Source organism: Xanthobacter dioxanivorans (genome assembly GCF_016807805.1).
GTDB classification, from domain to species: Bacteria; Pseudomonadota; Alphaproteobacteria; order Rhizobiales; family Xanthobacteraceae; genus Xanthobacter; species Xanthobacter dioxanivorans.
Genome location: NZ_CP063362.1, coordinates 3,635,696 through 3,691,045, shown reverse-complemented (window position 1 = coordinate 3,691,045; position 55,350 = coordinate 3,635,696). Strand labels below are relative to the sequence as shown.

Here is a 55,350-nt window from a genome sequence, read left to right as displayed (position 1 = left end):
GGCTTCCGCGGCGATGCCGGCCTTGGCCAGCACGCGCACCACCTTGTCCGCGCCGTGCTTGGTGCGGGCGAATACGAGGGCGCGGTCGATCTCCTCGGTGGAGAGCACCTCGGCGAGGAGCTGGCCCTTGTTGGCCTTGTCCACCAGGATCACCCGCTGCTCGACGCGGTCGGCGGTCTTGGCGACCGGGGTCACCGCGACACGCACCGGATCGTGCAGCATGGAACCCGCCAGCTCGGCGATGGCATGCGGCATGGTGGCGGAGAAGAACAGGGAATGCCGCTTGTGCGGCAGGCGGCGGACGATGGCGCGGATGGCATGGACGAAGCCCATGTCCAGCATCTGGTCGGCCTCGTCGAGGACGAGCACTTCCACCTGGTCGAGCTTCACCGCATGGTTCTCGACGAGGTCGATCAGCCGGCCGGGCGTGGCGACCAGAACGTCGACGCCGCGGGACAGAGCGCGGATCTGCCGGCCCATGGGCACGCCGCCGATGGCGAGGGTGACCGAAATGTTGGCGTGGCGACCGAACTTCTCGAAATTGTCCACGATCTGGCCGGACAATTCCCGGGTGGGGGAGAGGACCAGCACGCGCACCGACTTCGGATCGGGCCGGCGCGGATGGCGGATGAGGCGGTCGAGAATGGGAAGGGCGAAGGCGGCGGTCTTGCCGGTTCCGGTCTGCGCGATCCCGATGAGGTCGCGGCCGGCGAGGACGTGGGGGATGGCCTCGGACTGGATGGGGGTGGGAGTGACGTGCTGCGCTTCGGTGAGCGCGCGAACGATGGGCTCGGCGAGGCCGAGGGTCGAAAAAGCTGTCAAGCTCTGACTTTCATATGCGAACGGCACCTGGCGCAGCGTTCTGGCGCGGCGCGGTTCGCGGGGGATTTCGACATCCCGCGTGGCCAGGGGTGTCCAAAGGCGATGGTGCAAGTCGGGCAAAGCCGCGCAAAATGCTTCAATGAAAAGGAAGCTTCGGCGGTCTCCGCTACGCGGCCCGAGCGCGCTGCAAGGGGGGATTGGAATCCCTCCGGGGCGCTACGACAGCTCATATGACCGATCCGCATGACGATTTCAAGGCAGCGGCAGCTTTTTCGCCGCACTGCTCCGGCAATAAGCCCGCCGCCGGAGGCGACTTGCCTGGGAAGACACAGGCGCGCGGCGGGGCGCATGGCGGTCCAAGCTGCCGGGCCCCTTGCGCGGATCGGCCGGCCCACCGATGTTCCCGGCTGGAGGAGATATGATCGACGTTCAGTCCATCGTGGCGGCAACAACCGCCTTTGTGCAGCAAAATCATACCCTTGCGGCACCCGTCGTGTTCGGGTTGGCGTTTGGCGAATCGCTTGCGCTGGTCTCGTTCTTCATTCCGGCGACGGTGCTGCTGCTCGCCATCGGCGCCCTGATCGAGGCGAGCGGGCTGCATTTCTTCCCCATCTGGCTCGCCGCGGCGAGCGGCGCGGCGCTGGGCGATGCCATCTCCTACTGGCTCGGCTTCCACTACAAGGAGCGCGCCAAGACCTTCTGGCCCCTGTCGAAGCGGCCGGACCTCGTGGCCCGCGCCGAGGACTTCTTCCAGCGCTTCGGCGTCTGGGGCGTCGCCGTCGGCCGCTTCTTCGGCCCCGTGCGGGCGGTGGTGCCGCTGGTGGCCGGCGTGCTCGCCATGCGGCAGACCCATTTCCAGGTGGCCAACGTCGCCAGCGCGGCGGTGTGGGCCTTCGCCATGCTCGCGCCGGGAGCCGCCGCCTTCAAGCTGATGGGCTGGTAACTCCGGCGCCGAAGAACGATTTCACCGCCCGCCCATGGCGCGGCGCGATGCCGCAGCGCAGCAATTATCCCACGACCCGTGCCAGCCGAACCCCGTCCTTCGCCAGAACGGACGGGGACGGCACCCTTGTCACTGTGCGTCATGCTATATATGAAAAAACATACCACAGGGGATTTTTGCCATGATGCCATTCGTTCTGCGCCAGGGCCTCTTTTTCGGCCTTCTTCTCGCCACCGCAGGCCTTGCTCCCGTCCACGCAGAGGAGGCCGCGAAGGCTGGCGCCACCGGCGCCGAGACCACGGTGACCACGTTTGCCGCCGCCAGCCTCACCAATGCTCTCGAGGACATCGCCAAGGCCTACGCGGCCACGGGCGCGAAGACGCAGGTGAAGTTCTCCTTTACCGCATCGTCCGCACTGGCCAAGCAGCTCGAGGCCGGCGCCCCGGCCAATATCTTCGCCTCCGCCGACCTGAAGTGGATGGATTACACCGACGGCAAGGGCCTCACCCTCCCCGACACGCGCGTGAAGCTCCTCGGCAATGAACTGGTGCTCGTCGCCCCCGCCGGCACCGCCAAGCCAGTGACCATCGCCAAAGGCATGGACATCAACGCCCTGCTCGGCGCCAACGGTCGCATCGCCACCGGCCTCGTGGACAGTGTGCCGGTGGGCGTCTACGCCAAGACCGCTTTCACCAATCTCGGCCTTTGGGACAAGGTGAGCCCGCGCATTGTCGGCACCGAAAGCGTGCGCGCGGCGCTGGCCCTGGTGGAGCGCGGCGAAGTGTCCTTCGGCGTCGTCTACGCCACCGATGCCGCCATCGCCAAGAACGTGAAGATCGTCGCGTCCTTCCCGGCCGACAGCTACCCGCCTGTGGAATATCCCTTCGCCCTCGTGAAGGGCCAGGACACCCCGGCCACCAAGGCCTTCTTCACCTTCCTCCAGGGACCGGCGGCAAAGGAGATCTACAAGAAGTACGGCTTCTCGGTGAAGTGAGCGACGGCGCCACGCCCTCCCCGGCGTTGCCGCGGGCGGGCGATTTCGCTGTGTCCCGGGTCCGGCGTAAGCTTGGCTCAGTGATTGTCCGGAATCTCGTGCCATGCTCACACCTGAAGAATGGACGGCGGTCAGGCTCAGCCTCATCGTCGCCTTCTGGGCCACCCTATGGAGCCTGCCGCCCGCCATCCTCATCGGCTGGGTGTTGGCGCGGTTCAACTTTCCCGGCAAGGGCATTTTCGACGGCATCGTCCACCTGCCGCTGGTGCTGCCGAAGGTGGTTGTTGGATACCTGCTACTCATCACCCTCGGCAACCGCGGCTATCTCGGCCAGTATCTCAACGAGTGGTTCGGCATCTCGCTGATCTTCTCCACGGCCGGCGCGACGGTGGCGGCAGCGGTGGTGAGCTTTCCGCTCACCGTCAACGCCATCCGCCTCGCCATCGGCGGCATCGACAAGGGCATCGAGACCGCCGCGCGTACGCTGGGGGCGAGCAAGCTCGACGCCTTCTTCACGGTGACCCTGCCGCTGATGATGCCCGGCGTGCTGTCCGGCTGCCTCATCTCGCTGGCGTCGGCGCTGGGCGAGTTCGGCGCCACCATTACCTTCGTCTCCAACGTGGAAGGCCAGACGCGCACCATCCCCCTTGCCATCTACAGCGCCACGCACATGCCCGACGGCGACGCCATGGCGCTGCGCCTCACAGTGGTTTCGGTCATCCTTGCCCTCGGAGCCCTCATCCTTGCGGAGATGGCGGACCGGCGCATCAAGTTCGCGCTGGGGCAGGTATGATCGAGATCGACGTCTCCCTCGCCCGCTCCACCGGCTTTCGCCTGGAAGCGCATTTCACAGCGCCGGGCGCGGGTGTCACCGCCTTGTTCGGGCGCTCGGGGTCGGGCAAGACCACCATCATCCAGCTCGTCGCCGGCTCCGTGCGGCCCGACAGCGGCCGCATCGTGGTGGGCGACGAGGTGTTCTTCGACGCCGATCGCGGCATCGACCTGCCCATGGAACGGCGTGGCACGGGCTATGTCTTCCAGGACGCTCGCCTGTTTCCGCACATGACGGTGGAGAACAACCTGCGCTATGGCGAGCGCCGCGCGCGGCGGGAGCGCACCATCCGCTTCGACGTGGTGGTGGACATGCTCGGCATCGGCCACCTGCTGAAACGCCGGCCGCATACCCTGTCCGGCGGGGAGAAGCAGCGCGTCGCCATCGGCCGCGCCTTGCTCTCCCAGCCGCGCCTGCTGCTCATGGACGAGCCCCTCGCCTCCCTCGACGAGATGCGCAAGGGCGAGATCCTGCCCTATCTGGAGCGCCTCAGGGACGACCTCAAGCTACCCATCCTCTATGTCAGCCATTCGATAGAGGAAGTGCTGCGGTTGTCCGATGCGGTCGCCGCCGTCACGGATGGCAGCGTGATCGCCTGCGGCCCCCTCGCCGATGTGCTGTCCCGGCCGGAGCTCCTGCCCATCCTCGGCCGCTTCGACCTCGGCACCATCTTCGACTGCACCGTCACGGCGCATGACGAGGAGTTTGGCCTGTCCACCGTCGCCTTCGCGGACGGGGAATTGCGGGTGCCCCTCGTGGGCCGCCCGGTGGGCGCGCCGGCGCGCGCGCGCATCCGCTCGCGCGACGTGTCCTTGTCCCTCTCGCGCCCCATCGACGTCTCGGTGACGAACCGGCTCTCCGGCACCATCACCCGCATCATCCGGGCGGAAGGCCCGTTTTCCGACGTGGAGGTCGGCCTCGCCCACGGCCGGCTGCATGCGCTGGTGACGCAGGAAAGCGTGCAACGGCTCGCGCTCGAGCCGGGCATGCCAGTGTGGGCCATGATCAAGGCGGTCACCGTGGACAGCCGCCCGGCCGGCTTCGCCTCGCCGGGCGCCGAGATCAACCCGCCTTCGCCGGCGCCACAGTCGCCGCCCCCGGCTCTGCGTGTGATCGCGGGTGGAAATCGGCCGCAAGGGACTGGGTAAGCTCGTCGAGCGCGGCGTTCGTCGCCTTGGCGGCCTGCCGCTCCATGGCGCGGTAGAGGGCGATGATGCGCTCGCCGAAGGCCGTCACCTCGGTGCCCGCGCCGCGCCGGCCGGGAAAGGTGACGATCACGCGCTGCTCGAACATGCGGTCGAGTTCGTCCACCAGCAGCCATGCCCGGCGATAGCTCATGCCGATGGCCTTGGCCGCCGAGAGAATCGAGCGGTGCTCTCGAATCGCCTCCAGCAGCATGATCTTGCCCGGGCCGAGCCGGCGACCATCAGGAAAATCGACGCGCAGAAACAGGCGGGTGCCGTCCTTCCTGGTCACTGCATTCCCTCCTCGCCCGGCGGTCTGCGATGACCGACCCACGGGGAAGCATACCGGAACATGCCGCTGGCGGAAACGTCGGGGCGCGTCACCCTCTCCCGCACCACCCGCGCCAGCGAGGTCCGGGCCCGCCCAGATCGCAACCCGGCGGGGTGCAGGCGCCGGAGGATGATCCGCGCCCGTCAGGCCCGAATGTGCTGACGGGTCGCCGCGCCCGCATGGCTGACGCGGCCGTTCACGACCGCGGACAGCCCCAGGATGATCGCGACCGTCGCGAGGTAGGCGACGAGCTGCATGCCCGTGGGCTCGGCGCGATAGCCAACGAGGGTGCGCAGCACGCGGCCCACGGCGCTGTCGTCGGCCAGCAGCCAGTTGGTGTTCCACAGCGGATCGGCGAGGGACTGGATGAAGCCGGCATCCTGCAGGATGCCCACGGCCTGCGCGGCGAGGCCGGCGGCAAGCAGCATGATGAGCACGGACGTGACCTTGAACATGTACTTCAGCGGGATGGCCACGAGGCCACGATAGAGCACGAAGGAGATGGCCGCGCCCCCGGCAAGTCCGATGAGGCCGCCCAGCGCCACGTCGCCGGCGCTGTCTGCTCCCGTGGTGGCGATGCCGTAGAGGAACAGCACGACCTCGACGCCCTCGCGCAGCACCGCCATGCCGACGACGATGGCGAGTGCGGCGAGGGGCCTGCGGCCCTCCTTCACGTCGCGACCGACCTCCTTCATCTCGGCAACCATGTGCTTGCCGTGGCTCGCCATCCACACCACGGTCCACACCAGCATCACCACCGCGACCGAAAGGATGGCGGCGTTCAGGATGTCCTGGCCGGAACCCTCGAACGTGCCGGCGATCCGGTCGGCGAAGAAGGCGAGGACCGCGGAGCCGGCCAGCCCGCCGGCGATGCCCAGGGTGATCCAGAGGCCGCGATGACGGATGCCCTCGGAGGCGGCGAGCACGACGCCAATGACGATTCCCGCCTCGAGCACCTCGCGGAAGACGATCAGCAGCGCCGCAATCATGAACCCTGTTCCTCTCCGCCGCGTGTCTCCCCGCACCGCATGGCGCGTTCCGTGCCGCCAGAGGGGCGCGGCCCTCCGGGTGCGAAGCCGCTGGAATGCGAGGTGAGGGACGGGGCGGTCATGCGCAAAGCCGAAAAGCTGAAAATCCAACGGCGTGGGGCAGGCGCCGACAGGCAAAACCCTATACCCCCGTCGCCACACTGTCATCCGAACGCCATTTATTTATAATTATTCAAATGAAAAGAATGGCGATGCTGCGAAAGTCGCAGACGCGGCTGCCGCACCCTCTGCAAAGCCTCGAGGAACAACCGGTTCAAATATTTGCGCCCCATCGGCCAACGATGACGCACCTTTACGATCCTCCGAACATCCCCTAAGGTCATTCAACTGTTGTGTGCGGCGTTTTGTCTTTGGTCATGCTGGCCGAGGCGCAGATCAACACAATGGAACAATTCCATAATCTCGCCAGCCGCTTGCTGCCCGCAATCTGCGTGCCTAAGCTCCGGCGCGTGGGTTTGCCCGGCCCTTTCAGCCACACATTCAATTCAAGTCGTCAATCGAGGAGAACAGGTCGATGCGCGCGCAATTTCTTGGCGCAGTCGTCGCGGCCATCGCATTCGGGAGCCCGGCCCTCGCCGACGCGCCGAAGCCGCGCGACGTGATCGTCCACTACGCCGACCTTGCCGAGGTGATGTACGGCTCTTCCGCCGCCACCGCGAAGGACATGCAGAAGGCCATCGAGGCCTTCATCACCACCCCGAGCGCGGAGACGCAGGCAAAGGCCCGCGACGCCTGGAAGGCCGCGCGCGTCTTCTACCAGCAGACCGAAGCCTTCCGCTTCGGCAACAAGGTCGTCGACCAGTGGGAAGGCAACGTGAATGCCTGGCCGCTCGACGAAGGCCTCATCGACTACGTGGACAAGAAGAGCTACGGCGAGACCTCCGACGAAAACCCGCTATACACCGCCAATGTCATCGCCTCGAAGACGATCCGCATTGGCAAGAAGACCATCGACGTTTCCAAGATCACGCCCAAGCTTCTGCATGACCTCAACTCCGCCGGCGGCGTCGAGGCCAACGTGGGCTCCGGCTGGCACGCCATCGAGTTCCTGCTCTGGGGGCAGAACCTCCACAAGGCGACGCCGAGCCAGGGCCAGCGGCCTTACACCGACTACGACGTGAAGAACTGCACCGGCGGCAATTGCGAGCGCCGGGCCCAGTATCTGAAGGTCGCCACCGAGACGCTGGTCGCCGACCTCGACGAGATCACCGCGGACTGGGGTGCCAAGGGCAAGGCGCGCGCCGATCTGCTGAAGAAGAAGGACAAGCCGGCCCTCGGCGTGATCTTCACCGGCCTCGGCTCGCTTTCCTACGGCGAGCTGGCCGGCGAGCGCATGAAGCTGGGCCTCATCCTCCACGACACGGAGGAAGCCCACGACTGCTTCTCCAACAACACCCACAACGCGCATTATTATGACGAGGTGGGCATCCGCGATGTCTATTACGGCCGCTTCACCAAGCCCGACGGCTCGGCGGTCACCGGTCCCTCCGTGGCCGACCTCGTGCGCGCCGCCGACCCCAAGATCGCCGACGAGATCGACGCAAAGTCGGATGCGGCCCTCGCCGCCCTGAAGAAGCTGAAGGACACCGCCGATTCCGGCGAGATCCTCTACGATCAGATGCTGGTGGAAGGGAACGAGAAGGGCGCCAAGCTGATCCAGGACAGCGTGGACGCCCTCGTCGCCCAGGCCCATGCCATCGAGCGCGGCGTCTCGGCGCTGAAGCTGCAGATCAAGGTCGAGGGCTCCGCGAGCCTCGACGATCCGAAGGCCGTGAAGAAGAAGTGAGGCTGAGGGGATGATCTCGCGTCGGGCGGTCCTGCTCGGCGGCGCGGCGGCGGGGGCGGCAGGGTTTGCCCCCTCCGCCCTCGGTCGCATGCCGCTCTCCCGCGACACCCTGCCCAGGTCCGCCCCGGTGCGCCATCTCGCCCTCGCCGCGGCGGAGATGGAGGTCGCCCTCCTCGGCCCGGACAAGCCGAAGACAAAGGGCTTCTGCGCCTACAACGGCACGCCCTTCCTCACCCTGCGCGCGCCGCAGGGCACGCGGCTGATGGTGGATTTCGACAATCGCCTGCCGGACTACACCACGGTGCACTGGCACGGGGTCCGCGTGCCGTACCTCTCGGATGGGGTTTCCCCCCTCACCCAGGCCGCCATACCGGCCGGCGGGCGGTTCACCTATGACGTGCCCCTGCCCGATCCGGGGTTCTATTTCTTCCACCCCCATTGCGACGAGACGGGGCAAGTCGGGCGCGGCCTAGTGGGGCTCATCTTCGTGGATGACCCGGCCGAGGCGAAACTCGGGTTCGATCTCGATCACATCATCGCGGTGAAAGACTGGCGGCTCGACGAGAGCGGCGGCTGGCTGCCTATGTTCACCGACGAGGGCGCCTCCACCGCCGGCACGTTCGGAACGGTGCGCGCCACCAACGGTCAGGTCGTCCCGCCCCGGGTCGAGGCGCCGGCTCATGGCGACGTGCGGCTTCGGGTGATCGTCGCCGATTCCACCCGCACCATCGATTTCGGCTGCGAGACGGATGAAGCGGCCATCATCGCCATCGACGGGCAGGCCCTGCCGCCGCTGCTGCTGTCGAAGCTGCCGGACGAGATCTGGCGCATGGGCCCCGCCATGCGGATCGACGTGCACGTGCGCATGCCCGGCCCCGGCGAGGAGGTGAAGGTCTACGACTACCGCACCGCCGAACCCTATCTCCTCACCACCCTCGTGGCGGTGGACAAAGGCCGGCGCAAGACCCCGTTCAAGCCCAAGGCGCTGCCCGCGGCCAGGGTGCCCCTGCCGGACATGAAGCGCGCGACCCGGCTCGAATACCTGGTGCAGACTGCCGCCGGCCCCACCATCATCGCGCCGGCCCTGCCGGCGGATGATCCCCTGGCGAAGGCGCTCATCGAGTCCGCCTGCGTCGGCAGCAAGGCCTTCTGGGCCATCAACCGCAACTCCTGGGGCGCCGGGGCGGACCTGCGCCTGCCGCCGCCGCTGCAGATCCTGAAGGACGGGGAGAGCTATATCCTCTCCATCACCAACGTGACCAAGCACGTGCACCCCATGCACCTGCACGGGCACGTCTTCCGCGTCCTCTCCTCGTCCAAGAAGACCGGCATCCCGCCCTATCTCGCCGACACGGTGATGACCGAGCCCAACGAGACCGTAGAGATCGCCTTCCGTGCCAACAGCGGCGACTGGGTGTTCCACTGCCACATCCTGGAGCACATGGATTCCGGCCTCATGGGCTGGTTCAGGGTGGTGTGATGGGCAAGGCGAGCCTCGCCCTCGTCGCCGCGCTCGCAGTCCTTGCACTGCCGGCCGCGGGCTGGGCGGAGGAGACCGGTGCCGCGCCGGAGATGAGCGGGCTCGACCTCGCCATCGGCAAATCATTGTTCAAGCGGCCCTGGGTGCCGGCGCCGGCCTCCACCCGTGCGGCCGACGGCCTCGGCCCGCTCTTCGATGCCCGGTCCTGCGCCTCCTGCCACCCGCGCGACGGCCGCGCGCCGGCTACCGTCGAGAATGGCACGGCGGGGCGCGGCTTCGTGCTGATGATCGCGCGCCCGGACGGCAGCGGGGATCCCGTCTACGGCCGGCGCTTCCAGATCGATGCGGTGCCCGGCATTCCCGCCGAAGGGATGATCGGCATTTCCGACACCGCCCGGCCGGACGGCCGCATGGCCCGCAAGCCCCATGCGGAGGGTCTCGCCTACGGGCCGATCGACCCGGCGAGCGGCGTCTCGCTGCGCGTCGCGCCGGACCTCAAGGGGCGGGGGGCCCTCGCACGGGTGCCCGATGCGGCGCTCATCGCGATCGAGCAGGAACAGGCCAAGGGCAAGGACGGGGTCTCCGGCCGCGCCCGCCGCATCACGCGGGCGGACGGCACCACCGTCCTCGGCCGCTTCGGCTGGAAGGCCTCCCAGCCGGATCTCGCGCGCCAGTCGGCCGAGGCCTTCTTCCTCGATCTCGGCCTGTCCAATCCCTACCATCCCGAGCCGTGGGGCGATTGCACCCCCGCGCAGACCGCCTGCCGCGACGCTCCGCACGGAACGGCGAACCGCACCGAGGGCACGGCCGACGACGCGCTGGAGATCGGCCGCCCGCTGCTCGACCGGGTGGTGGCCTATGTGGCGTCCCTGCCGGCGCCCGCGCCGGAGCCCCTCGCATCCAAAACCCGCCGCCCGGGCGCGCACCTGTTCGCCGCGACCGGTTGCGCCGCCTGCCACCGGCCCTCCCTGCCCACAACGGATGGCGCGGGCGCGCGCATGTTCACCGATCTGCTGCTGCACGACATGGGGCCCGACCTCGGGGACACCATGCCCGAGCCCGGCGCCGGCGCCTCCGAATGGCGCACGGCTCCGCTTGCCGGCCTCTCCGCGGCCCTCGCCGAGGGGACGGGCCTCCTGCACGACGGCCGCGCGCGCAGCATCGAGGAGGCGGTCGCCTGGCATGGCGGCGAAGCGGCCACGGCCGCGCGGCGGTTCGGCGCGCTTTCCGACCCGGACAAGGCCGCATTGGTGCGCTACCTATCTGGCCTCTAGATCACCATATTGCGCGGAAAGCCCATGTTCTCCTCCGTTTCGTTCCCCGCCGTTTCAGCCGTTGCGGCGCGCATCGGCCTTCTCGCCACGCTTGCGGTCGGCGCGCCTGCCGCCGCCGGTGCCGCGAGCCCGGCCCTCGATCCGGTTCCGCTGCTGGAGACATGGCTGCTGCCACGTTACGACGCCCTCGCCGCCACCACCGCCGCCCAGGCCTCCGCCTGGACCGCATTCTGCGCCAAGCCCGAGGCTGTCGGAGTGGCGGGCCTGAAGGAGGCCTACGGCAAGGCGGCGGATACTTGGAACGCGGTGGAATTCGTCACGTTCGGGCCCATCAGCCTGTCGCTGCGCGCCGACCGCATCTCCTTCTTCCCGGACCGGCGCAACGCCATCTCCCGCGGCCTCGCCGAGATCATCGGCGATCCCGACCCCGCCCGGCTGGAGCCGGAGCGCTTCGCCCAGTCGAGCGCGGCCGTGCAGGGCCTGCCGGCGCTGGAGCGCCTCCTGTACGAGGAGGGAGCCGCCGACGCCCTCCTGGCAGGGCCGGAGGCCGCGCGGCGCTGTGCCCTCGGCACCGCCATCGCCAACACTCTCTCGACCATCGCCCGCGAGGTGCGCGCCGCCTGGGGCGACCGGACCAGCGGCGCCCTCGGGGCCATCGTCTCCGGCAAGGGCGACCCCGCGCTCTTTCCAGATGCGGGCGCCCTGCCCGGCATGATCCTCACCGACCTCTCCGGCGCCTACCAGCGGGTGACCGATACCAAGATCATGCCGGTGCTCGGCTCCGGCCCGTCTGACGCCAAGCCCAGCCTCGCCGACAACTGGCGCTCCGGCCGCGCCACCCGGGTGGTTGCCAACATGGTCCGCAGCGCCGACACGCTCCTCGTGGCCGTGGGCGGCCAGATGCCGAGCCGGCCGCAATATGTGGTGACCAAGGCCGCGGCGACGGCGGATGCGGCGGCCGAGAAGCTGCCGGCCGATCTCGGCGCCGCAGCCGGTACCGTGCAGGGCGTCGCGGCCCTTCAGGCCGCGATCAAGGCGTTCAAGGGCGCGCAGATCTCCGTGTACAAGCCCATCGCGTCCTATTTCGGCATCTCGCTCGGCTTCAACGCGCTGGACGGGGACTGACCATGGCGCCGCTCCCCCTCGATCACCTCGCTCTGGACCGGCGCGGCTTCCTTCTGGGGGCTGGGGCGGCGCTGGTGATGGGTCCGTCCCGCGCGGCCGGTCTTGCGGGTGCCAATGCCGGCTGGTTGGCGACCGCCGGCGTGGAGGGGGGATTTGCCGCCGTGGGCCTCGACGGCTCCCTCACGACGGCGGATAGGGCGCCCTCCACCGTGCGGCTGCACGGCATCGAGGCGAGCCCGCGCGGGCCACTGGCGGTGGCGGTGGGGCGGCGGCCGGGGCTCGTGGCCATCGTCTTCGACCGGGAGAAGGGCGGTGCGGTGGCCACATTCGACCCCGGCGCGGGTCGGGTTTTTTCCGGCCATGGCCGCTTTGCGGCGGACGGCGGGCTCTTCCTCACCAACGAGATCGAGCGGCCGCAGGAGGGCGCGGGCGGGATGGGGCGTGGGGTGGTGGCGGTGCGCGAGGTCAAGGGCAGCTTTGCCATCACCGCCGAGTGGCCCAGCGGCGGCGACGGCCCGCATGATCTGATGCAATCCGGCCCCGCCTTGGTCATCGCCAATGGCGGCGTCGAACCCAATACGCCGGAAGCGCGCGATGCGGAGATCACGGGCTCCGGCATCACCCTGCTCGATCCCACCAGCGGCGACGTGCGCGGCGCCGGCGTGCTGTCCCGCGACCTTGCCAGCCTTTCGCTGCGCCATCTCTCCCGCGACGGACGCGGAGGCACCGTGGTGGCCGCGCAGGACCTGCTCAAGGACGGGGAGGCGCGTCCTCTGCTCTTCCGCATCGCCGCCGATGGCGCGCTCTCGTCCTTCGATGCGCCGGAGGCGGAATGGCGGGCGCTGCGTGGCTATGTGGGCTCGGTGGCCCATGACCCCTCGGGCCGCTTCGTCGCCTGCGCCTCGCCGCGCGGCAACCGCGTGGCGGTGTGGCAGGCGGACGGGCGCTATCTCGGCGCCGTGCCGCTTACCGACGGCTGCGGCCTCGCGCCGGGACGGGAGGCGGGCACCTTCGTGGCGGCGTCGGGCTATGGGGAAGTGATCATGGTGGCCGCCGGCGGGGAAGGCGTCGGCATCGTCGCACGGCGCACGGGCGGCCCGCGCTTCGACAACCACATGGTGCGGATCGGCTGATCTTTTTTGCCGGGCTCGCGCAACCCGAACGGGGACTTCGCTATTGTCTTGCCTGACGCCCCCTGAAGCGGAGGCGCGGAAAAGAAGAGGCGAAGCCATGAACTGGGTCGTGCTGGTGGGTAGTGTGCGCAAGGGGTCCTTCAACGCGGCGTTGGCCCGTGCCCTCGGCGGCCTGGCCCCGGACGGGGTGAGCATCGAAATCCTGCCTTCGGTCGCGGAGATGCCCATCTATGACGGGGACATCGAGGCGGCGGGCTTTCCCGGGCAGGTGAGCGCCGTGGGCGCGCGCATCCTGGCGGCGGACGCCCTGATCATCGTGACCGCCGAGTACAATTATTCCATCCCCGGCGGCCTCAAGAACGCGCTCGACTGGCTCTCCCGCCTCAAGGAGCGGCCGCTGAAGGGCAAGCCCACGCTCATCCAGTCCGCCTCCCCGAGCACCATGGGCGGAGCGCGGGCGCAGTATCACCTGCGGCAGGTGCTGGTGGCCCTCGACGCGCTGGTGATGAACGTGCCCGAGGTGATGGTGGCGCAGGCGCACACCAAGGTCGCGGACGGGGCCCTCACCGATCCCGCCACGCGCGATTTTGTCGCCGGCCAGCTCTCGGCCTTCCACGCCTTCGTGCGCAAGGCTAAGGCCGGCGAGGCAGCGGAAGCCTGATGAGCTATTCGCCCCCGTACTCGGCAAAGGACAGGGGTGTCTCGTAGACCCGCACCGTGGCGAGCAGGGGCAGGAGCGGCTTGGTCCGCTCCCAGATCCAGGCCGCGATGATCTCCGCCGTGGGATTTTCGAGGCCTGCGATGTCGTTGAGGCAATAATGGTCCAGCTGCTTCAGCAGCGGCCCGAATGCGGTCTCCACATCGAAGAAGTCGACCACGAAGCCGGTGACCGGATCGACGGGCCCCTCCAGCGTCAGGTCCACGCGATAGGAATGCCCGTGCATGCGCCGGCACCGGTGGGCCTCCGGCACGTTGGGCAGGAAATGGGCGGCCTCGAAGGTGAAGCCCTGGGTGATCCGCACGCGGCGGGGCACGCTCATACTCATGGAATGCCGATCATCTTGTGGGTCTGGACGGACAGCCGCCAGCGCGGATGTGCGAGGCAATAGGCCACCGCCGCCTGCGTATTGCGCAGCCGGTCCGGCCCGTCCATGGGCTGCAGGAAGAAATGGGTGAAATCGAGGTCCGCGAAGGCCTCGGGGGCAAGCCCCTCCTGCGGGAAGACGAGCTTGAGCTCCTGTCCCCGCGCCTGCTTCAATTCGCTGCCCGCCTTGGGGCTGACGCAGATCCAGTCCAGCCCTTGCGGCGCCGCGATGGTGCCGTTGGTCTCCACCGCGATCTCGAAGCCATGCGCATGCACCGCCTCGATGAGGGCGGCGTCCAGCTGGAGCAGCGGCTCGCCACCGGTGAACACCACGTAGCGGCGCTCGACTCCGGCCTCACCCCAGGTGCGGGCGATCGCCTCGGCAAGGGCGGCAGCGTCGCCAAAGCGCCCCCCGCCCTCCCCGTCGAGGCCGACGAAGTCGGTGTCGCAGAAGCGACAGACGGCGGCGGCGCGGTCCTCCTCCCGGCCGGACCACAGATTGCAGCCCGCAAACCGGCAGAACACCGACGCACGCCCGGCCTGGGCGCCCTCCCCCTGGAGGGTGGTGAACATCTCTTTGACAGCATAGGCCATGGGCCGATGCCTTTAGACCGAAGGCGCGCGTTCGGGAAGCCGGCGCGGCATCGCGGCCGGCGGGCGGCTACTGCGCGGGCGGGGCGGCGGGCGCGGGCGCAGCGGCCGTGGCGGGCTGGTTCAGCGCCTGGGACTGGAGCCTCAGGTGGTCCAGGCCGCTGATCTTCACGCCGTCGATGGAGAGGGTGTCGGGGGCGGTCCCGCCATTGGCGGTGGCCCCCCGCATCACGCTGCCCCGCAGTTGCGGGGCGATCTCGGCGAGCTGGGCGAACTTGCCGTGGTTGAAGCTGTCCAGCGCCTTCACGTCGCTCATGTCCACCACGATGGCGCCGAGGTCCACCAGTTCGGCATCGTTGGTGAAGGCGCCGAGCCGCACCTTGTTGCCGGCGATGAAATCGGAGAATCCAAGCGCCTTGTCGTCGCGCGAAACGATGACCACGAACGGCTTCGCCGGCTTGCCGAAACGCTTGAGCTGGCTCTTGAACACGTCCACGTCGATATCGGGGGCGGCGAGGATGATGTTGCCGACTTTGTTGGCGGGCAGGCCCTTGCCGGAAATGCGGATCTGCCGCAGGGCCTCCACCGTCACCCAGTTGCCCATGGAGTGGGCCATGATGCTCACTTCTTCCGCGCCGCTGTCGAAGGTGAGACGGATCGTCTCCTCCAGCTTGTCGCGGGCGGCGGTGGCGCTGTTGTTGTCGTAGACATAAGCCTCCGTGGTCGCCCGCGAGGCCCAGGTGAACAGCACCGGCACGGCGGGGGCGTCCGAATCCTGCGCCATCTGCGCCAGGCGGTAGAGCGCCTCGGAGAACATGGTGTTGTAGCCGTGGACGAAGATGAACACCTTCTTCTGTCCCACCGGCCGGCGCGCCAGCTCCGACTTGAGGTCGCGCAGGAACTCCTGCTGGGTGTCGCGGAACAGCGCCTCGCGCACCACCATGTCGGTGCTCGGATCGCCGAGACCCTGCTTGGGCCATTCGATCTCGCCCGGCTTGTGGGCGGGCGGCACCGAGAGGTCGACCTTGGCGAAGCTGAGGGCGGTGGAGCGCTCGCCGTTGAAGAGGACGCCCGGCCGTGGATCGCGCTCGCGGGTGGAGGCAACGAGGATGACGTGCTCATGGGTGCCCGGCACCGTGGCGCCGACGGGGGTCAGGGCATCCGGCCCGGGACGCGAGCCACAGCCGGCGAGGAGTGCGAGGCACGTCGCAAGGACCGCCACGCGCACCGCCGCGCGACGCGCTTTCCCCAGACCCGGCATCCGCCGCCCACGCTCAAGCATCTGCACGCCGTTCCCCCCACGCAATTTTTCTTCATGGCACAACCGAGGCCCGGAAGCGCGGTATTTCAGGGCGAATGCTGAACGCCATCTTGGCGGGAGGTAGGCGGCGGCGGATTGCGGCGCCCGCCTCCAAATTGAGTGCAACACGGCAAGCCCATATACCGAACCGCAGATCAGTTTATTGCAGTATCGCAAACTCGCTTTGCGACTTCGGGCATCGCCCGGCGCGGGACGCGGGCTTATCTCAGGCGGGACACGAAAGCGCAGGAACATCCTGCCGGAGACATCGCCATGCAGCTCACCGGCCTCCACCATGTGACCGCCATCACGGCGGACGCCCCCTACAACCATCGCTTCTACACGCAGACCCTCGGCATGCGGCTGGTGAAGAAGACGGTGAACCAGGACGATACCTCCGCCTATCACCTGTTCTACGCGGACGGCGAGGCCAATCCCGGCACCGACCTCACCTTCTTCGACTGGCCTGTGGCCCGCGAGCGGCGCGGTAGCCATGCGGCGGTGCGCACGTTCCTCCGCGTCAAGGACGAAGCCGCCCTCGAATACTGGGCTGCGCGCCTGTCGGATGCAGGCGTCGACCATGCCGGCATCGAAACCCGCGACGACCGCCACCAATTGTCCTTCGAGGACCGCGAAGGCCAGCGCCTCGGCCTGATCGTGGACGAAGGGAAGGGCCCGGGCGTGCCGTGGGCGAAAAGCCCGGTGCCGGAGGGCAGCCAGATACGCGGCCTCGGCCCCATCCTGCTGTCGGTGCCGGATCTCGCCCCCACGGCGGCGGTGCTGATGCATGTGATGGGCATGCGGGAGGCCCGCACCTATGCCAGCGAGGAGGGCCGTGCGATCCATGTGTTCGAGATGGGCGAAGGCGGCCCGGCGGCGGAGGTCCATGTGAAGGTGGAGCCCGGCCTCTCCCCCGCCGGCCAGGGCGCCGGCGCGGTGCATCACGTGGCCTTCCGCGTCACCAGCTTCGACGAATACGAGGAATGGGCGAAGCGGCTGAAGGAGCTGCGCGTACCCAACAGCGGCAAGGTGGACCGCTTCTATTTCCGCTCGCTCTATTTCCGCGAGCCCAACGGCATCCTGTTCGAGCTCGCCACCGACGGGCCGGGCTTCGCCGCCGACGAGGACGCCGCGCATCTCGGCGAGCGGCTCGCCCTGCCGCCCTTCCTGGAAGGCCGTCGGGTGCAGATCGAGGCGGGGCTGAAGGCCCTGTGAGGACAAGCGCGTCAAACGCAAAAAAGGGCGGCGGGAGGGAAAGACCCCCTCCCGCCGCCCGTTTTACTCAAAGCCGTGCCCGCGGCGATGCGTGCCCCACGCCGTCGATCAGCCGCGCTCCTCCAGCGGATGGGTGCGCAGGCGCATGGGATCGTAGAAGGGCGTGCGCACCACGCTCGCCTCGAAGCTCTCGTCCCCGTCCGTCACGCTGACGACCGTGCCGAGGGCGGTGAAGGCGGGCTGGAGCGAGACGAGGGCCAGCGATTTCATGAGGTGCTGGCTGTAGGTGGTGGAATTCACCACGCCCGCCTCGACGCCATCCTTGAAGATCTTGGCCCCCGGCGTGATGGCCCTGGGGGCCAGCACCTCGAGACCGGCCTGATGGGTGCGCTCGGTGCCCTTACGGGCGAGAAGGGCCGCCTTGCCGCGGAAGTCGGGCTTGGAGAGGTCCACCGACCAGTCCATCAGCACCTCGAACGGTGTCGTGTCCTTATGGGGCATGTCGAAGGGAAAGAAGAGCAGCGCGCCTTCCACCCGCACGATGTCGAGGCAGTCCCACGACACCGGCATGGCGCCGAACGGCGCGCCCGCTTCCAGGATCTTGTCCCATAGGGCCACCGCGTCCTTGGCGGCGCAGAACACCTCGTAGCCGCGCTCGGCCGAATAGCCGCCGCGCGCCAGCGAGACCGGCACGCCGAACAGCGTGGTCCTGCCGTGCCCGAAATAGGGCAGGCTCTTCAGGTCCATGGGAGTGTGGGGGGACAGGATGTCGAGGGCCTTCGGCCCCTGGAGCGACAGGATGTGCACGTCGTTGTCGCGGGAGAAGGCCACGTCGAAGCCTTCCGCGACGAGGGGAAGCGCGTCCTCCAGAGCACCGCCGCCGTGGGAGAGACGGTAGGCGCCGTCTCCATCCGCATAGATCAGGACGTCGTCGATGAGGCCGCCCTCGTCATCGACGATGGAGGAGATCATGGAGCGGCCGGCCGGGACCTTGGCAATGTCGGCGGTGACGAGCTGGTTGAGGAAGGCGAGGGCATCCTTGCCCGAGACGTTGATGATCTTGAGCGCCGACACATCGAACAGACCGGCGCGCGTGCGCACGGCCTCGGTCTCCGCGTATGGATCGGTGGCGTAATGCTGGGGAATCGCCATGTCGTTCCACGATTCCTCGAGCTTCGACCCCAGCTCCCTGTGGCGCTCGTTGAGGATCGATTGGCGCCAGATGGTTGCGCTCGTCATCCTGTCCCCTCTCTGCGGCTCTCGGCCTGTCTTGAAATGAGAGGCGGCGGAGGCAAGGCGGTGCCTGCCGATCCTGCCGCGACGGGCACATCCTGATCGGCGCCGCACTTCACTGTCAATTACTTTTCCTTAGAAGAAATACCGCACGCCGACTGGCGCGGAATTAGGCGGCCACAACCCTTGCAGCGTCAGCGTCTGATCATTTTCAGATCGATATCGCCTCCGCCTCCGCTCAATCAATGGGCTTGCACACGGCGCAGCCATTGGCAAAGTGTTTCTACGGCGTCAAAAAAGTTCACTGAGGGGAACAGGTCGCCACCCAGCGAGATCGCAACTGCGGGACGGGCCGGTCGGGGCCCCGGCCCAGGCGGAGCTTGAAGTCATGGCCGATGTGAAGATGTGGGGCAAGGAAGAGTTCTGGGGTCTCGGCTTCGAGTGGGATCCCCAATGGCTGCTGTCGCCCGCCCAGAAGGCGCTTCAAAGCAAGCTCATCGCCCTGTGCGAATCCACCCTGCGCGCCAATGCGGTGGAGAGCGACGCCAGCTACATCTATCCCCGCAAGAATTTCGAGGCGCTCGCCACGCTCGGCCTGCTGTCGCTCAACGTGCCGAAGGAACTCGGCGGCCTCGGCGAGAACCACGTGTGCGCCGCCATGGTGGTGGAGACCATCGCCCGCTACGGCTGCCCCTCCACCGCCATGTGCTACACCATGCACCTCGGCGCCACCGCTGCCGCGCTGCTGCGGCACCACGACAACCCCATCCTCACCGACATCCTGAAGCGCCTCGACAGGGACGTGCTCATCGGCACCCTGTCCTATTCGGACCCGGAGACCGGCTCGCACTTCTGGTATCCGATCTCGTCCAAGGCCGAGGCCCACGGCGACGGCTGGAAAGTGACCAAGAAGGCGTCCTGGACCACTTCCGGCGGTTTCGCCGACTGGTACATCGTGCAGACCACCAGCCCCGGATTTGCCGGCGACTATTCGGACCTCTCCTGCTTCCTCGTCACCAAGGACGAGGTGAAGGCCAATCCCTCCGAGTGGGACGGCCTCGGCCTGCGCGGCAACCAGTCCGGCCCGATCATGGTGGAGAACGCCATCCTGCCGAAGGACGCCCTCGTCGGCCCCATCGGCGACGGGGCGAAATCCAACGACGAGGTGGTGGACCCGTTCTTCCTCACCTGCTCGTCGGCCTGCTGGAACGGCATCTCGCTCGCGGTCATCGACATCGCCAAGCGCCACACCACCAGGAAGACCCACAATGACGTGGGCATGCGCGTCGCCGACTACCCCACCATCCAGGACTATGTGGGCGAGGCGATCATGGATACCAATTCCTGCCGTGCCTTCGACTTCCAGATGGCGCAGGCGCTGGATTCCGTCACCAACAATTGCGACTGGTCCATCCACAAGGACGTGGACGCCCTGCCCCGCTCCGCCTTGCTGCACTGGCTGTGGCAGGTGAAGTTCGAGGCGGCGAAGAACGTCGCCCATGTGGTGGACAAGATGCTCCACGCCACCGGCGGCACCGGCTTCCGCCCCGCCCTGCAGATCGAGCGCTACCTGCGCGACGGCAAGGCCGGATGGGTGATGGGCCCCACCAACGAGGTGCTGCGCCAGTTCGTGGGCAAGGCCTCGCTGCTCGGCTTCGGCTCGCTGGACTACTGGAACAAGTCCATCAACGAGCGGGTGCTGAACAACGAGATCAAGAAGATGGACGACGAGGAGAAGCGCGCCCTCGCCGAAAAGCTGCTGGCGGAGATCAAGCCGGCCAAGGTGGCCTGAGGCCGGCGCGCCGGCTGATCCCGACCATCACATAATCTAATGCCGGTGGGCATTTGTGATTAAGGCGCTCACCGGCGGGACGGATTATAGTCCGGGTCGTGGACCATCTTTTCAGCGAGTTTCTTTCCATGACCACCATCGATATCGACGCCCGTTTCGATCCGCGCGAATTGCGCAGTGCGCTTGGCCGTTTTGCCACCGGCATTGCCGTGGTGATGGCGCGGGACGAGGACGGCCCCATCGGCGTGACGGTGAATTCATTTTCCTCCGTCTCGCTCGATCCGCCCCTCGTCCTGTTCTGCATGGCCCGTTCGCTGCATTCCCTGAAGCGCCTGGAAAAGGCGAAGGCCTATTCGGTCAACATCCTGCTCGGGCACCAGCAGGAGATTTCCAACCGCTTCGCCCGTCCCGGCGAGGACAAGTTCTCCGGCACGCATTGGGAGATCGGCCCGTCCGGCGCCCCGCGCCTCGTGCCTGCCCATGCGGTCTTCGAGTGCGTGCCCTACGCCCATTATGACGGCGGCGACCATGTGATCTTTGTCGGGCGCGTGGTGCACCTGCATGCCGAAGGCAACGGCGACCCGCTGCTCTATTACCGTGGCAGCTACCGGCTGCTCGCGACCCCGATGGAAGAGGGCTGAATGGACTTTTCCCTCCTGCCGCCCGGCTCCTCCCGCAGCCCCCTTGTCCCGCGCGAGCGGGTGGTGGTGCGGGGCGGCAGCTGTGCAGCGATCCGGCTCGGAGCCGGGGATGGCATCACCATCCTCGACCCGGAAGGGCTGCAGCCGGCGCTCGTGTTCGCGGTCGGAGCCGACCCGGCGGAGGCGCTTGGGCTGCAAGGTGCGGCGGCGGGCAGCCTTGCGGAAAGTCTGAAGCTGGGAGGCGAGGCGGCCGCCGAGGTGGCGCGCCTCCTGCCGGCGCGCGGCGTCGGGTGCGAGGATGCTCCCGGCGCGAAGGTTCTGCCTGGGGATCAGCCGGCGGGAACCGAGGTGAGCCTGGTGGCGGCGCAGGACGTGCTGGCCGTCATCGCCGCGCCCGGTGCGCCCATGGCCCCGGATGCGCAGGATGCGCCCACCGACCTCGTGGTCACCGTCACCCGGGCCAGCGGGAACGAACGCCCCCTCCCCCCGCCTCTGGCGGAGACCAAGCTCGATTTGCGGGTGCCGGCCGCGCAGGCCCGCGCCTTTCGCGTGAAGGCCGGCGACTATATCCAGATCATCGACGTGGACGGCCGCCAGTGCTCGGACTTCCTCGCCTTCGACGCCGTGGCGCTGGAAAAAGGCGAAGAATTCGGCCTCGATGCCACCACCACCCGCACGCTCATGGGCGCCGCCTATCCGGGGCCGGGACTGCACTCGAAATATTACGACGAGCGGCAGGTCCCGCTGGTGGAGGTGATCCGCGACACGGTGGGCCGGCACGACACCTTCGCCCTCGCCTGCTCGGCCAAATATTACGAGGACATAGGCTATCCGGGCCACGCCAACTGCTCGGACAATTTCAACGCCGTGCTGGAGCCTTACGGTATCCGCACGCGGGCCGGCTGGCCGGCCATCAACTTCTTCTACAATACCGCCGTGGACCACACCAACGCGATCACCATGGACGAGCCGTGGTCGCGGCCCGGCGACTACGTGCTTTTGAAGGCGCTGACCGACCTCGTCTGCGCCACCTCGTCCTGCGCCGACGACATCGATCCGGCCAACGGCTGGGAGCCCACCGACATCCACGTGCGGGTCTACGACGCCGCCGAGGCCTTCTCCAAGGGGATCGCGTTCCGCATGAGTGCCGACGCCGAGCCGCGCCTGACGCGCGAGAGCGCCTTCCAGCCGCGCCTGTCGCAGCTGACCCGCAATTTCGTCGAGTATCGCGGCTTCTGGCTGCCCACCTGCTTCACCGGCGAGGGGCCCATCGCCGAATACTGGGCCTGCCGCGAGAAGGCGGCGATCATGGACCTGTCGCCGCTGCGCAAGTTCGAGGTGACCGGGCCGGATGCGGAGCTCCTCCTCCAGCGCACGGTGACGCGGGACATGCGCAAGCTGGCGGTGGGCCAGGTGGTCTACACGGCGCTGACCTATGAGCATGGGGGCATGCTCGACGACGCCACCATCTTCCGGCTCGCCCCCGCCAACTTCCGGGTGGTGTGCGGCGAGGAGTTCACCGGCGCCTGGCTGCGCGGCAAGGCGCACGAATGGGGCCTGAAGGCCTTTGTCCGCTCGTCCACGGACCAGTTGCACAACATCGCCGTGCAGGGGCCGCTGTCGCGGGAGATCCTCGCGCAGGTGATCTGGACCGGGCCGACGCAGCCCTCCATCGCCGAGCTGAAATGGTTCCGCTTCGCGGTGGCGCGCCTCGGCGGCCCCATGGGGCCGGCGGTCGTGGTCTCGCGCACCGGCTATACGGGGGAACTCGGCTACGAGATCTGGTGCCATCCCAAGGATGCCGGCGCCACGTTCGACGCCGTGTGGGCGGCGGGCGCGCCCAGGGGCATGAAGCCGCTCGGCCTGTCCGCCCTCGACATGCTGCGCATCGAGGCCGGGCTGGTCTTCGCCGGCTACGACTTCTGCGACCAGACCGACCCGTACGAGGCCGGCATCGGCTTCACGGTTGCGGAGAAGGCGGAGGATTTCGTGGGGAAGGCGGCGCTCGCCCGGCGCAAGGCCAATCCGGCGAAGACGCTCGTGGGCCTGAAGGTGAAGGACAACGACGCCGTGGGCCATGGCGATCCGATCCATATGGGCCGGGCGCAGGTGGGCGTCGTCACCTCGGCCACCCATTCGCCCATCCTGAGGGCACAGATTGCGCTGGCCCGCATCGACGTGGCCCACGCGGCGATCGGCACCCAGGTGGAGGTCGGCAAGCTGGATGGGCAAAGAAAGCGCATCGCCGCGGAAATCGTGCCCTTCCCCATTTCGATCCGCAGAAGACGCGGGTGCGTGCCTGACGGTAGAGCTCGCGCGCGGCGGCGATCCGAAACGGTAAAGTCAAGGCATTGGCCCAGCAAACGCTAGGCGACATCTCGCCTGGCGCCGATCTTGTTTGCATGAAATTCAATTGAACAACAATTGTGCAGAGTATCGTCTAAAAATTCATCTCGAAATGCCGTTACGGCACATGTATATCTTCATTGACAATAAATTTTCGTGTGGAGAAACTCCCCGCCATAATCGAGGGGAAAACCATGAGCATCGCAGCAACCACCGAGGCTGTCGCCGCGCCCGAGGCCGGCACGCTTCAACGCAAGATCAGCTGGACCGGCGCGTTCTGGATCGCGAGCGGCGTGCCCGCGCTCGTGCTCTTCTCCATCGGCGCCATCGGCGCCACGGTGGGCGCGCCGGCCTGGTTCGTGTGGATCGTGTCCATCATCTTCGGCTTCATCCAGGCCTTCTCCTATGCGGAGATCGCCGGCCTGTTCCCGCACAAGTCGGGCGGCGCCTCGGTGTACGGCGCCATCGCCTGGGTGCGCTACGGCAAGCTGCTCGCGCCCTTCTCCGTGTGGTGCAACTGGCTGGCCTGGTCGCCGGTCTTGTCCATCGGCTCGGGGCTCGCGGCGGGCTACGTGCTGTCCATCCTGTTTCCGGCGGATGCCGCCATCAACACCTGGCAGCTCACGCTGGTGGACCTCGGCTGGCTCAAGACCGGCCTCGCGCTGCGCCTGAACGCAACCTTCTTCCTCGGCGCGGCCCTGCTGCTGGTGGCCTTCGCCATCCAGCATCGCGGCATCAGCCAGACCGCCAAGGTGCAGGTGATCCTGGGCGTGGTGGCGCTGCTGCCGCTGGTGCTCATCGGCCTCGTGCCGCTGGTCACCGGCGACGTGCTCGCGGCCAATCTCGGCCCGTTCGCGCCGCTGGCCAAGGACGAGGCGGGCAAGGTGATCGCCGGTTCCTGGAACATGGCCGGCATCACTCTCATGGCCGGCGGCCTGTTCATCGCCGCCTGGTCCACCTACGGCTTCGAGACCGCGGTCTGCTACACGCGCGAGTTCAAGGACCCGAAGACCGACACCTTCAAGGCGATCCTGTATTCCGGCCTTTTGTGCATCTTCGTGTTCACCATCGTGCCCATCTCGTTCCAGGGCGTGCTCGGCCTCGGCCAGCTGGTGACACCGGCGGTGGTGGATGCCTCCGGGACGGTGACCACGCCGGCGGTGTATGACGGCATCCTCTCCGCCGACATCTATTCCGGCATGGGCGTCGCCAGCGCCATGGCCGACATGATCAAGGGCGGCCCCATCGTCCACAACGTGATCGTGGTGATGCTGATCCTGGCGCTCATGCTCGCCATCATCACCTCCATGGCCGGTTCCTCGCGCACGCTCTACCAGGCGTCGGTGGACGGCTGGCTGCCCAAGTACCTCAGCCACGTGAACGAGAACGGCGCGCCCACCAAGGCCATGTGGACCGACCTCGGCTTCAACCTCATCCTGCTGATGATGTCGGACTACGTGTTCATCCTCGCCATCTCCAACGTCTGCTACATCCTGTTCAACTTCCTCAACCTCAACGCCGCCTGGATGCACCGCATCGACCGGCCGGGCTGGGAACGCCCCTTCAAGGCGCCCACCTGGCTGATCGGCATGGGCACGGTGCTTGCCTTCGTGAACCTGTTCCTGCTCGGCATGGGGGCGGACATCTGGGGCGCGGGCACGCTGGTCACCGGCCTCGTGGTCTCGGCGGCCATCATCCCGGTGTTCCTGTTCCGCCACTACGTGACGGACAAGGGCCGGTTCCCGGCGGCGATGATGGAGGACATGCACCTGAAGGCCGAGCCGGGCGCCGGCGTGAAGGCGGGGATGCTGCCCTATCTCGCGCTTGCGGGCGGCGCGGTGGTGATCATCGTGGCCCGCATGCTGGCGGTCTACTGAGCGGAGACGAGATGAGCGATCAAGGCATCAAGAGCCGTCCCAGCTACCAGCCGATCGCGCCGGACCCGGCGGGCCGGCATCATCTGATGGTCGTGGACGGCGCCGAGGTCCCGCCCGAGGCGCTGGCGGAGGGGGTCACCCCCTCCGCCTTCGAGGTGTGGACGGTGGCCCGCAGGAGCGCGGTGCCGGGCGCGCCGATGATGGAGGAAGCGGCGGGCGCGGTGCGCACCTTCCGCTCCACCCCGCATCTGTTCTCGGCGCTGGAGGAGCGCCTCGCCCGCGAGACCATGGGCCTGCGCTTCTATGCGGTCGGCCCGGAGCCCTTCTTGTGGGATGCCTATGGCATGGGCGAGAGGGCGGGCCTGAGCCGCCAGGAGATGGGCTTTGCCCATGTGGGGCCCAAGGCCCGGCGCATTTTCTGCGTCCACTGCCGGGAGGTGATGGAGAAGGTCACCACCTCCATCGTCACCTGCACCGGATGTGGCGCCGCGCTGTTCGTGCGCGATCATTTCTCGCGGCGGCTCGCCGCCTTCATGGGCGTCCAGATCGACGCCGAAGTGCCGGGCGAGGTGCCTGCGGCCGAGGAGCTCTATCGATGACCGCCGGAGAACCCCTGCATGTGCGGGTCCGCGAGATCGAGGAACTCGCGCCGAGCCTCAAGCGCTTCTCGTTCGAGCCGGCGCACGGCGGCCAGTTCCCCACCCCGCCGGCGGGCGGCCACGTGATGCTCACCCTGCGCGACGGCGCGCGGGTGATGAAAAATGCCTATTCCCTGGTCACGCCGCCCACCGAGCGCACCCGCTACGACATCATCGTGCGGCTCGTGGCCCAGTCCCGCGGCGGCTCGTCCTTTCTCCATCGCAGCGTCGTCCCCGGCGACGTGCTGGAGATGGCGAACCCCATCAGCCTCTTCTCCCTCGCCGCCACGGCGAGGAAGCACCTTCTGGTCGGCGGCGGCATCGGCATCACGCCGCTCCTCTCCTTCCTGCCGGAGCTGAAGGCGCGCGGCGCCCGATTCGAGCTGCACCAGCTCGCCACCGGCGAGGAAGCCCCGGTGTTCGAGCGTCTCCTCGCCCCCTATGCGGCGGCCGAGGAGATCCGGGTGCATTCAGGCGGCCGCGCCGCCTTCGACCTCGCCGGGCTGCTGGCGCGCCAGCCGCTCGGCACGCACCTCTATGTCTGCGGGCCGCACAGCCTGATGGATGCGGTGACCGGCACCGCCGCCGGGCTCGGCTGGCCGAAGGGCAAGATCCACAAGGAGAGCTTCGGCGGCGACGTCTCCGGCCTGCCCTTCCGCGCCGTCCTGAAGAAATCGGGGATCGAGGTGGAGGTCGGCGAGACCCAGAGCCTGCTGGAGGCCATCGAGGCGGCCGGCGTCGCCGCGCCCTGCCTGTGCCGGGGCGGCGCCTGCGGCGAGTGCGCCACGCCCGTGATCGAGGGCGAGGCGGACCATCGCGACGACTTCCTCTCGGCCGAGGAGAAGGCCAGCGGCAAGCTGATCATGACCTGCGTGTCCCGCGCCCGCGGGCCGCGCCTCGTGCTCGACCTCTGACCCGTGGGAGGAAGAATATGACCCTTCAGTTCAAGCCCGCCGAAACCTTCCGCGACACCTTCACCTACAGGAAGTCGCCGGAGGACATCCTGCGCTTCCCGTTCCCGTTCCCCGAGGACGAGTACATGTACTCGGTGAACATCGAGCCGCACGTGCGCGGCGGCCCGACCGCCGCCTTCCGTGCCACCTTCGACATCGACGAGCACTACATCGCCGAGTGCCGCGAGCGCGAGCGGGTGCTGAAGGAGGACCCCAAGCGCTGCCAGGTTCTGCCGCACATGATGGCCGCCGAGTGGGACACCCTCGAGCTCATCATGGAGAGCATGGCGGCGGATTATCCCGAGCACTTCTCCCTGGCCAAGGCCGGGGACCTGTGGACCTGGGTCAACCGGCCGCTCGGCATCCAGCAGAGCTTCACCTTCGGCAAGGTGGAAACCCTGCCCTGCCCGCCCTTCGAGTACATCACCCGGCAGGCGCAGGGCGACTTCACCCTGCAGGACCAGCGGGACGACAACCTCTACGTGGACGGCGGGATGGTGACCACCCAGGCCGACTGGTCGCTGGAATTCGACATCGGCATGAGCTTCCACGAATGGCACGGTCCGGTGCCGCTGGCCCACGAAAAGGGCGTGTTCGACCGGGCGCTGAAGTATCTGCTGCGCCTCCAGTACGGCCAGCCGGTGCGGCGGCTGAACTGGACCATGACCATCAATCCGCGCCTCGACACCTCGCCGGAGAATTACCCCGTGTGGGGACCGGACAAGGCGAGCGTCACCCCGGAGAACGTGGCCGAGAAGGCGCACCTGCGGGTGGAACTTCAGACGCTGTTCCGACTGCCGCGCTCCGGAGCGATCCTGTTCGGCATCCGCTGCTATCTCACCAGCGTCGCCGACATCGCGAAGGTGCCGAAATGGCGGCGCCGGCTGCATCGCGTGCTGCGCGACCTCCACCCCGACATCGCCAGCTACAAGGGCCTGCCGCGCTTCCGGCCCATGGTGCTGGACTATCTCGCGCCCCTGGACGACGGCGCGCCCACCTCCAAGGGAATCGCGCCGGACACGGACGTTCTGGCGGGGTGAGACGGGCGGCGTGCCGCCCCTCAGATCTCCGGCAGCCCCAGCCATTTCTGGAAGGCATTGAGCACGAGGTTCACCGAGAAGGCCGCGAGCAGGATCCCCATCACCCGGCGCAGCAGGCTCGCGCCGCTCTGGCCGATGGCCTTGGAGATGTAGTCCCCGAGCCAGAAGATCACGAACAGCAGGGTCATCATCGCCGTCAGCGCCACCACGGTGATGATGTGCTGGTACAGCGGGGCGCCGCGATTGTTGTCCGAGAACAGGACCATCGCCAGGATCGCGCCGGGTCCGGCGATGATCGGCGTCGCCAGGGGATAGACCGCCAGCGCCGCAAAGCCGCGGTCAGCGTCGGGCTCGACCGGGTGGCTGGTCATATCGCCGAAGATCATGGTCATGGAGAAATAGAACAGGATCAGCCCGCCGGAGATCTGGAAGGCGAGGACCGAGATGCCCATCGCCTCCAGCAGCAGGCGCCCGATCAGGGTGAACACCACCAGGATGAGAAAGGCGAAGAGGAGCCCCAGGGCCGCCGCCTTGTGCCGCTCCTTCCGGTCGAGGTGAGAGGTAGTGCTGAGGAACAGGCTGAGATGGCTCAACGGTTCAAGCACCACCCACAAGGTCACGAGCTGGCTGGCGAACAGGTTCAGGTCATCGATCATCGGCACACCCCCTTGCCTCCTTGTAGCGTCGGAGGAGGAGGGCGGGAAACGGCGATTTGCGGGCCCGAGCACCGTCATCCGCATACACCTGTGGGAATGAGTGCGGCATCGCGCGTTGACCTGACGCAACGCGACCCGCAGACGTGGTACTAGATTGGCGTTTCCCACGGAGGAACGGCCAATGGTCCAGAACATTAAGAGCGTACTCATCGGCATGACGGAGGAGGGAATCGACGAGCCCTCGTCCGCCCTCGCCTACGGCCTGTCGCTGGCGCAGAAGTCGGGCGCCCACGCCACGATCCAGGCGGCCTCGCTGAAGGTGGTGATGGGCAACACGTTCGTCGGCAATGTCGCGGCGGGACTGGTCTCCGCGCACAACCGCCGCCTGCGGCAGCTCGCGGCGGACGTGGCGCAGCGGGCGCTGGGCGATGCGGCCGCGGCCGGCGTCGCCGCGTCGGTGGAAACGCCGCAGCTCAGCTACGGCCAGCTCGTGGACACCTTCGTGGCCCAGGCCCGGGTCCACGACCTCGCCGTGCTCGACGCGGAGACGGCCACGGTGAACGCGGACCGCGGCCTCATCGAGGCGCTGCTGTTCGAGAGCGGCCGCCCGCTCATCGTGGTGCCGCCGGGCTTCGACACGTTCCGGCACCACCGGGTGCTGGTGGCATGGGATGGCAGCGCGCGGGCGACGCGGGCGGTTAACGATGCCATGGACATCCTGAAGTCGGCGGCGTCGGTGGAAGTGCTCGCCATCGGCAGCGAAAAGGAGCTGGCGCACGAAGTGCCCGGCGCCGAGATCGCCCCGCATCTCGCCCGGCACGGGGTGAATGTGAGCGTGAAGAACCTGGTGGTCGGCCCGGACGGCATCCCCGCCATCCTGCGCGAGCAGGCGACCCTGATCGGCGCCGACCTGATCGTCATGGGGGCCTTCAACCACTCGCGGATGCGCGAATGGGTGCTGGGCGGCGTCACCCAGTCGCTGCTCGAGGACGCCAAGGTCCCCTTGTTCATGTCCTATTGAGCAGGAGGCGCCCGCCCGGCCTCAGGCCGCGGGCACACCCGCTCCCCCCCCGACAAGCGACAGCCGTGCCTCAGCTCACCGCCTGCCAGCGGCCGTCCTGCGTGCGGCAGGCGGCGCCGCGGGCGATCTGCGGCCGGTTGTCGATGTAGATGGTGTGGGAATAGTCGCGGCAGCTCTGGAAGCCGGGCCGGCTGTAGGGCGGGCCGGCGATCACCGTGCCGCGCGCGCCGTTCTCGCCCTTCCACCCGACCGGGTAGCCGGGACCGCCGGTCTCCAGCGCGGATACCTCGGCGTCATAGGCGCGGCGGCGATCCGCCTCGTCCAGCCCGTTGCCGATCCCGCCGCTGATGAGGCCGCCCGAGACCGTCCCGCTCATCACCGGTGCGCTGGGCAGCGCCGCAGCGGCGGTGAGCGAGCGGCCGCCGGACGCGCCATCGCTGGCACAGCCCGCGAGCCCCACAGCGAGCAGCAAGGCAGCGGGCAAGCGGGCGGACACCATGCGGACAGCCATCGGAACAGGTCTCACGCGGGAAGCTGCAATAAGGCGAGAATCGGGCGAACAATTGGGGCGAGAAGGAGGCTGGCCCTGTCATAGGCGCTGGCGCGGCGAGGGGAAAGAGGACTTTGTGCGGCTCCTGTGGCGACAGAGCCGCAGCGGCGTCGGCCCGACGGCACCACTGGCGCTGCGGCATCACGGTGCGGAAGCGGGAGGCGGCGCGGCTGCCGCGGGAAGCACGATCTCGGTGCGCAGCCCGCCGATGGGAGCGGAGCTCAGCTCGAACCGGCCGCCATAAAGCAGCGCCAGCTCATGCACGATGGACAGGCCGAGGCCCGAGCCGGGCTTGGATTCGTCCAGCCTGCGGCCGCGCCGGCCCACGTCCACCCGCCGGGCGGGATCGAGGCCCGGGCCGTCGTCGTCGATGATGATGTGGAAGAAGACGCGGTCGCCGAGAGACCTCGCCCGCCCCACGCAGACCTCCACCTCGACGCGGGAGGAGGCCCACTTGCAGGCATTGTCCACCAGGTTGCCCACCATCTCCTCGAGGTCCTGCTCCTCGCCGCGGAAATGCACGTCGTCGGCGATCCGCACGTCGATGGCGAGATCCTTGCCGCGGTGGATCTTCTCCATGGTCCGCGCGAGGGAGGTGACGATGGGGGTGACCTCGCACACGCTGGCCACCACCGACACCCGCGCCGCCATGCGGGCGCGCTCCAGATGGTGGGCCACCTGGTCGCGCATGACGCCGGCCTGGTCGCGCACCTTCACCGCCAGCGGGTCGTCGCGGGTGCCCGCCTCGTTCATCAGCACCGAGAGCGGGGTCTTCAGCGCATGGGCGAGGTTGCCCACATGGGTACGGGCGCGCTCCACGATCTCCTTGTTGGCGTCGACGAGGGCGTTCACCTCCTTCACCAGCGGCACGATTTCGTCGGGATAGGATCCTTCGAGCCGGTCCGCCTTGCCGGAGCGCACGTCGGCGAGCACCTGCGAGATGCGCGAGAGCGGCTTCAGGCCGAAACGCACCTGCACCAGCACCACCAGAAGGAAAGCCGCCGCCAGCACCACCAGGGTGCCCGCCAGGGCAAGGTTGAAGGCGGCGATCTCCTCCTCGAGCTCCGAGGCCACCGCCGCCACGCAGACCACGTAGCGCTCGTTGGCGCCGAGATCGACCTCCCGCTCGACCATGCGCAGGGTCTCCCCGTGCGGGCCGCGCGCATAGCCCTGGCGCATCAGGCCGGGACGGGCGGTGATGCCCTGCTCCACGAGCGCGGGCAGCACGCTGCCCACCAGCGACCGCGAGGTCCGGCGGCGCGTTTCGCCCTTGGAAACCAGGGAAATCTGCCAGTACCAGCCGGAATTGGGAAAGGCGAACAGCGGGTCGCCCAAGGCGACCGGATCTGGAAGCGCCTCGTCGGCGGCATTGGCCACCTCGGCGACGATGGTCTTCAGGTAGACGTCGAGCCGGCGGTCGAACGCGCGCTCCGCCGCGTTCCGGTAGAGGGACGAGAGGACGAGCCCCACCGCCACGAGCACCACCAGGGTGATGGCCATGGCCGACAGGAACAGGCGGAAGGCGAGGGAGCCGGGTGAATATTCCGCGGGCCGCGGCGCCGGGTTCATGGGCTCTCCCCGCCGGTCAGCGCGGCTCTTCGGGCGCGGCGAGCAGATAGCCGAGCCCGCGCACGGTCTGGATCACGTCGCAATCCAGCTTCTTGCGCAGGCGCCCGACGAATACCTCGATGGTGTTGGAATCGCGATCGAAATCCTGGTCGTAGAGATGCTCCACCAACTCGGCGCGCGAAACCACCCGCCCGGCATGATGCATGAGGTAGGAGAGGAGGCGGTATTCGTGCGAGGTGAGCTTCACCGGATTGCCGTCCACCGAGACGCGGCCGGAGCGCGTATCGAGCCGGACCGGCCCGCAGGAGAACTCGCTCGAGGCATGGCCGGTGGCACGCCGGAGCAAGGCGCGCAGGCGCGCCAGCACCTCCTCCATGTGGAAGGGCTTGGCCACGTAGTCGTCGGCGCCGGCATCGAAGCCCTGCACCTTGTCGCTCCAGCGGTCGCGGGCGGTGAGGATCAGCACCGGCGTGGTCTTGCCGGCCCGCCGCCAGTTCTCCAGCACGGAGATACCGTCCATCTTCGGCAGGCCGATGTCGAGGACGATGGCGTCGTAGGGCTCGTTCTCGCCGAGATAGTGGCCCTCCTCGCCGTCGAAGGCACGATCCACCGCATAGCCCGCGTCGCTCAGGGCGGCGACGAGCTGTCGGTTGAGATCGGGATCGTCCTCGATCACCAAAAGGCGCACGGGTCCCCTCCGGCTGTTGGGCATCCATTAAGGGAGAAGCACCAAGAATGACAGAGGCGCAAGGCCCTGTCAGCGCCGGTGGCGGATGCGGGACGCGGCGCGGCGCCGCTCCCCGCCCCTCAGCGCCAGCCGCACAGGCGGCGGCCCACGGCATTGTGAGCCTTCGCCTGGCGGATGGTGTCGTCGGTGTCGGCGACGGACCAGCGGACGGGAGCGGTCGCGCCGCAATAGACCTTAGTCGCGCCGGAACCCGTCGTCGTCGCGCAGCCGGCGAGCATCGCCGTCGCGAGCAAGGGCAGCATCGCGCGCGCCGCGTGCCGCATCCAGGGATTTTCGGGCATTCTCTTCTCCTTCCTCGATGGCATGGGCGTAGCCCCGCTGGGCGCCCCGGCGCTGGGCAAGCGCGAGGACAAGGGCGGCACCCGCCGCCAGCGCCGCCCGCACCCCGGCGAACCGGGCGAGCAGCACGACGGCGGCGAGGCCGAAGAGGCCCCAGATCCACCAGGGGATCACGTAGCCGAGCACGTGCAGGAGCGTCGTCACGCCGCGCCCTCCGTCTGGCCGCCCTCAGCGGGCAGAAGGTCGAGCACCGCGGCGCGGCGCGCATCGGCCCGGGTGCTCCACCAGACGTAAGCAAGGCCGCCGAGGCTGAGGGCGAGGCCGGCCAGCGTGAGGGTGGTGAACACGGCGGCGAGGGTCGAGGAACCGGCGGCGAAGGGCTCGATCTGCCGCGCCGCCTCGGCGACGGTGGAGGCGGCAAGGCCCCCGGCCACCGCGCCGGCGCCCTTCGCCGGCTGGGGGCCGGCCGGGCGCTGGACACGGGCGCCTTCGCCCCCTCCCCGTCGCCGGTCGCCGCCACGGGCACCGGGGTTGCCGGCCGCGCCCCGGCGGTCCACGCCTTGCCGGCCTTGCGCACGTCGGCGACGCGCCGGGCCCAGCCGCGGCCGAAGACCGGCCAGGTGGACAGCGCCTTCAGCATGGCGAGGCGGCGGTCGCAGATGTCGTCCACGAGCCGGCCGGAGGAAGCGGGGGCGCGGGCCGCCGCCAGCGTCACCTCGCCCACCTGGCCGTCGGCGGGAAGCCCGAGGGCGCGCTGGAGCCACTTGGCGGACTGGGCGGGGCCCGAATTCACCGCGCCGTCGAACACCACGTAGTCGATGCCCGGCGGCAAGTCGTCGGCACGCACCGCGTCCCAGTACTGGCGGCGGTAGATCTCCTCGAGCTCCGCCTGCGTGATCTCCCGGACCGGGCGCAGCGCAAGGCCGCGGGAGCGGCGATAGCCGTCATACACGCGCTGGATGATCCCCTTCATGGTCGGGCCGCCGGGGTCCGCGGGATGGTTGGAATAGCCGCCCTCATGCACCAGCACGAGCGAGAGCGCCCGGGCGAAATTGTCCTTCATCGCTTCCTCTATGGCGTGAGGCCGGCCGTCGAGCGACGGCGAAGCCCGGCGCGCAGGCGCGCCGGGCGGAGGATGGAACCAGGCGGCGGCATTGGCCGCCGGCAGGCGTCACAGGTCGAGGAGACCGGCCCTCAGGGCGCTGTAGAGGTGGCCGGCGAGGTAGTCGTGGCCATCCGGCGAATAGGGGTGCACGCCATCGGCCGAGGTATTGAAATCGGCGTTGCCGGTGCCGGTGGTGGTGCCCACCTTGCCGGAGCCGGTGACCCAGGGCGCGGGTCCGACACGCCCGGTTCCGCCGGCGCTGTTGGTCCAGGCGCCGCGCGTCACGTCGACGTCGATCCAGGGTCCGGAGATGGTCTGGAGGACGGGGAGAATGATGTCGTGCTTCGCCAGGCCCGATCCGTAGTAGGAGGTGCTGGGCGTCCACACGCCGACCGTGGCGATGACCGCGTTGGGCAGTGCCGTGCGGATCGAGGACAGCACCCCGCTCACGCCGGCCGCAAGACCCGTCGTGCTGTCGTTGATGCCGCCCGCGACGATCACCAGGTCCGGGCTCCCGACGACGATGTTGGGCACCCGGGCCAGAAAGGCGTTTCCGCCCGTGCCGCCGGTGATGTAGCCGCTTCCGCCCCCCGCGGAGAACGAGAGCAGCGGGAATTCGGCCTTGCTCACGAGCGCCAGCGCGGCTTCCGCGAACGGTCCGCCGTTGGCGTTGGACGAGGTGCCCTGCCCGTAGCTGTCGCTCATCGTCGCGATCTTCACCTGCGGCGCAAGGTCGATGGGCGCGATGCTGTCGGTGGGTCCGACGGAGACCCCGGCGAAGCCGAAGGTGATGCCGTAGCAGACGATGTTGCGCACCGCGCGCGTGCCGAAATCAACGGTCAGGCGCACCACCGCATACCCGGCCGCAGGCGGGATCTGGATCGGCGAATCAATCACCAGCTCGCCGTCGGCGAAGATGGTCCAGCTGTCCGACGAGCGCGCCATCAGCTCGAACTTCGAGCCTTCATAGCGAAAGGCCAGCGTGGCCATGTTGACTTTGTCGGTATTCGAGGCGTTCGGCTGATAATACTGGACGCCGGTGTTGAAAAAAGTGGTCCAGCTGGCGCCGTTGTAGACGGAAAAATTTCCGCTCGGCAGGAAATGATCCACCTTGCTGGTGATCTGCGACGTGCCGCTGCCGGAGGCCGTCGGCGCGCTCAGCGTGATGGTCGCCGGGGACGCGGGATTGGCCGGCCGCTTGCCGGAGGCGCCGCTGAAGGTTTCCTGAAGCTTGCGCAGGGAAGAAGATTTGAAGTCGCGATAGTATTTCGTCATGGTTTCCTCAATTGAAATAGTAGTTGGGGACGAGGATCAACTGCCCGTCATCGTCGAGGACCAGTTGTCCGTCGTCGTCGATGAGGACGGCGTAGCCGGGCGGAATCTGGGGCGTGCAGATGCAGGTGCAGGGCACCCCGCAGAGCGACACGCCGAGACTGAGTTCCATGTCGGAAACCTCTCTGTTTGCTCGGTTGCGGAAGACACGGCGCCGCCCTCGCCGCCCCGGGGATCGGGGCGGTCGGGGCCGGCGCAGCGGTGAAGGGGGAGCGGTGAAGGGGGAGCGGGCTGGCCTGCGGGCTCAGCGATCGGCGAGGGCGAAGACGCTGAGGCCCGTGGCGGTGCTGCCGGTCGCCCAGACGCGGCGGACCTGGCAGGGCGGCAGCGGCAGCAGGCCGGGTGGAGCGTAGAGGGTCACGAAGTCACCGTCGGCGGCGCCCACGGGGGTGATGCGGATGCTGGCGACGCCGCCGGCGACCGAGGCGGCGACATAGACCCACAGCGCCTTGGCGTAGGGGTCGAGATCCTGGGTGTCGGAGGGAACGACGAGGCGCAGCTGCCGCGCCGGGGACGACAGGGAGGACGCGAGCCCCTTCAGGGGGTCGCGCGCGGGATCGTAGGGCATGGAGGGTGCTCCGGTGTGGAAGGCTCAGGCGCCCGGAACGGCGCAGAGGAGAAGGTGCAGGGCCACGCGCACCGTGCCGCCGGTGAAGCTGCCGCCGTTGGCGGTGAGGCGGACGGGCGTCGGCGCGTAGAAGGCGGCCGGGCCGATCACGCCCATGTTGGTGGAGCCCGCCGCGGCGCCGAGGCTGCCGCCGAACTTCGCGGCCTCGCCAGAGATGCCGCAGTCGTAGGATGTGGCGCCCGTCACCGCGACCAGGGTGCGGGTGGAGACGCCGAGCACGATCGCCCGGTTGGGGATGGCAAGGCTGGTCTCCGCATAGGCGCCGGAGAGGACCACGTCCTCCTCCGCGACCCGCGCCTCGATGCCCCCGCCATGCGGGCTCGCCGCGAGCGGCGACACCCAGGCGCCGCCGTCGAACAGGGCGAGCCGCCCCTCGTCGCGGATGAAGGCAAGGAAGCCGGCGGCCACGGGAAGGAAATCGAACACCCCGGCCTCATGGGCGGCGATGCGGCCCGCATGGCCGGCGAAAACGCCGCTCGCGCCCGCCGGCACGAACCAGCGCCCGCCCTCGGGCGGGGAGGCCGGAGGGGCGGTGGCGCTGGCGCTCTCCAGCACCAGCTGGACGAAGGCATCGAGGCGGCGGATCGCCTCGTTGTGGGTGACGTGCTTCTGCGCCTGGGCCGCCGCCATATAGGGCAGCGCCAGGTTGGCCGACTGGTCGGGCATTTTCGGAACCTCGGGGATGGACTTGAAAGGCGCGCCTCCGCCCTCGCCCCGCCCCGGTGGTGCGTGTCGCGCAGCAGGCATGCGGCATCCGCCGGCGCCGGCATCAGGCCGGCCCGGAGACACCCGTCAGGGGATGAAGCGAAAGGTCAGCCGGCGGGGCTGAGGACCAGGAAATAGGTGCCGCCGCGCACGGTGGTCGCGGTGGCGCTGACCGAGAGGGTCGCGCCCTGGAGCACCACGCCGACGCGGCCGCGGCCGAACGGCACATCGATCCGCACCGGGCTATCGAGGCGGGGCGGGCGGCCCACCGCCTCCTTTTCCCGCGCCTGGATGGCGCTGGCGAGGTCGATTTGCGCGCTGCGGCCGTCCGCGGCATCCACCTGCACCATGTTGTCTTCGACGCTGGTGGTGATGCCCTCGATCGTGCTCACCTGCTGGCGCCTGCCGAAGCCCACCATGAACGGCCCCAGCACGCGCACCCCGCCGGCCTCGGCGATGAGGGCCGGGCCGGTCTTCACCGAGACGGAGAGGCGCGGATCGGGCGCCGCCTCGGCACGGCCCATATCGCGCGGGAAGCCGGTGATCTTCATCTCGATGGCCGCAAGGCCCGGGTGCTGCTTCTGGCGGAAGGGATCATCGTCGCGGCCGGCGAACAGCGGCGCGAGGGCTGAGAACCCGTCGTGCCGGCCGAGATAGCGGATGATGGACTGCGCCTGCGCCCGCTGCGTCATGTCGAGCTTGCCGGCCGACTCCGGCACCAGCCGTCCGTTTTCCACCGCGCCGGCGGAGGCGAGCAGCGCCGTGAGCCGGTGTGCCTGGTCGCGGTTGGCGAGGGCCGTCATGCCGAAGGGCCCCGCCGCAAAGGCGAGGCATAGCACCAGCAGCACGCCGGGGATGAGGCGCAGGTCGCCCCGGCCCAGCCTTGGCGCAAAGACAAACGTGATCAGCGCGAGCCATGCCGCCACCAGCAGCAGGTGCCCGCGCTGGGCGGTGAAGCCCAGCGGCTCGATGCGCAGCCACAGGGCCGCGCCGAGCAGGACCAAGGGCACCACCAGCAGCGGGAACCACGCCGCGCAGAACAGGTCCACGAGCCTGCGGCCCTTGCCGCGCTCGTGCTGGAGCATCATGAACACCGCCGTGCCGATGGCGCCGAAGATCGGCACGTAGCGGCCGATCTGGCCCACGGGCACCGCCCCCTGCCAGGCGATGCGCGTGGCGTAGGCGATGAGCACCGCGCCGAAGACGAAGAGCAGCGGCACCATCACCCACCGCGCCACAGTGAGCGGTGCGCTGACCTCGACGAAGGGAGAAGGATCGCCCTCTCCTGGCAGGGGAATCTGGCTCAGCCAGATCACCGGGGCGACGAGGCCGAAGGCCACCGGCATCACATAGGTGGTCGCCCACGACGGAGCGAATCCCATCGGCCCCACGGCGAACAACACCCGCACCGCGCCTTCCACCAGCATGATGCCGATGACCAGCACGGCCGCGCCGAGGAGGGCCGTGCCGGCCCCGCTTACGGTGCGCGCGCCGTGTCGCCAGAAGGCGGCGGCCTGCCCTTGTGCGAAGCCGGAGGGGGCGAGCAGCACGGCGCAGGCGCCGGCGATCAGGAGGAGCGACAACGAGGAGTGCGTCACCGCCGGAAACGCCGCCAGCGCCATGAACGAGGCGGCGACGAGCGCGGTGAAGAGGTGGCGGCCGAGAGCCGACCAGCCCCGGCCTTCGGCGAAGAGCGCCGCGGCGGTGGCGAAGAGGGCGCCGACCCCCGCGATGGTCGCAATGCGTGGGACAATCTCGGCCAAAGCGGGCAGCCGCGCCGCCAACTTCAGCACCAAATAGGACGTGGCGAAATGCACCGCCAGCGCGGCCACGGCGAGGAGGACAGGAACCGGAAACCGCACCAGCACGCGCGGCACGGCGCGCCCCACCCCCGCCCATCTCGCCACGTCACGCCCCTCCGCTGGAGCGCGCCGACCGGCTTGAGTCGCAAGCTGGTCGGATAACGCGTCCATCTTAGAGTTAGAGGACCATTCCCCGAGCAGGTTGAATCCATTCGCCCGGTGAATCGCCCTCCAAGCCAAGGCTTAGCTCCGCCACCACCCCGGCACAAGTTGCATGACGCAGCAGCACCTGCCGGCTCGCGTGCAGGAGGAGCGCGGCGGATGACGCCTCCTGTTCCTGGAGGCCGAGGGGTCAGACGGCGAGGATCGCCGTCTTCGCCTCCCCCGCCCCCACGGTGGCGGAGAGCTGCGCCACGCGGACCGCGAGCGTCGCCTGCGGCCCGCCGAAATCGGCGATCTCGTCGGCCGCCGCGTAGAGCGCCTCGGGCACCGTGACATCGAAGCTGCGCACCACGCTCGCGCCGGAGAGGATCTCCACGCGATAGGCCTCGCTCGCCTCGCCGAGGGGCACTTCGAGCGCCTCCCATCCGTCGCCGCTCAGCCGGGTCCGGCGGATGAAGGAGAGGGCGATCCCCGCCCCCGTCCGGCGCGCCCGCACATGCACCGGCGAGAGCGGGCGCAGGGCGGTGGCGGCCACGGTGGCGGAGACTTGCGTGATGTCCTCCGCGCCATGGTCGTCCCGCGCCGAGCCGACACGGTAGACATAGGACCGTCCCAGCGCCGAGAGGCCGCTCGCCACCGCCACCAGCGTGCCGTCGAGCCGCACGCAGCGCGTGCCGGCGGGCCAGTCGGCGGCCCCCGCCGCCTCGGTGCCGGCGAGGCCGCGCAGCAGGCCGGAGAGGCGGAAGGTGGCGGCGTCGATGAGCTCCGCCTCAGTGAAGGCGATGACCTCCAGCGGCCGCCCCTCCGCCACCAGGGCGAGGAGGTTGGCGCCGCCCAGCACCTCCTGTTCGCTCGCCGAGACCAGCAGCGAGGATTGCAGCGCCACGTCCAGCGTGGTCTGCCGGTCGAACCGCCACAGCGGCCCCGGCGACAGCGCCGAGAGCAGCGTGCCGAAGGTGGCGGAGGCGGTGACCGGCGCCACCACGTCGAAGCTCGCCCCATCGCTGGAGCGCCAGATGGCGAGGGTGCCGGGCCAGGGCGTCGCCGCCGCCAGGTACTGGAGCGGCACAGGCTCCACCTCCGACAGGGCCGGCAGGTCCAGCACCATCACCGCCGGAGGACCGGAGGCGCCGGGCAAGGCGACGGAACCATCGGAGGCCTCGGCGAGGGCCGCGTCGAACACCTCCGGCTCCACCGATCGGGCGCTGACGGAGAGGGCCTCCGCCTCCTCCACGCGGGTAATCTCCAGCAGCCGCTCCCGCCCGTCGAGGGCGAGGCGCACGAGGTCGCCGGGCACCAGCACGAGGCGCGACGGCGGCAGGGCGAAGCTCACCGTCTCGCGCCCCGCCCACAGGTCCTGCAGCCACACGTCGGCGGCGCGCACCATCACCGCGTCGGAGGCGACCACGGCGAGGTCGGCCTGCGTCACATGTCGGCTCGCACCGGCGAGGCGGCGCGAGGACACCGTGGCGCGGCGATAGTCCTTCAGTCCGTCCACGTAGCCGACGCTCACCTGGAGCGGCAGCTCGCTCTCCTGCGCCCGCGTCACCGCGACCAGCGGGCCGTCGTCGGAGCGGACGAGATCGTCCACGCCGATGTCGGTCACCGCGCCGGTCCCGCGCGGGCGGAAGACCATGTGGCCATCCTCCTCCCCCGCCTCGAAGGCGAAGGCGCGGGCGAGCGGCTCCAGCGCCGCGCGGGCCGGCATGGGCTGCTCCACCACATAGCCCTCCACCGCGCCGGAAAGGTCGCGGCTGACCACGTCGGGCACGCCGAAATCGGCGCACAACGTCGCCACCAGGCCATCCAGCGGCGCGCCACCGAGGCGGCCGGTGAGCCAGTGGCCGGTGGCCCAGTTGGCCCCGTCCGCCCACACGTCGGCGGCCACGGGAAACTGCGGATAGGGCCGCGCGTCCCAGGTCCACAGGAACACGCAGCCGGCCTCCACCATGCGGCCCTCGTAGAGGCTCGCGGGCGGATTGTCGGTCGTGCTCGCGCCGGCACCGGGATCGAAGGTGGCGAGCACCGCCTCGATGGCCCGGCGCTGGATGAGATCGTCCCGCGCGCCGGAAGAGAAGGGCGGCAGGGCGGTCTCGGCGGACTTGGCATCGGGGAAGGCGCTCGGCCGGTTGGCGCCCTTGTCCACGGCGGGACAGCCCGCCTCCATCAGGCGGATCGGCTTGCCGCCGGGCACGAAGGCGGTCGGCAGCGACAGGCGCGTGCCGCCGATGCGCTCGTGATGCGCATTCGCCCACCACGACCACAGGTCCTTCTGCCGATACACCCATGGCTCGCCATGGGCACCGTCGGTGATGGGGGTGCGGTCCTGCGCGGCGCGGGCGGCATCGTCCGCATAGAACCAGTCGAAGGCCTCGCCGCCGCGCAGATTGGCCTTCAGATAGGCGCGGTCGTGAATGTCCTGCGCCAGCGCCGCATCGAGGTGGGCGGCGCCGTCGCGCCAGTCGGCGAGCGGCGGGTACCAGTCGATGCCGACGAAATCCACGGCGGGGGCGCTCCACACCGCATCGAGGGGAAAGCGCACGTCGCCATCGGCCATCGCCTGCGCGCCGTATTCGGTCCAGTCGGCGGCGTAGGACACGCGGGTTGCCTCCCCCACCACCGCCTTCACGTCGGCTGCGAGCTGCGCGAGCGCCTCGGCCGCCGGGAAGGCGCCGGTCTCGTCCCTGAGGCGTGTGAGCGCGGCGAGTTCCGAGCCGATGAGGATCGCCTCCACGCCCCCCGCCGCCACGGCGAGATGGGCATAGTGGAGCACCATGCGGCGCAGGCTCCATTCGCCTGGCCCGTGATAGAGCACGAGGCCGCCGAGCCGGGTGAAGTCGTCGGGCGCCGCGACCCCGAACAGGGCCTCGACCTGTGTCCGGCAGGCGGGCGTGCCCTCCACCGTTCCCGGCCGCCCCGGCGCCGGATCGCACACGATGCGCCCGCGCCAGGGATGGGCCGGCTGGAAGGCCGCGCCCGTCCACGGATCGGCCAGCGCGTTGCCGGCGGGGATGTCCATCATGAGGAAGGGGTTGAGGGTGACCTTCAGCCCCGCCTCCGTCATCCGCTGGATGGCGCGCACCACGCTGTCGTCGGACGGCGAGCCGCCATAGGCCGCCCGCCCCTCATATTGGGAGACGGCGGGGGCGGAGAAGCGCGTCTGCCCGGCGACGCTCCATTGCGCCGGGGCCGTCTGCTTGTTGAAGCGCTCGCATTTCGGCTGCACCTGGCACGTTCCGGCGCGCAGGTCGTCGCCGAACCAGGAGACCACGAGCGACACGCGCTCCAGGTTCGGGCAGGCGCCGAGCAGCTGGTCGAGGGAGGCCTCGAAATCGCTGAAGAAGGTGGTGACATGGCGGTTCTCCGGGCCATAGCTCGCCTCGCCATAGACCTGCCGGATGTTGCGCGTGTCGTAGCCGAACTCGGTGGCGCCGGGGATCAGCGTCACCGCCTTCACCTGCCGCTCCAGGGCGCCCACCGCGCGCTCCACCTCCACGGTGATCTGCGGCAGGCGATTGCCGTAGTCGGTCAGCTCCAGGTTCTGGAACACCACATGGGCGACGCCGCGATAGGCCGGCGTTCCGGCCTCCCCCTGCTTCGCCGCGATCCACGGATCGGGCGCCTCGTCCTCGCCGCCGAGATGGAAGGAGAGGTGCAGGCGGCGGGTGTCGAGCAGCTTGCCGTCCGCCCAGATGCGGCCGATGCGCGAGACCGGCCCCTCGCAGAGCGCCACGGCGAAATTGCCGTAATAGGTGTAGGTGGTGGTGGAGGCCGAGAGGCTGCCGCCCTTGCCGCCGGCGGACTGCGTCTCCTCCTTCTTCACCTCCTTGAGCTTCGTCGCCCAGATGACCTGCCCGGCGACGCGCGCGCGGCCATAGATGCGCGGCAGCGGCGCGCCCTCGGTGGAGGCCATCACGTCGAGGTCGGTGAGGCGCGGGCCTTCCGCGTGCCGCGAGCGGTTGCCGCCGAACAGCGCGCTGTCGACAGCCGCGCCGCCGAGCGCCCCAGCGCCCGCCCCGCCACCGCGCCGATGGGTCCGAACAGCGCGCCGCCGATGAGGCCGCCGGCCGCGCCGAGAAGCAGGGTCGCCATGGGGATGTCCTTCGGATTGGGGGGCGGGGCGCGATACGTCGGGGACGGGGTGAGACGGAGAGGGCGTGCCCTAGTGGCAAGCACCGGGGTGCCCCCTCTCCCCTTGTGGGAGAGGGTTGGGGTGAGGGGTGGCTCCATGCCGGAAGCGGGGGACAAACGGAGGGAGAGCCCCCTCACCCCCAGCCCCTCTCCCGCGAGGGGAGAGGGGAGAAGCGGCGGCCCTTTTTTCGCTCTTCCGGCATGCGCCGGCACGCCCCTGCTCTCCCCGCTTAGTCCACCCCCGGAAACGCGAACGCGAAGGCGAGCCGCCGGCGCCACCAGGACGACAGGTGGCTCTCGCATACCCGCGCCCCGTCATAGGCGTGGATCATCCGTCCGTCCTCCGAAACGCTCCCCTCGGAGAGGAACGCCGCATGCTTGGCCGGAAGGTGCGCGCGGAAGCGGAACAGCAGCACGTCGCCGGGCCGCGCCGCCTCGACGGGAACCGGCATAAGGCAGCGCCGGGCGGTGTCCGCCAGCGTCTCGCGCTGGCCCGCCTCGGCCCAGTCGGGCGCATAGGGCGGAAGCGCCTCCGGCTCGGGGCCGACGAGGGTCCGCCACACCCCGCGCACGAGGCCGAGGCAGTCCGCCCCGTGCCCCTTCAGCGAGGCGCGGTGCAGATAGGGCGTGCCGATCCAGGACCGCGCCTCGGCGAGGATGGCGGGCCGGGTGAGACGCGCGCTCATTCCATGAGGCTCCCGTCGTAGCCGCCCTCGCCGGGGATGGCGACGGTGATGATGAAATCGTTGCCCGGCATGTGCGGGAACCCGCGGAAATTCACTGCGTTTGCGAAGCGGTCGCGGCAGGTGGTGAAGCGCTTGTCGCAGCCCGCCGTGAGGGCGAGGGTGTCGCCTTCCGCCATCTCGAAGGGCGGGCGCTGCCACAGGCGCAGCACCACCCCTTCGGCGTCGGCGAGATGGGCCTTCACCTCGGTGACGAAGCCCGCGCAGGCGCCCGATGCGACGCGGGCCTTCCCCCGCGCGAACGCCCCCGCGGCGAAGGCGGAAAGGCCGGTGACCCGCAGGCGCAGCGCGCCTTCCACCACGCTCACCGTGGCGAGGGCGCAATGGGCGGGATCGGCGAGGTCCACCCCGCAGCGCGCATCGCCGAGATCCGCATCGCAGGCGGCGGTCAGCAGGCGCCCGCGGCTCTGGTTGAGGCCGTCGGCAAGCGCCCGGATCTCGGCGGTGAAGACCCCGTCCGCGCAGCGCACCTCGCCGATGGTTCCGCGCCTCAGCAGCAGGGCCTGGGAGGGCTCCTGCCAGTTCACCAGGAGCAGGTCGATGGCGGCGCCGTCATAGAGGCCCGCGGCCAGGTCCCCGGCGTCGAGCGCGTCCGCCGAGAGCGCGCCGGAGAGCTCGGCGCCGGTGACCGAGAGGCCCGCGGCGCTGGTGCTCTCGGAACCGGAGATGCCGGACGCGGCTTTCAGCAGGAGGCCGTCCACGACGAGATCGCGATCATGGTCGGTGAAGCCGAGCACGACGCCGTCACGGCGGGTCACGCGCCAGCCGTGGCACAGGGTCGTGGCGCCCGATGCGAGATGGGCGGACAAGGCGGGAGCGAGGGTGCGCATGGGGGCCTCACACACGGATCTCGATGACGGGGATGCGCGGGATGTCGCCGGCGGCGAAGGCGGAGAGATTCACCTCGAGGAAATCGGTGTCGAAACGCACCGGGACATCGAACGAGAAGCCGGCCGTGACGAGGCCCGACACGGGCGGCACGGCACCGGCGAGAAAGCTGATCTCGCCGCAGGTCTCGTCGAGGGAAAAGTGAGTGCCTTCAAGCTTTTCGATGCCGTTCACGGCAACGCGCACGCTGCCGGAGACAGGCTTGGCGATGGCCCGCGCATAGGGCGCGTGGAGCGCGCCGTAGGTCTTCGTCAGGGGGAAGCGCACGCGCGTTCCGTCACCACTTCCGAGCACCTGGTCGAAGGGCGTGATGTCGGCGCCGGGAGGGGCCGAGGAATGGTCGAGGCGGTCGCGCCAGCGGAAGCCGAAAAGGCGCCCGCGACGCTCCTCGAAAAAGGCCACCACCTCGGCCAGCGCGGCGAGGGTCTTCACCCCGTATCCCGCGTCCCATCGGCGCCGCGAATCAGCGAGCCGCGTGTTGCGCTCCTCGCGTCCCGAGGCGGTCGTGATGACCTCGGTGAGACGCTCGGGACCGCCGGAAGCGCCCAGCGCGACCTCCAGAGGGAACAAAATCTCATGAAAGGCGGCCATATGATGCCCCTCTTCCCCAATTCTTAGGCGAAAACAGTAGAGACGGCCTTGACATAGTTGAACGTCACGCCTTGACTTTGCCCCGCCCCGTTGAGCATGGAGCGAAAGCATGGCCAGCAAGCCCGCCAAGAAACCGGCCGTCGCCGCCGAGAAACCCGCCGAGAAGAAGGCCCCCGTCGCGAAGGCGGCACCCGCCCCCAAGGCAGCGGCGAAGGCCGCTCCGAAGGCGGAAGCCAAGACCGCGGCACCGAAGGCCGCTGCACCGAAGGCCGCCGCCCCCAAGGCTGCGGCTCCCAAGGCGGCTGCCCCGAAGGCCGCTGCCCCCAAGGCCGCCGCGAAGGCCCCGAAGGCCGCCGCGAAAGCACCCGCCGAGAAGCCCGCCAAGGCTGCGAAGCCCGCGGCGGCGAAGGCTGCTCCCAAGGCTGCCGAGAAGCCGGCCGCGAAGCCTGCTGCCAAGAAGGCCGCGGCTCCCAAGGCCGCGGCTCCCAAGGCCGCAGCTCCCAAGGCCGCTGCCGCCAAGGCGCCGGCCGCGAAGGACGTCGCGCCCAAGGCTGCTGCCAAGCCCGCCGCCAAGAAGGCCGCGGCTCCCAAGGCCGCGGCTCCCAAGGCTGCTGCACCGAAGGCCGCCGAGCCCGCACCCGAAGTCAAGGCCGCTGCCCCCAAGGCTGCTGCGAAGCCCGCCGCCAAGAAGGCTGCCGCCCCCAAAGCCGCCGCCCCGAAGGCCGCTGCTCCGAAGGCGCCCAAGGCCAAGGCCACCGCGAAGAAGTGATCTTCGCTCCCCGATGGCGGGCGTGTGGCCAACCGGCTGCGCAGCCGCCATCGGAGCGTAGCTTCCGCGTCGCCCATGGGCGGCGGGCGTGACGAGACAGGCCGGCCCTCGGCGACGTGATCCGTGTTGCGGGACTGCGGCCTGGAGTTCCCGGCATCGGCGTTTGCGCCGGTGTTTCGCGTATGGCGCATCTTGCGCGCACGCTTCGGGCATGCCGCTTCCGCTCGACCTTCCGCGGGTGCCGGCCGTTTGCGGGTCATTGGCCTTTCGTGGGTCATCGTCCTCTCCCCGTCGCAACGCAGCGACGCGGGATTTCTGCGTTTTCCGCAGCGCTGCGCGGCCGCGTGACGGCGCCGGCGACAGGAAGCGCGATCACGCATCGGATCCGCCACGCTCAGAGCCCTCGACCGGGTGAAGCCGCACCGTGGGCGCCCGTGCGATCCGCGTCCTGCAGGCAGCGCGGGTTGGCGGCAGGCTTGGTTAGCGGACTTGGTTAGTGGACTCGGCCCGCGGGCTCGACCGGCAGGCTTGCCCCCCGCCGGGTGCGGTATCGGCTGGACTATTTCCCTCGACCTCCGCAATTGCTCCCGACCCTGCGTCAGCGCGGCGCGATGCCGCCGCGATCGCGGCTGGGATTTCCGCTCCGCCGGATGCGCGCTATGGTCGCCCGCAAATTCGCCCGGGCGCCGGAGGGGTGAACGCAAGCTTCGGCACCCGCGTTCATGCCGCCAACGCTCCAAGGCGGGGAGTCCGGATGCGCAGCATGCCTCAGTCAAAGTCCTCGTTGCCGGCGACCGCCGGCCTGCCGCGGCGCGCCGGTGCGCTCGGCCGCGTCGCGCTCCTCGGCGCGCTGCTGGCGGGGGTGCCGCTGGCCGGCCCCGCGCAGGCCCAGTCCGCGGGCGGCGCGGCGAAGGCGGACAAGTCCTGCGCCATCTACGGCCCCGACTTCCGCAAGGCGCCGGGTTCCGATGCCTGCGTGCGCATGGGCGCGTCCGTGCGGGCCGATGCCTATCGAGGCGGCGCCCTCGGCAGCGCGCCCAGCCAGGGCAGTTCAAGCCCGTCCTCCGGCAGCACCAGCACCACGATGGATGCGGTAGATCCCTGGAAAATCGCCCGGTAAAGCTGAAGTTTGCCCCCGCGTGAAAGATGCGGGGCGGTAGATCGATCCCGCGCCCCAAGAAGAAGAGTGCGGGTCATCCCGCGCGGCCCGCCGGTCGCTGGCTCCGCCGGTGGCGAACCCCACTCAGGCGCCGCGCTGGCCGCGCGCCACGGCCCGTGCCACGAGGCCGGAGAGATAGACGTCGGAGCGGCGGAATCCGGCCAGGTCCGGCGTCGCGATGTTGACCGTCACGGCAGGGCGCCCCGCCCCCTCCGCCGTGCGCACGCCGAGGCGTCCGTCGGCGCCGCGGGCGAGCGGCATGATCGCCTCCGGTCCCTTCTCGCCCATCAGGCCGAGGCCCGATGCGCCGAGCGGAAAATAGGTGGGGGCGGCCACCACCCCGCCGCGCGCGAACGGCATCACCCGCCCGTCCGAGACCACCCCGCCCTTGGCGAAGCCGAGCCCGCCGGCGGCGCCTGAAAGCAGCGACGTGAGCCCGCTCTCCAGCGGCTTCAGGGCGGCGGTGAGGGCAAGGTTCGCGAGGCGGGTGGCGAGCTGCTCCAGCACGCTGCCGAGGTCCCTGCCCTGCACCGTCAACCCGGTGAAGGCCGAGGCCAAGGAGGAGGCGAAGCCGCGCGCGGAAGCCTCCACCTCGCCGAGGGCCGCCTTGGCCTTCTGGGTGTCCACCTCGATGGCGATGTCGACGGTCTCGGTCATGAAAGAAGCCTCAGCGGGAGGAATCGGGAAAGCGCGCCATCAGCGCCTCGAGGCCCGGCCGCGACAGCCGCCCCGCCTCGGGCGGCAGCAGGTGCTCGGGCGGCACCAGCGCGGACACGGCGGCGGCGAGCTCGCGCGGGGTCATGCGCCAGAAGGCGTCGGGAGCAAGCCGCAGCAGGCCGAAGCCGGCACCCATGGCCGCCGCCCAGGGAAAGGCGCGGGCGGCCGGCGCCGGGCTCAGGCCCGCTGCGGCGGCAAAGGGGACGCGGGCGTCTCGCCGTCCGTGCCGAAGGTGGCGGAAAGGAGCTGCGCGACGATGCGCGCGAACCCCGCCGCCCCGCCGTCGGCGCGCATGCGCATCACCTCGTCGAGGGTCACGCTCGCGCCGGCGCCGTTGAGGCCGGCGGCGATGATGCGGGCGGCATCGCGGGCGGAGAGGCGGCCGCGCTCGAAGCGCTCGGCCAGCGCCAGCAGGTCGTCGGCGCCGAAGGCGGCCTCCAGCTCGGCGAGGGCGCCGAGGGTGAGGACGAGCACGCGCGGCGTGCCGTCGAGCACCGCCTCGATTTCGCCGCGTCGGGGATTGGGCATGGGCGTCTCCGCAGGATATGGGGCTCAGAGCGCGGCGAAGGCCAGCTCGCCCGCGCTCTCCAGGGTCAGGTCGAAGGTCACCTCGCGGTCGTGCTCGGCGGCGATCTCCAGCGCGGTGATCTGGAACGGCCCGGTCACCGTGCCGAAATCCGGGATCACCACCTGGCACTGGCTGAGCGCGCCGGAGAAGAAGGCCGCCCGCACCAGCGCGTCGGAGGCGGCATCCTTGAACACGCCGGAGCCGGAGACGCTGGCGCGCTTCACCCCGGCCCCGTCCAGCAGCTCGCGCCAGCGGCCGGCGCTGTCGGCGTGGGTCACGTCCACGCTCTGGGCGTTGAAGGCGAGGGTGCGCGAGCGCAAGCCCGCCACCGTGGCGAACGACGTGCCGTCGTGCATCTTGAGGAGCAGGTCCTTGCCCTTCTGCGCGGCCATGGGAATCTCCGGAAAGTCACAGGGGCTCGGTGACGGCGCGGAACCGCACCAGAGCGTGGAAGGTGCGCCCGTCGCTGTCGCGGCGGACCTCGGCGGTGGTGGCGCGCAAGTTGGCCAGGCGATGGCCGGCGAGCGCCAGCGGCGCATCGTGCAGCGCCTCCCCGATGGCGGCGGCGATGGCGAAGGCCTCGGCGCGCCCGCCCGAACGGGAGAAGACGTGCAGGGTCAGCGCATGCTCGGTGCCGGCCTCGGTGGCGGTGGACCAGTCGGCCACCACCGCCTCGCCCAGCGCCACGAACGGAAAGGCGGCGTCGGCCGGCGGCACGTCGTGGATGCGCGCGCCGCCGATGAGCGCGGTGAGCGCTCCATCGTCGGCGAGGGCCGCGTGGATGGCGGCCCGCAGCGCCAGCGCCGGGCTGTCGAGGGGCACGCTCATGACGGCCTCCGCCGGCGGGAAAAGGCGATCCGGATGCGGTCGAGCACGGGGTCGCCGGGCTGGTCGAAGCGGCCGCGGATGCGGTCTGCGAAGCCCGGCTGCGTGACCTCGACCACCGGCCGCGCGGGAGTGCCGGCGACAACGGCCGGCGCGCCCGTCTCGGCTCTGATCTCGGCGGCCAGATCCGCCGCGGCCTGTGCGGCGGCGGCGGCTTCGGCGGCCGGCAGGACGCGCGTGGCGAGGCGCACGGCGAGGCCGTCGAGACCGCGGGTGAGGAGGCGCGCCTTCATGTCTGCTCCTCCCGGCAGCGGATGCGGGAATACTGGCCGCGCCCGTCGGGATCGCTGATGTGCTCCACGTGGAAGATGCGGCCGGCATGGACCAGTCGGTCCCCCGGCGCCACGGTGTGGGGCGCCCGCACGGTGATGCGCACCAGGGCGCTGGCCCGCGGCCGCTCCTCGGCGATGGCGTAGTCGGCGGAGAGGCTCTCGATGGCGCCCCACAGCACGTCCACGGTGAGGAAGGTGCGGGCGATGCCGCCGGCCCCGTCCGGCAGGTCCACCGAGGTCTGGTGCGTCAGGCGGTGGCGCAGGGCGCCGATGCCGCTCACAGCCGCACCACGCGATAGGGCGCCATCAGCGCCAGCGCGGCGGCGGGCAGCTGGGTGGCGGCGCCCGGCCCGTCGCGGTGCTCGTAGAAGTGCGCCACCACGAGGCGCACGGCCTGGATCAGGTCCGCCGGGACATCCGCCGCGTCGGGGCCGTAGCCGGCCTTGACGGTGATGACGATGCCGCCGTGCGGCCGTGCCGGCGCGGGCGCCACCGCCCGGTCCACCCGGATCAGCGCGGGGGCGCGGTCGGAGACCAGCGTGAGCGTGCCGGCGGGCACCGGAACGGCGCTGCCGTCCAGCGTCTCCACGGTGGCGTCGAGGATCTCGCGCACCGGCGAGACCGGTGCCGGGATGATGCCGCGCAGGGGCCAGGCATCGCGGGAGAAGCGCCAGGTCTGGTCGATCAGGGCGCGGCCGGTCTCCACCTCCACGAGGCGCCGGGCGGCCGGGATCAGGGCATCGAGGAGGGCATCCTCGGCCTCGCCGTCGATGCGCAGATAGGCCTTCGCCTCGGCGCGCGTGAGCGGCTCGGCGGCGGGGCCGGCGAGAAGGTCTGCCATGGGGGGCTCCGGTGCTGGGGTGATGGCGGGTTCGGGCGGCAGCGAAAGGGCACCAGCTGCCGTCCCGCTCCCTCTCCCCTCGCGGGTGAGGGGTGGCGGGCTCTCCCCGCTCCGAGGCATTGGCGGCTGCTCGCCGGCCCCCTCACCCGTCTCGCGAGGGGAGAGGGGAAAGGGGAAAGGCGGCGGAGCGGGTTTCCTTCAGGCGCATCGAGAGAGCAGCCGACCGGCACCGGGCACCGCCGCGCCCTCTCTCCCCTTGCGGGAGAGGGCTGGGGTGAGGGGGCGCGCGGGTGATGAGGTTCCGCGCGCGATGCGACCATTGACGCCCCGGCAAGGGGACGGCAGAAACGACGGATGATTGCGTTGAGACTTCGCCGTGCCGGCTGCGCGCTCGCAGTCCTCCTCGCCGGTCCCGGCGCGGCGCATGCCATGGTGGGCGGCGCGCCGGCGTCAGGGGAGGTGGCGGCGCAGACGGCGCTCATCGTCTCGACGCGGGGCGCCTCCTGCACCGGGACGGTGCTGGCGCCGGACCTGCTGCTCACCGCCGCCCATTGCGTGGCGCCGGCGGCGGATTATGCGGTGGCCATCGTGGGCGACGGCCCGCCGAAGCTGATCCCGGTCGCCCGCATCGCGGTGCATCCGCGCTTCGACGGCGACCAGTTCCGCACCCGCCGGCCGACGCCGGACCTCGCTTTGGTGAGGCTCGCCGAGCCCCTGCCCGCGCGCTTCCGCGCGGCGCGGCTGGCCCCGGCCGACGGACTGCCGGAAAAGGGCACGTCCTTCCTCCTCGCCGGCTACGGCGTCACCGCCGAAGCCAATCCGAAGAGCGCCGGCACCCTGCGCACGGTGGTCCTGCCGTCCATCGGCACCACGGGCGGCATCATGGTGCGCCTGTCGCCGCCGGAGGGCCTGGCGGGCGGCTGCACCGGCGATTCCGGCGGCCCCGCCTTCCGCGACGCGGCGGTGGCGGGCGTGATCGGCTGGGCCACGGGGCCCGGCGGCGCGCGCGGCTGCGGCGGCGTCACCGGCGTCACCCTGGTGTCGCTCCATCGCGACTGGATCGAGGCCACCGCGCGGGGCCTCGGCAGCCCGCTCGGGAGATGAGCATGCGGCCGGCAGCGTCACCTTCTCGAAGGGACACCCGCCGGTCACTGCTGTGTGCGGCCGTGGCGGCGCTTCTCGCCGGCGGCCCCGCCCTCGCCCAGACGCCGTCCGGGCGCGGCGAGACGGTGGACCAGGCCATCTGCCGCATCATCGACGCGGCGGCGGCGCGGGAGGGCCTGCCGGCCGCCTTCCTCACCCGCCTCATCTGGCGGGAAAGCTCGTTCCGCGCCGACGTGGTGAGCCACAAGGGGGCGCAGGGCATCGCCCAGTTCATGCCCGGCACGGCAAAGGAGCGCGGGCTCGAAAACCCGTTCGATCCCGAGGCGGCGATCCCGGCCTCGGCGGCGCTGCTGGCGGACCTCAATCGCCGCTTCGGCAATCTCGGCCTCGCCGCGGCGGCCTACAATGCCGGACCCGGGCGGGTGAACGGCTTCCTCGCCGGCGGCGGCCTGCCCAACGAGACGCGCACCTATGTGCGCCTCATCACCGGCCGCACCGCCGAGGACTGGGTGGCGGTGAAGAAACAGGGCGCGGATGCGCCGGCGCACGACGACGCGCCGTGCCTCGCCACCGTCGCCGCTTTGCGCAAGGGCGCGCCGGCGCCGGCGGCGGGGGAGCCGGCGAACCCGCTGTTCGCGCCGTGGGGCGTGCAGATCTCGGGCAATTATTCCAGGGACATCGCCCTCGCCTCGTTCCGGCGCGAGGCGACCCGTTTCCCTTCGGTGTTCGCCGACACCACGCCGGTGATCGTGGCGACGCGGGTGGGCGGGCGCGGCCCGCGCACCTTCTATCGCATCCGCCTGCCGGCGCAGACCCGGCAGGAGGCGCGTGGCCTGTGCGACCGCCTGCGCAAGGCCGGCGGCGCGTGCGTCTGGCTGCCGAACTGAGGGGCGCGCGCGGCTTGTGCATACGCGGTGCCTCCCTCTCCCCGTGCGGGAGAGGGTCGGGGTGAGGGGGCAGGCTCTCTCCCGGTTCGGAGAAATTGCGCCCAGCGGCACCAGCCCCCTCACCCGTCTCGCGGCTGCGCCGCGATCCACCCTCTCCCGCGAGGGGAGAGGGGAAAGGCGGCGGCAGAGCCCCATAAGACACCACCGCCGGGCGGCCTGGCACCGGCCCGCCCCCTCTCCCCTTGCGGGAGAGGGTTGGGGTGAGGGGTGGCAGGCTCTCTCCCGGTTCGGAGAAATTGCGCCCAGCGGCACCAGCCCCCTCACCCGTCTCGCGGCTGCGCCGCGATCTCCCCTCTCCCGCGAGGGGAGAGGGGAAAGGCGGCGGCAGAGCCACATAAGACACCACCGCCGGACGGCCTGGCACCGGCCCGCTCCCTCTCCCCGTGCGGGAGAGGGTCGGGGTGAGGGGGCAGGCTCTCTCCCGGTTCGGAGAAATTGCGCCAAGCGGTTCCAGCCCCCTCACCCGTCTCGCGGCTGCGCCGCGATCCACCCTCTCCCGCACGGGGAGAGGGGAAAGGCGGCGATGGGCGAGCGCCGGCCCCTCAGCTCGCGGCGAACTTCATCAGCTTGGCGGCGTCGAAGTCCTGCACGCCGCCGCCCACGCGCTTGGTGGTGTAGAACAGCACGTAGGGCTTGGCCGAGTAGGGATCGCGCAGCACCCGCACCCCGGCCCGGTCCACCACCAGGTAGAAGCGGCGGAAGTCGCCGAAGGCGATGGCGTAGGCATCGGCGGCGAGGTCCGGCATGGCCTCGCTCTCCACCACCGGAAAGCCCATCAGGCTCGCCGCCTGCCCCACCCCGGCGGGCGGAGCCCAGAGGTAGTTGCCGTTCTCGTCCTTCAGCTTGCGCACGGCGCCCTGCGTCTTGCGGTTCATGACGAAGCTGGCGTTCTGCCGGTAGCCGGCCTTCAGCGCATAGACCAGGTCCACCAGCGGATCGGCCGGGGTGGAAGCGGGGAAGGCGCCAGCGGAACCGCTCGCCACGTAGCCCACCTTGTCCCACGCCCAGGCGCTTTCGGCGACCTTGGTATAAGCGAGGAAACCCTTGGGCTTGGCCACGCCGTCGCCGGTGACGAAGGCCACGCTCTCCTGCTCGGCGAAGGCGGTGTCCACCTCCTGCGCCAGCCATTCCTCCACGTTCACCTGCGCGTCGTCCAGCAGCGCCTGGGTGGCCGCCGGCATGGCGTAGAGCTCCATGGCCGGGAAGGCGAGCTCGGCCAGCACCGGGCTGTCGGTCTGCGGGCGGGCCGCCGTCTCCGCCGCCCAGCCGGAGACGGGACCTGAGGTCATGAACGGCTTGCGGTAGGTCCCCGCCCCGATCACCCGCACCGAGGAGATGGCGCGGATGGGCGACAAAGCCGACAGGCGCCGGCCGATCTCGGTCTCGGTCTCGTACGGCACCAGATAGCCGCCGTCCGCGCCGGTGCCCGCCGACATGGCCTTGGCTTCCAGCGCCTTGAGGCCGCCGGCCTCGCCGTGGCGCGCATAGGCGTCGAAGGCGCCGGAGTGCGCGCGGGCGGCAACGGACGGCTCGGAACGCTCCGCCGCCGTGCCGAGATGGGGGCGGCGCGCCTTGGTGGCGATGTCGTCGAGGCGGGCCTTGTGGGCATCGAGGGTGGCATCGATGCGAGCCATCTGCTCGGTGGTGAGCACGTCCTCGCTGCGGCGCTCCACCTCGGCGAGGCGGGCGTCGTTCACCTGCTTGTAGGCCTCGAAGGCGGCGAGGAAATCGGCGACGGCGACGCGCGCCTCGGCGCCGGCCACCTTCGTTTCAGGGGCGCCGGCGTGGGCGCCATGGGTCTCGGAAAGGGACATGGAAGGACCTCGTTGGGGGACGGGAAGATCAGGCGCCGACGGCGGCACGCAGGCGGGCGGCGGCCGCATCCAGAGCCAGGGCGGGAGAGGGCGTCGCCGCGATGCGCGGGTCGTCGCTTCTGCGCGCGATGCGCAGCTCGTCGCTTCTGCGCGCGATGCGCGCTTGCGGCTGCATGGGGAAGGTCACCACCGAGACCTCCCACAGGTCGATGCGCGAGAGGCGGCGCAGGCGGGTGCGCGGGTCGGTGCGCGCCTCCACCGCCTTGAAGCCGATGGACAGGCCATCGATGGCGCCATCGCGGACCAAGGCGGCGCATTCGCGGGCCCGCGCCACGCCGGGTGAGAGGCGGCCGCGCACGTAAAGGCCGATCCCGTCCTCGAAGGCGTCGGTCCACACGCCCAGCGGCTCGGCCGGATCGTGCTGGTAGAGCATGCGCACGCCGCGCGCGCTTTGCCGGGCGAGGCTGGCGGCGAAGGCGCCGGGCAGCACCAGGTCGCGGCCGAGATCGGCGACGTTGAACAGGCAGGCATAGCCCTCGATGGGAAAGCCCTCGACGGTGACGTCCGCCATGGCGTCAGCTCCCCTTGGCCGGACTGGACGGGGCCTTCCTGCGGCGCCGGCTCTTTTCCAGCCGCTCGAGGGTGGCGACGAATTCGCGGAACACGGTGCCGGCGGCGGGCGCCGCGGAGGGCGTGGCGGGGGCCTGGGCCTTGGCCCGGGACGGGGCGCCGGTGAGCGCGCGGATGCGCGGTCCCGACGCCTTGTGAAAGGGCGAGCGCATGGGGAACTCCGGATGGGGGGTGGGATCAGGACGGATCGTCGAAGCGGGCGTTGAAGCGGGCGAGCTCGCGCACGAAATCATCCATGCGCTGGGTGGCGCGGGCGAGCTCGCCCAGCGTCCGCCACAAGGCGGCGGAGGCGGCGAGCGCCCACAGCAGCAGCGCCAGGTGCGCCAGGTCCCCCCGCTCGGCGAAGGTGCGGATGAGGATGTCCATGGACGGCCTTCGAGGTACGCGGAACAGGTGGCGGGAGCACCGGCGCCCTCCTTCACGCCGGCGTCACCCCGCGGCGGGTCCGGAGGGCCGAGCGCGGCGGTGGCGCGGTGCCCGGCGGCGGCGGATCAGCGCCGCCTGCCCTCACCGCTCCCCATACCCCACCGCCGCCCGCTTCTCCTGGTCAGTGAGGAAGTCGGCGGCGCCGATGCGGGTCCACAGCTCGGTGCGCTCAGCGGAGAGGGCTTCGATCTGGTCGAGGTCCGGCGCCAGCGCCAGCCCCGCCCCATAGGCCGGGCCGAGCCAGAGGGAGAGCGCATCGCACACCCGGCGCACCATCGGCACCACGCTCTGGCGCCACAAGGCGCGGTTGGCCTCGGCATAATTGGCATAGGTGTTGTCGCCGGGAATGCCCAGCAGCAGCGGCGGCACGCCGATGGCGAGGGCGATCTCCCGTGCGGCGGAATTGCGCGCCGCCTCGAAGTCCATGTCCTTGGGGCTGAGGGAGAGGGGGCGCCAGTCCAGCCCGCCTTCCAGCAGCAGCGGGCGGCCGGCGTTCACCGCGCCCTGGAACGAGGCTTCCAGCTCGCCCTTCAGCCGCTCGAACTGCTCGTCGGTGAGCGCGCCCGAGCCGCCATAGACGAGGGCGCCGGAGGGCCGGGCGGCATTGTCGATGAGCGCCTTGTTCCAGGCGCTGGCCGCATTGTG

General features: G+C 70.1%; 56 protein-coding genes and 3 pseudogenes (2 of these 59 only partly in view). 23 read left to right on the top strand and 36 right to left on the bottom strand.

What is annotated here, in order from left to right:
* Nucleotides 1-822 carry the 5' portion of a DEAD/DEAH box helicase gene (locus EZH22_RS17185; RefSeq protein ID WP_203191749.1) on the bottom strand. Its footprint begins 840 nt before the window's first position, so 822 of the gene's 1,662 nt are visible here — the first part of the coding sequence; its start codon is at nt 820-822; its stop codon lies beyond the left edge, outside the window.
* 418 nt (nt 823-1,240) lie between these two features.
* On the opposite strand from EZH22_RS17185, the gene EZH22_RS17180 reads away from it, so the two are divergent.
* The 4 genes from EZH22_RS17180 to modC all read left to right on the top strand — a co-directional run bounded on the left by EZH22_RS17180 (nt 1,241) and on the right by modC (nt 4,739).
* Nucleotides 1,241-1,765 carry a DedA family protein gene (locus EZH22_RS17180; protein ID WP_203191748.1) on the top strand — a complete coding sequence of 175 codons (525 nt, stop codon included), beginning with the start codon at nt 1,241-1,243 and terminating at the stop codon, nt 1,763-1,765.
* Between the two features lie 181 nt (nt 1,766-1,946).
* Nucleotides 1,947-2,759, top strand: a complete 813-nt coding sequence (modA, locus tag EZH22_RS17175; RefSeq protein ID WP_203191747.1) for a molybdate ABC transporter substrate-binding protein — start codon at nt 1,947-1,949, stop codon at nt 2,757-2,759.
* A gap of 103 nt (nt 2,760-2,862) precedes the next feature.
* Complete coding sequence (modB, locus tag EZH22_RS17170) at nt 2,863-3,552, top strand: molybdate ABC transporter permease subunit (RefSeq protein WP_203191746.1); 690 nt, start codon at nt 2,863-2,865, stop codon at nt 3,550-3,552.
* Entirely contained in the window at nt 3,552-4,739 is a 1,188-nt protein-coding gene (gene modC, locus EZH22_RS17165; RefSeq protein WP_408647738.1) for a molybdenum ABC transporter ATP-binding protein, read from the top strand. The genes modB and modC overlap by 1 nt, the downstream gene beginning before the upstream one ends.
* Here the strand turns inward: modC and EZH22_RS17160 are convergent.
* Complete coding sequence (locus EZH22_RS17160; RefSeq protein WP_203191744.1) at nt 4,654-5,067, bottom strand: winged helix-turn-helix domain-containing protein; 414 nt, start codon at nt 5,065-5,067, stop codon at nt 4,654-4,656. The two genes, modC and EZH22_RS17160, sit on opposite strands and share 86 nt — an antisense overlap.
* 182 nt (nt 5,068-5,249) lie before the next feature.
* Entirely contained in the window at nt 5,250-6,095 is an 846-nt protein-coding gene (locus EZH22_RS17155; protein ID WP_231711015.1) for an FTR1 family iron permease, read from the bottom strand.
* A 574-nt stretch (nt 6,096-6,669) separates the two neighbouring features.
* Between EZH22_RS17155 and EZH22_RS17150 the strand changes: the two genes are divergently transcribed.
* The 6 genes from EZH22_RS17150 (at nt 6,670) to EZH22_RS17125 (ending at nt 13,614) form a co-directional block, all read left to right on the top strand.
* Nucleotides 6,670-7,941 carry an imelysin family protein gene (locus EZH22_RS17150; RefSeq protein ID WP_203191742.1) on the top strand — a complete coding sequence of 424 codons (1,272 nt, stop codon included), beginning with the start codon at nt 6,670-6,672 and terminating at the stop codon, nt 7,939-7,941.
* 10 nt (nt 7,942-7,951) lie between these two features.
* Entirely contained in the window at nt 7,952-9,421 is a 1,470-nt protein-coding gene (locus EZH22_RS17145) for a multicopper oxidase family protein (RefSeq protein WP_203191741.1), read from the top strand.
* Entirely contained in the window at nt 9,421-10,695 is a 1,275-nt protein-coding gene (locus EZH22_RS17140) for a di-heme oxidoredictase family protein (protein WP_203191740.1), read from the top strand. Before EZH22_RS17145 ends, EZH22_RS17140 begins: the two co-directional genes overlap by 1 nt.
* A gap of 24 nt (nt 10,696-10,719) precedes the next feature.
* Nucleotides 10,720-11,820, top strand: coding sequence for an imelysin family protein (locus EZH22_RS17135; RefSeq protein WP_203191739.1), 1,101 nt, complete (start codon nt 10,720-10,722; stop codon nt 11,818-11,820).
* Between the two features lie 2 nt (nt 11,821-11,822).
* Complete coding sequence (locus EZH22_RS17130) at nt 11,823-12,953, top strand: DUF1513 domain-containing protein (RefSeq protein ID WP_203191738.1); 1,131 nt, start codon at nt 11,823-11,825, stop codon at nt 12,951-12,953.
* A gap of 97 nt (nt 12,954-13,050) precedes the next feature.
* A complete protein-coding gene (locus tag EZH22_RS17125; protein ID WP_203191737.1) occupies nt 13,051-13,614 on the top strand; it encodes an NADPH-dependent FMN reductase in 564 nt (187 codons plus the stop codon).
* Nucleotides 13,615-13,618: 4 nt separating this feature from the next.
* Here EZH22_RS17125 and queD read toward each other — a convergent pair whose 3' ends face one another.
* From queD to EZH22_RS17110, 3 genes are all read right to left on the bottom strand, one after another.
* Nucleotides 13,619-13,975 (bottom strand): 6-carboxytetrahydropterin synthase QueD, encoded by a 357-nt coding sequence (gene queD, locus EZH22_RS17120; protein WP_203196599.1) that lies wholly within the window; start codon nt 13,973-13,975, stop codon nt 13,619-13,621.
* A gap of 20 nt (nt 13,976-13,995) precedes the next feature.
* Nucleotides 13,996-14,631, bottom strand: coding sequence for a 7-carboxy-7-deazaguanine synthase (queE, locus tag EZH22_RS17115; RefSeq protein WP_203191736.1), 636 nt, complete (start codon nt 14,629-14,631; stop codon nt 13,996-13,998).
* A 67-nt stretch (nt 14,632-14,698) separates the two neighbouring features.
* On the bottom strand, nt 14,699-15,910 hold the full coding sequence (locus tag EZH22_RS17110; protein ID WP_203196598.1) for an alpha/beta hydrolase: 1,212 nt from the start codon (nt 15,908-15,910) through the stop codon (nt 14,699-14,701).
* 285 nt (nt 15,911-16,195) lie between these two features.
* Between EZH22_RS17110 and EZH22_RS17105 the strand changes: the two genes are divergently transcribed.
* Complete coding sequence (locus EZH22_RS17105) at nt 16,196-17,143, top strand: ring-cleaving dioxygenase (RefSeq protein ID WP_203196597.1); 948 nt, start codon at nt 16,196-16,198, stop codon at nt 17,141-17,143.
* 108 nt (nt 17,144-17,251) lie between these two features.
* On the opposite strand, the gene EZH22_RS17100 is transcribed toward EZH22_RS17105, so the two are convergent.
* Nucleotides 17,252-18,382: an aminomethyltransferase family protein gene (locus EZH22_RS17100; RefSeq protein WP_203191735.1), complete on the bottom strand. Its 1,131-nt coding sequence runs from the start codon at nt 18,380-18,382 to the stop codon at nt 17,252-17,254.
* Between the two features lie 382 nt (nt 18,383-18,764).
* On the opposite strand from EZH22_RS17100, the gene EZH22_RS17095 reads away from it, so the two are divergent.
* From EZH22_RS17095 to EZH22_RS17065, 7 genes and pseudogenes are all read left to right on the top strand, one after another.
* Nucleotides 18,765-20,168 (top strand): acyl-CoA dehydrogenase family protein, encoded by a 1,404-nt coding sequence (locus tag EZH22_RS17095; protein ID WP_231711014.1) that lies wholly within the window; start codon nt 18,765-18,767, stop codon nt 20,166-20,168.
* Between the two features lie 128 nt (nt 20,169-20,296).
* On the top strand, nt 20,297-20,809 hold the full coding sequence (locus tag EZH22_RS17090) for a flavin reductase family protein (protein ID WP_203191734.1): 513 nt from the start codon (nt 20,297-20,299) through the stop codon (nt 20,807-20,809).
* A pseudogene (locus tag EZH22_RS17085) lies at nt 20,810-23,112 on the top strand (DUF1989 domain-containing protein). It abuts the gene before it with no gap.
* 237 nt (nt 23,113-23,349) lie between these two features.
* Nucleotides 23,350-25,032, top strand: a complete 1,683-nt coding sequence (locus EZH22_RS17080) for an APC family permease (protein WP_203191733.1) — start codon at nt 23,350-23,352, stop codon at nt 25,030-25,032.
* Nucleotides 25,033-25,043: 11 nt separating this feature from the next.
* Entirely contained in the window at nt 25,044-25,631 is a 588-nt protein-coding gene (locus EZH22_RS17075) for a dimethylamine monooxygenase subunit DmmA family protein (RefSeq protein WP_203191732.1), read from the top strand.
* On the top strand, nt 25,628-26,584 hold the full coding sequence (locus tag EZH22_RS17070; protein WP_203191731.1) for a PDR/VanB family oxidoreductase: 957 nt from the start codon (nt 25,628-25,630) through the stop codon (nt 26,582-26,584). The genes EZH22_RS17075 and EZH22_RS17070 overlap by 4 nt, the downstream gene beginning before the upstream one ends.
* A 17-nt stretch (nt 26,585-26,601) precedes the next feature.
* Nucleotides 26,602-27,663, top strand: a complete 1,062-nt coding sequence (locus EZH22_RS17065) for a heme-dependent oxidative N-demethylase family protein (RefSeq protein WP_203191730.1) — start codon at nt 26,602-26,604, stop codon at nt 27,661-27,663.
* A gap of 20 nt (nt 27,664-27,683) precedes the next feature.
* Here EZH22_RS17065 and EZH22_RS17060 read toward each other — a convergent pair whose 3' ends face one another.
* Entirely contained in the window at nt 27,684-28,319 is a 636-nt protein-coding gene (locus EZH22_RS17060; protein WP_203191729.1) for a MarC family protein, read from the bottom strand.
* Between the two features lie 181 nt (nt 28,320-28,500).
* On the opposite strand from EZH22_RS17060, the gene EZH22_RS17055 reads away from it, so the two are divergent.
* Nucleotides 28,501-29,340, top strand: coding sequence for a universal stress protein (locus tag EZH22_RS17055; protein WP_203191728.1), 840 nt, complete (start codon nt 28,501-28,503; stop codon nt 29,338-29,340).
* 70 nt (nt 29,341-29,410) lie between these two features.
* On the opposite strand, the gene EZH22_RS17050 is transcribed toward EZH22_RS17055, so the two are convergent.
* The 15 genes and pseudogenes from EZH22_RS17050 to EZH22_RS16985 all read right to left on the bottom strand — a co-directional run bounded on the left by EZH22_RS17050 (nt 29,411) and on the right by EZH22_RS16985 (nt 44,573).
* Nucleotides 29,411-29,851 (bottom strand): hypothetical protein, encoded by a 441-nt coding sequence (locus tag EZH22_RS17050; RefSeq protein WP_203191727.1) that lies wholly within the window; start codon nt 29,849-29,851, stop codon nt 29,411-29,413.
* A 180-nt stretch (nt 29,852-30,031) separates the two neighbouring features.
* Entirely contained in the window at nt 30,032-31,459 is a 1,428-nt protein-coding gene (locus tag EZH22_RS17045; protein ID WP_203191726.1) for an ATP-binding protein, read from the bottom strand.
* Nucleotides 31,460-31,475: 16 nt separating this feature from the next.
* The gene (locus tag EZH22_RS17040; protein WP_203191725.1) at nt 31,476-32,147 is read right to left on the bottom strand and encodes a response regulator transcription factor; all 672 of its coding nucleotides are present in this window, start codon (nt 32,145-32,147) and stop codon (nt 31,476-31,478) included.
* Nucleotides 32,148-32,381: 234 nt separating this feature from the next.
* Nucleotides 32,382-32,690 carry a hypothetical protein gene (locus EZH22_RS17035; protein ID WP_203191724.1) on the bottom strand — a complete coding sequence of 103 codons (309 nt, stop codon included), beginning with the start codon at nt 32,688-32,690 and terminating at the stop codon, nt 32,382-32,384.
* Complete coding sequence (locus EZH22_RS31895) at nt 32,687-33,043, bottom strand: hypothetical protein (protein WP_231711013.1); 357 nt, start codon at nt 33,041-33,043, stop codon at nt 32,687-32,689. Before EZH22_RS31895 ends, EZH22_RS17035 begins: the two co-directional genes overlap by 4 nt.
* An 89-nt stretch (nt 33,044-33,132) precedes the next feature.
* Nucleotides 33,133-33,459: pseudogene (locus tag EZH22_RS31890) on the bottom strand (glycoside hydrolase family 108 protein); the annotation flags it as partial.
* A gap of 198 nt (nt 33,460-33,657) precedes the next feature.
* Complete coding sequence (locus tag EZH22_RS17025) at nt 33,658-34,866, bottom strand: SGNH/GDSL hydrolase family protein (protein ID WP_203191723.1); 1,209 nt, start codon at nt 34,864-34,866, stop codon at nt 33,658-33,660.
* A 7-nt stretch (nt 34,867-34,873) separates the two neighbouring features.
* Nucleotides 34,874-35,035 (bottom strand): hypothetical protein, encoded by a 162-nt coding sequence (locus EZH22_RS17020; RefSeq protein WP_203191722.1) that lies wholly within the window; start codon nt 35,033-35,035, stop codon nt 34,874-34,876.
* A gap of 132 nt (nt 35,036-35,167) precedes the next feature.
* Nucleotides 35,168-35,491, bottom strand: a complete 324-nt coding sequence (locus EZH22_RS17015) for a spike base protein, RCAP_Rcc01079 family (RefSeq protein WP_203191721.1) — start codon at nt 35,489-35,491, stop codon at nt 35,168-35,170.
* A 24-nt stretch (nt 35,492-35,515) separates the two neighbouring features.
* Nucleotides 35,516-36,217, bottom strand: coding sequence for a DUF2793 domain-containing protein (locus EZH22_RS17010; protein WP_203191720.1), 702 nt, complete (start codon nt 36,215-36,217; stop codon nt 35,516-35,518).
* Nucleotides 36,218-36,363: 146 nt separating this feature from the next.
* On the bottom strand, nt 36,364-38,163 hold the full coding sequence (locus EZH22_RS17005) for a DUF4153 domain-containing protein (protein ID WP_203191719.1): 1,800 nt from the start codon (nt 38,161-38,163) through the stop codon (nt 36,364-36,366).
* Between the two features lie 247 nt (nt 38,164-38,410).
* A pseudogene (locus EZH22_RS17000) lies at nt 38,411-42,312 on the bottom strand (baseplate multidomain protein megatron).
* 269 nt (nt 42,313-42,581) lie between these two features.
* Complete coding sequence (locus tag EZH22_RS16995; protein ID WP_203191718.1) at nt 42,582-43,037, bottom strand: C40 family peptidase; 456 nt, start codon at nt 43,035-43,037, stop codon at nt 42,582-42,584.
* Complete coding sequence (locus tag EZH22_RS16990; RefSeq protein WP_203191717.1) at nt 43,034-43,924, bottom strand: DUF2163 domain-containing protein; 891 nt, start codon at nt 43,922-43,924, stop codon at nt 43,034-43,036. The genes EZH22_RS16995 and EZH22_RS16990 overlap by 4 nt, the downstream gene beginning before the upstream one ends.
* A gap of 7 nt (nt 43,925-43,931) precedes the next feature.
* Entirely contained in the window at nt 43,932-44,573 is a 642-nt protein-coding gene (locus tag EZH22_RS16985) for a DUF2460 domain-containing protein (RefSeq protein ID WP_203191716.1), read from the bottom strand.
* Nucleotides 44,574-44,682: 109 nt separating this feature from the next.
* Here EZH22_RS16985 and EZH22_RS16980 point away from each other — a divergent pair, with 109 nt between their 5' ends.
* Both EZH22_RS16980 and EZH22_RS16975 read left to right on the top strand, forming a co-directional pair.
* A complete protein-coding gene (locus tag EZH22_RS16980; RefSeq protein ID WP_203191715.1) occupies nt 44,683-45,342 on the top strand; it encodes a hypothetical protein in 660 nt (219 codons plus the stop codon).
* Nucleotides 45,343-46,105: 763 nt separating this feature from the next.
* Nucleotides 46,106-46,462 (top strand): hypothetical protein, encoded by a 357-nt coding sequence (locus EZH22_RS16975; RefSeq protein ID WP_203191714.1) that lies wholly within the window; start codon nt 46,106-46,108, stop codon nt 46,460-46,462.
* A 123-nt stretch (nt 46,463-46,585) separates the two neighbouring features.
* On the opposite strand, the gene EZH22_RS16970 is transcribed toward EZH22_RS16975, so the two are convergent.
* From EZH22_RS16970 to EZH22_RS16935, 8 genes are read right to left on the bottom strand one after another with little or no spacing between them, the layout of a single operon-like run.
* Nucleotides 46,586-47,158, bottom strand: coding sequence for a phage tail tape measure protein (locus EZH22_RS16970; RefSeq protein ID WP_203191713.1), 573 nt, complete (start codon nt 47,156-47,158; stop codon nt 46,586-46,588).
* Nucleotides 47,159-47,168: 10 nt separating this feature from the next.
* A complete protein-coding gene (locus EZH22_RS16965) occupies nt 47,169-47,354 on the bottom strand; it encodes a phage tail assembly chaperone (RefSeq protein ID WP_231711012.1) in 186 nt (61 codons plus the stop codon).
* Between the two features lie 41 nt (nt 47,355-47,395).
* Nucleotides 47,396-47,746 (bottom strand): gene transfer agent family protein, encoded by a 351-nt coding sequence (locus EZH22_RS16960; protein ID WP_203191712.1) that lies wholly within the window; start codon nt 47,744-47,746, stop codon nt 47,396-47,398.
* Nucleotides 47,747-47,770: 24 nt separating this feature from the next.
* The gene (locus tag EZH22_RS16955; RefSeq protein WP_203191711.1) at nt 47,771-48,178 is read right to left on the bottom strand and encodes a phage major tail protein, TP901-1 family; all 408 of its coding nucleotides are present in this window, start codon (nt 48,176-48,178) and stop codon (nt 47,771-47,773) included.
* A 16-nt stretch (nt 48,179-48,194) separates the two neighbouring features.
* Nucleotides 48,195-48,614: a DUF3168 domain-containing protein gene (locus tag EZH22_RS16950; protein ID WP_203191710.1), complete on the bottom strand. Its 420-nt coding sequence runs from the start codon at nt 48,612-48,614 to the stop codon at nt 48,195-48,197.
* Nucleotides 48,611-48,904 carry a hypothetical protein gene (locus EZH22_RS16945; RefSeq protein ID WP_203191709.1) on the bottom strand — a complete coding sequence of 98 codons (294 nt, stop codon included), beginning with the start codon at nt 48,902-48,904 and terminating at the stop codon, nt 48,611-48,613. Before EZH22_RS16945 ends, EZH22_RS16950 begins: the two co-directional genes overlap by 4 nt.
* The gene (locus EZH22_RS16940) at nt 48,901-49,224 is read right to left on the bottom strand and encodes a head-tail adaptor protein (protein ID WP_203191708.1); all 324 of its coding nucleotides are present in this window, start codon (nt 49,222-49,224) and stop codon (nt 48,901-48,903) included. Before EZH22_RS16940 ends, EZH22_RS16945 begins: the two co-directional genes overlap by 4 nt.
* Nucleotides 49,221-49,784 carry a head-tail connector protein gene (locus EZH22_RS16935; RefSeq protein WP_203191707.1) on the bottom strand — a complete coding sequence of 188 codons (564 nt, stop codon included), beginning with the start codon at nt 49,782-49,784 and terminating at the stop codon, nt 49,221-49,223. Before EZH22_RS16935 ends, EZH22_RS16940 begins: the two co-directional genes overlap by 4 nt.
* A 354-nt stretch (nt 49,785-50,138) precedes the next feature.
* Here EZH22_RS16935 and EZH22_RS16930 point away from each other — a divergent pair, with 354 nt between their 5' ends.
* Together EZH22_RS16930 and EZH22_RS16925 are read left to right on the top strand one after the other, a co-directional pair.
* Entirely contained in the window at nt 50,139-50,888 is a 750-nt protein-coding gene (locus EZH22_RS16930) for a S1 family peptidase (RefSeq protein ID WP_203191706.1), read from the top strand.
* 2 nt (nt 50,889-50,890) lie between these two features.
* A complete protein-coding gene (locus EZH22_RS16925; protein ID WP_203191705.1) occupies nt 50,891-51,775 on the top strand; it encodes a lytic transglycosylase domain-containing protein in 885 nt (294 codons plus the stop codon).
* 602 nt (nt 51,776-52,377) lie between these two features.
* Here EZH22_RS16925 and EZH22_RS16920 read toward each other — a convergent pair.
* The 5 genes from EZH22_RS16920 to EZH22_RS16900 all read right to left on the bottom strand — a co-directional run.
* Nucleotides 52,378-53,649: a phage major capsid protein gene (locus EZH22_RS16920; RefSeq protein ID WP_203191704.1), complete on the bottom strand. Its 1,272-nt coding sequence runs from the start codon at nt 53,647-53,649 to the stop codon at nt 52,378-52,380.
* 28 nt (nt 53,650-53,677) lie between these two features.
* Nucleotides 53,678-54,220 carry an HK97 family phage prohead protease gene (locus EZH22_RS16915; protein ID WP_203191703.1) on the bottom strand — a complete coding sequence of 181 codons (543 nt, stop codon included), beginning with the start codon at nt 54,218-54,220 and terminating at the stop codon, nt 53,678-53,680.
* 4 nt (nt 54,221-54,224) lie between these two features.
* Nucleotides 54,225-54,431, bottom strand: a complete 207-nt coding sequence (locus tag EZH22_RS16910) for a hypothetical protein (RefSeq protein WP_203191702.1) — start codon at nt 54,429-54,431, stop codon at nt 54,225-54,227.
* A 25-nt stretch (nt 54,432-54,456) separates the two neighbouring features.
* Nucleotides 54,457-54,645: a hypothetical protein gene (locus EZH22_RS16905; RefSeq protein ID WP_203191701.1), complete on the bottom strand. Its 189-nt coding sequence runs from the start codon at nt 54,643-54,645 to the stop codon at nt 54,457-54,459.
* A 141-nt stretch (nt 54,646-54,786) separates the two neighbouring features.
* Nucleotides 54,787-55,350: the 3' end of a phage portal protein gene (locus EZH22_RS16900; RefSeq protein ID WP_203191700.1), read on the bottom strand. The gene runs 603 nt beyond the window's last position; 564 of the gene's 1,167 nt are visible here — the last part of the coding sequence; its start codon lies beyond the right edge, outside the window; the stop codon is at nt 54,787-54,789.

Coding starts and splice junctions, on each gene's coding strand:
- EZH22_RS17180 (WP_203191748.1), top strand. CDS start 1,241: ATGATCGACGTTCAGTCCATCGTGGCGGCAACAACCGCCTTTGTGCAG.
- modA (WP_203191747.1), top strand. CDS start 1,947: ATGATGCCATTCGTTCTGCGCCAGGGCCTCTTTTTCGGCCTTCTTCTC.
- modB (WP_203191746.1), top strand. CDS start 2,863: ATGCTCACACCTGAAGAATGGACGGCGGTCAGGCTCAGCCTCATCGTC.
- EZH22_RS17155 (WP_231711015.1), bottom strand. CDS start 6,095: ATGATTGCGGCGCTGCTGATCGTCTTCCGCGAGGTGCTCGAGGCGGGA.
- EZH22_RS17150 (WP_203191742.1), top strand. CDS start 6,670: ATGCGCGCGCAATTTCTTGGCGCAGTCGTCGCGGCCATCGCATTCGGG.
- EZH22_RS17145 (WP_203191741.1), top strand. CDS start 7,952: ATGATCTCGCGTCGGGCGGTCCTGCTCGGCGGCGCGGCGGCGGGGGCG.
- EZH22_RS17140 (WP_203191740.1), top strand. CDS start 9,421: ATGGGCAAGGCGAGCCTCGCCCTCGTCGCCGCGCTCGCAGTCCTTGCA.
- EZH22_RS17135 (WP_203191739.1), top strand. CDS start 10,720: ATGTTCTCCTCCGTTTCGTTCCCCGCCGTTTCAGCCGTTGCGGCGCGC.
- EZH22_RS17130 (WP_203191738.1), top strand. CDS start 11,823: ATGGCGCCGCTCCCCCTCGATCACCTCGCTCTGGACCGGCGCGGCTTC.
- EZH22_RS17125 (WP_203191737.1), top strand. CDS start 13,051: ATGAACTGGGTCGTGCTGGTGGGTAGTGTGCGCAAGGGGTCCTTCAAC.
- queE (WP_203191736.1), bottom strand. CDS start 14,631: ATGGCCTATGCTGTCAAAGAGATGTTCACCACCCTCCAGGGGGAGGGC.
- EZH22_RS17110 (WP_203196598.1), bottom strand. CDS start 15,910: ATGCTTGAGCGTGGGCGGCGGATGCCGGGTCTGGGGAAAGCGCGTCGC.
- EZH22_RS17100 (WP_203191735.1), bottom strand. CDS start 18,382: ATGACGAGCGCAACCATCTGGCGCCAATCGATCCTCAACGAGCGCCAC.
- EZH22_RS17095 (WP_231711014.1), top strand. CDS start 18,765: ATGGCCGATGTGAAGATGTGGGGCAAGGAAGAGTTCTGGGGTCTCGGC.
- EZH22_RS17090 (WP_203191734.1), top strand. CDS start 20,297: ATGACCACCATCGATATCGACGCCCGTTTCGATCCGCGCGAATTGCGC.
- EZH22_RS17080 (WP_203191733.1), top strand. CDS start 23,350: ATGAGCATCGCAGCAACCACCGAGGCTGTCGCCGCGCCCGAGGCCGGC.
- EZH22_RS17075 (WP_203191732.1), top strand. CDS start 25,044: ATGAGCGATCAAGGCATCAAGAGCCGTCCCAGCTACCAGCCGATCGCG.
- EZH22_RS17070 (WP_203191731.1), top strand. CDS start 25,628: ATGACCGCCGGAGAACCCCTGCATGTGCGGGTCCGCGAGATCGAGGAA.
- EZH22_RS17065 (WP_203191730.1), top strand. CDS start 26,602: ATGACCCTTCAGTTCAAGCCCGCCGAAACCTTCCGCGACACCTTCACC.
- EZH22_RS17060 (WP_203191729.1), bottom strand. CDS start 28,319: ATGATCGATGACCTGAACCTGTTCGCCAGCCAGCTCGTGACCTTGTGG.
- EZH22_RS17055 (WP_203191728.1), top strand. CDS start 28,501: ATGGTCCAGAACATTAAGAGCGTACTCATCGGCATGACGGAGGAGGGA.
- EZH22_RS17050 (WP_203191727.1), bottom strand. CDS start 29,851: ATGGCTGTCCGCATGGTGTCCGCCCGCTTGCCCGCTGCCTTGCTGCTC.
- EZH22_RS17045 (WP_203191726.1), bottom strand. CDS start 31,459: ATGAACCCGGCGCCGCGGCCCGCGGAATATTCACCCGGCTCCCTCGCC.
- EZH22_RS17025 (WP_203191723.1), bottom strand. CDS start 34,866: ATGACGAAATACTATCGCGACTTCAAATCTTCTTCCCTGCGCAAGCTT.
- EZH22_RS17020 (WP_203191722.1), bottom strand. CDS start 35,035: ATGGAACTCAGTCTCGGCGTGTCGCTCTGCGGGGTGCCCTGCACCTGC.
- EZH22_RS17015 (WP_203191721.1), bottom strand. CDS start 35,491: ATGCCCTACGATCCCGCGCGCGACCCCCTGAAGGGGCTCGCGTCCTCC.
- EZH22_RS17010 (WP_203191720.1), bottom strand. CDS start 36,217: ATGCCCGACCAGTCGGCCAACCTGGCGCTGCCCTATATGGCGGCGGCC.
- EZH22_RS16995 (WP_203191718.1), bottom strand. CDS start 43,037: ATGAGCGCGCGTCTCACCCGGCCCGCCATCCTCGCCGAGGCGCGGTCC.
- EZH22_RS16990 (WP_203191717.1), bottom strand. CDS start 43,924: ATGCGCACCCTCGCTCCCGCCTTGTCCGCCCATCTCGCATCGGGCGCC.
- EZH22_RS16985 (WP_203191716.1), bottom strand. CDS start 44,573: ATGGCCGCCTTTCATGAGATTTTGTTCCCTCTGGAGGTCGCGCTGGGC.
- EZH22_RS16980 (WP_203191715.1), top strand. CDS start 44,683: ATGGCCAGCAAGCCCGCCAAGAAACCGGCCGTCGCCGCCGAGAAACCC.
- EZH22_RS16975 (WP_203191714.1), top strand. CDS start 46,106: ATGCCTCAGTCAAAGTCCTCGTTGCCGGCGACCGCCGGCCTGCCGCGG.
- EZH22_RS16970 (WP_203191713.1), bottom strand. CDS start 47,158: ATGACCGAGACCGTCGACATCGCCATCGAGGTGGACACCCAGAAGGCC.
- EZH22_RS16965 (WP_231711012.1), bottom strand. CDS start 47,354: ATGGGTGCCGGCTTCGGCCTGCTGCGGCTTGCTCCCGACGCCTTCTGG.
- EZH22_RS16960 (WP_203191712.1), bottom strand. CDS start 47,746: ATGCCCAATCCCCGACGCGGCGAAATCGAGGCGGTGCTCGACGGCACG.
- EZH22_RS16955 (WP_203191711.1), bottom strand. CDS start 48,178: ATGGCCGCGCAGAAGGGCAAGGACCTGCTCCTCAAGATGCACGACGGC.
- EZH22_RS16950 (WP_203191710.1), bottom strand. CDS start 48,614: ATGAGCGTGCCCCTCGACAGCCCGGCGCTGGCGCTGCGGGCCGCCATC.
- EZH22_RS16945 (WP_203191709.1), bottom strand. CDS start 48,904: ATGAAGGCGCGCCTCCTCACCCGCGGTCTCGACGGCCTCGCCGTGCGC.
- EZH22_RS16935 (WP_203191707.1), bottom strand. CDS start 49,784: ATGGCAGACCTTCTCGCCGGCCCCGCCGCCGAGCCGCTCACGCGCGCC.
- EZH22_RS16930 (WP_203191706.1), top strand. CDS start 50,139: ATGATTGCGTTGAGACTTCGCCGTGCCGGCTGCGCGCTCGCAGTCCTC.
- EZH22_RS16925 (WP_203191705.1), top strand. CDS start 50,891: ATGCGGCCGGCAGCGTCACCTTCTCGAAGGGACACCCGCCGGTCACTG.
- EZH22_RS16920 (WP_203191704.1), bottom strand. CDS start 53,649: ATGTCCCTTTCCGAGACCCATGGCGCCCACGCCGGCGCCCCTGAAACG.
- EZH22_RS16915 (WP_203191703.1), bottom strand. CDS start 54,220: ATGGCGGACGTCACCGTCGAGGGCTTTCCCATCGAGGGCTATGCCTGC.
- EZH22_RS16910 (WP_203191702.1), bottom strand. CDS start 54,431: ATGCGCTCGCCCTTTCACAAGGCGTCGGGACCGCGCATCCGCGCGCTC.
- EZH22_RS16905 (WP_203191701.1), bottom strand. CDS start 54,645: ATGGACATCCTCATCCGCACCTTCGCCGAGCGGGGGGACCTGGCGCAC.